This is a genomic window from Vibrio sp. RM-69-4 (genome assembly GCF_024743775.1).
Lineage (GTDB): Bacteria > Pseudomonadota > Gammaproteobacteria > Enterobacterales > Vibrionaceae > Vibrio > Vibrio anguillarum.
Map to the genome: position 1 here is coordinate 1 of NZ_JAMQXI010000031.1, position 57,671 is coordinate 57,671.

Annotated in this window: 51 protein-coding genes and 2 pseudogenes (1 of these 53 running past the window's edge); 17 read left to right on the top strand and 36 right to left on the bottom strand. The window is 43.1% G+C overall.

The features are described from left to right. A partial coding sequence (locus NB504_RS03015; RefSeq protein ID WP_309303435.1) for a transketolase-like TK C-terminal-containing protein occupies nucleotides 1–417 on the top strand: 417 nt, incomplete at its 5' end. Between the two features lie 113 nt (nucleotides 418–530). Here the strand turns inward: NB504_RS03015 and NB504_RS03020 are convergent. Next, nucleotides 531–1,145, bottom strand: coding sequence for an OmpA family protein (locus tag NB504_RS03020; protein WP_258428242.1), 615 nt, complete (start codon nucleotides 1,143–1,145; stop codon nucleotides 531–533). Between the two features lie 154 nt (nucleotides 1,146–1,299). Here NB504_RS03020 and NB504_RS03025 point away from each other — a divergent pair, with 154 nt between their 5' ends. Next, a complete protein-coding gene (locus NB504_RS03025; RefSeq protein ID WP_088729645.1) occupies nucleotides 1,300–1,926 on the top strand; it encodes a thiol:disulfide interchange protein DsbA/DsbL in 627 nt (208 codons plus the stop codon). Nucleotides 1,927–1,945: 19 nt separating this feature from the next. Further along, nucleotides 1,946–2,419, top strand: a complete 474-nt coding sequence (locus NB504_RS03030) for an FKBP-type peptidyl-prolyl cis-trans isomerase (RefSeq protein ID WP_017046439.1) — start codon at nucleotides 1,946–1,948, stop codon at nucleotides 2,417–2,419. A 27-nt stretch (nucleotides 2,420–2,446) separates the two neighbouring features. Here the strand turns inward: NB504_RS03030 and NB504_RS03035 are convergent, their stop codons facing one another. Further along, on the bottom strand, nucleotides 2,447–3,052 hold the full coding sequence (locus NB504_RS03035) for a beta-phosphoglucomutase family hydrolase (protein ID WP_047690369.1): 606 nt from the start codon (nucleotides 3,050–3,052) through the stop codon (nucleotides 2,447–2,449). A gap of 194 nt (nucleotides 3,053–3,246) precedes the next feature. On the opposite strand from NB504_RS03035, the gene NB504_RS03040 reads away from it, so the two are divergent. Next, the gene (locus NB504_RS03040) at nucleotides 3,247–5,019 is read left to right on the top strand and encodes a methyl-accepting chemotaxis protein (protein ID WP_258428243.1); all 1,773 of its coding nucleotides are present in this window, start codon (nucleotides 3,247–3,249) and stop codon (nucleotides 5,017–5,019) included. Nucleotides 5,020–5,115: 96 nt separating this feature from the next. Here the strand turns inward: NB504_RS03040 and NB504_RS03045 are convergent, their stop codons facing one another. Beyond that, nucleotides 5,116–5,685, bottom strand: a complete 570-nt coding sequence (locus NB504_RS03045) for a YceI family protein (protein ID WP_258428244.1) — start codon at nucleotides 5,683–5,685, stop codon at nucleotides 5,116–5,118. After that, on the bottom strand, nucleotides 5,682–6,221 hold the full coding sequence (locus NB504_RS03050; RefSeq protein ID WP_258428245.1) for a cytochrome b: 540 nt from the start codon (nucleotides 6,219–6,221) through the stop codon (nucleotides 5,682–5,684). Before NB504_RS03050 ends, NB504_RS03045 begins: the two co-directional genes overlap by 4 nt. A 341-nt stretch (nucleotides 6,222–6,562) precedes the next feature. On the opposite strand from NB504_RS03050, the gene NB504_RS03055 reads away from it, so the two are divergent. Both NB504_RS03055 and NB504_RS03060 read left to right on the top strand, forming a co-directional pair. Continuing rightward, on the top strand, nucleotides 6,563–7,198 hold the full coding sequence (locus NB504_RS03055; protein ID WP_258428275.1) for a hypothetical protein: 636 nt from the start codon (nucleotides 6,563–6,565) through the stop codon (nucleotides 7,196–7,198). A gap of 281 nt (nucleotides 7,199–7,479) precedes the next feature. Beyond that, the gene (locus NB504_RS03060; RefSeq protein WP_094163402.1) at nucleotides 7,480–8,271 is read left to right on the top strand and encodes an EAL domain-containing protein; all 792 of its coding nucleotides are present in this window, start codon (nucleotides 7,480–7,482) and stop codon (nucleotides 8,269–8,271) included. A gap of 116 nt (nucleotides 8,272–8,387) precedes the next feature. Here NB504_RS03060 and NB504_RS03065 read toward each other — a convergent pair whose 3' ends face one another. The 9 genes from NB504_RS03065 to nrdD all read right to left on the bottom strand — a co-directional run bounded on the left by NB504_RS03065 (nucleotide 8,388) and on the right by nrdD (nucleotide 19,948). Next, on the bottom strand, nucleotides 8,388–9,980 hold the full coding sequence (locus NB504_RS03065; RefSeq protein ID WP_105976955.1) for an ABC transporter ATP-binding protein: 1,593 nt from the start codon (nucleotides 9,978–9,980) through the stop codon (nucleotides 8,388–8,390). Beyond that, nucleotides 9,977–11,020 carry an ABC transporter permease gene (locus NB504_RS03070; RefSeq protein WP_017046433.1) on the bottom strand — a complete coding sequence of 348 codons (1,044 nt, stop codon included), beginning with the start codon at nucleotides 11,018–11,020 and terminating at the stop codon, nucleotides 9,977–9,979. The genes NB504_RS03065 and NB504_RS03070 overlap by 4 nt, the downstream gene beginning before the upstream one ends. Continuing rightward, complete coding sequence (locus NB504_RS03075) at nucleotides 11,017–12,102, bottom strand: microcin C ABC transporter permease YejB (protein WP_258428246.1); 1,086 nt, start codon at nucleotides 12,100–12,102, stop codon at nucleotides 11,017–11,019. The genes NB504_RS03070 and NB504_RS03075 overlap by 4 nt, the downstream gene beginning before the upstream one ends. A 9-nt stretch (nucleotides 12,103–12,111) precedes the next feature. Continuing rightward, a complete protein-coding gene (locus NB504_RS03080) occupies nucleotides 12,112–13,929 on the bottom strand; it encodes an extracellular solute-binding protein (protein WP_258428247.1) in 1,818 nt (605 codons plus the stop codon). Between the two features lie 251 nt (nucleotides 13,930–14,180). After that, entirely contained in the window at nucleotides 14,181–15,128 is a 948-nt protein-coding gene (locus tag NB504_RS03085; RefSeq protein WP_038148427.1) for an exopolyphosphatase, read from the bottom strand. 315 nt (nucleotides 15,129–15,443) lie between these two features. Beyond that, nucleotides 15,444–16,064: an ATP-dependent zinc protease gene (locus tag NB504_RS03090; protein WP_258428248.1), complete on the bottom strand. Its 621-nt coding sequence runs from the start codon at nucleotides 16,062–16,064 to the stop codon at nucleotides 15,444–15,446. Nucleotides 16,065–16,092: 28 nt separating this feature from the next. Further along, the gene (locus NB504_RS03095) at nucleotides 16,093–17,274 is read right to left on the bottom strand and encodes an amino acid aminotransferase (RefSeq protein ID WP_258428249.1); all 1,182 of its coding nucleotides are present in this window, start codon (nucleotides 17,272–17,274) and stop codon (nucleotides 16,093–16,095) included. Between the two features lie 62 nt (nucleotides 17,275–17,336). After that, nucleotides 17,337–17,804, bottom strand: coding sequence for an anaerobic ribonucleoside-triphosphate reductase-activating protein (nrdG, locus tag NB504_RS03100; RefSeq protein ID WP_258428250.1), 468 nt, complete (start codon nucleotides 17,802–17,804; stop codon nucleotides 17,337–17,339). Nucleotides 17,805–17,827: 23 nt separating this feature from the next. Beyond that, on the bottom strand, nucleotides 17,828–19,948 hold the full coding sequence (gene nrdD / locus NB504_RS03105) for an anaerobic ribonucleoside-triphosphate reductase (RefSeq protein ID WP_258428276.1): 2,121 nt from the start codon (nucleotides 19,946–19,948) through the stop codon (nucleotides 17,828–17,830). 550 nt (nucleotides 19,949–20,498) lie between these two features. On the opposite strand from nrdD, the gene NB504_RS03110 reads away from it, so the two are divergent. Genes NB504_RS03110 through NB504_RS03120 form a run of 3 tightly spaced genes read left to right on the top strand, consistent with a single transcriptional unit; the run spans nucleotide 20,499 to nucleotide 23,132 of the window. Next, nucleotides 20,499–22,082, top strand: a complete 1,584-nt coding sequence (locus tag NB504_RS03110) for an AMP-binding protein (protein ID WP_258428251.1) — start codon at nucleotides 20,499–20,501, stop codon at nucleotides 22,080–22,082. Further along, complete coding sequence (locus NB504_RS03115; protein ID WP_047689730.1) at nucleotides 22,079–22,309, top strand: acyl carrier protein; 231 nt, start codon at nucleotides 22,079–22,081, stop codon at nucleotides 22,307–22,309. The genes NB504_RS03110 and NB504_RS03115 overlap by 4 nt, the downstream gene beginning before the upstream one ends. Continuing rightward, nucleotides 22,296–23,132, top strand: coding sequence for a lipid A biosynthesis acyltransferase (locus tag NB504_RS03120; RefSeq protein ID WP_309303436.1), 837 nt, complete (start codon nucleotides 22,296–22,298; stop codon nucleotides 23,130–23,132). Before NB504_RS03115 ends, NB504_RS03120 begins: the two co-directional genes overlap by 14 nt. A 289-nt stretch (nucleotides 23,133–23,421) precedes the next feature. Here the strand turns inward: NB504_RS03120 and NB504_RS03125 are convergent, their stop codons facing one another. From NB504_RS03125 to NB504_RS03150, 6 genes are all read right to left on the bottom strand, one after another. Further along, on the bottom strand, nucleotides 23,422–24,591 hold the full coding sequence (locus NB504_RS03125) for a sensor domain-containing diguanylate cyclase (protein ID WP_258428252.1): 1,170 nt from the start codon (nucleotides 24,589–24,591) through the stop codon (nucleotides 23,422–23,424). A gap of 231 nt (nucleotides 24,592–24,822) precedes the next feature. Further along, the gene (locus NB504_RS03130; RefSeq protein WP_258428253.1) at nucleotides 24,823–27,969 is read right to left on the bottom strand and encodes an efflux RND transporter permease subunit; all 3,147 of its coding nucleotides are present in this window, start codon (nucleotides 27,967–27,969) and stop codon (nucleotides 24,823–24,825) included. Between the two features lies 1 nt (nucleotide 27,970). Beyond that, nucleotides 27,971–28,990, bottom strand: coding sequence for an efflux RND transporter periplasmic adaptor subunit (locus NB504_RS03135; protein ID WP_405054800.1), 1,020 nt, complete (start codon nucleotides 28,988–28,990; stop codon nucleotides 27,971–27,973). 56 nt (nucleotides 28,991–29,046) lie between these two features. After that, nucleotides 29,047–29,505 (bottom strand): YeeE/YedE family protein, encoded by a 459-nt coding sequence (locus NB504_RS03140; protein WP_013867868.1) that lies wholly within the window; start codon nucleotides 29,503–29,505, stop codon nucleotides 29,047–29,049. 10 nt (nucleotides 29,506–29,515) lie between these two features. After that, the gene (locus NB504_RS03145) at nucleotides 29,516–29,935 is read right to left on the bottom strand and encodes a YeeE/YedE family protein (RefSeq protein ID WP_013867869.1); all 420 of its coding nucleotides are present in this window, start codon (nucleotides 29,933–29,935) and stop codon (nucleotides 29,516–29,518) included. A 30-nt stretch (nucleotides 29,936–29,965) separates the two neighbouring features. After that, on the bottom strand, nucleotides 29,966–30,295 hold the full coding sequence (locus NB504_RS03150; RefSeq protein WP_013867870.1) for a metalloregulator ArsR/SmtB family transcription factor: 330 nt from the start codon (nucleotides 30,293–30,295) through the stop codon (nucleotides 29,966–29,968). A 132-nt stretch (nucleotides 30,296–30,427) separates the two neighbouring features. Here NB504_RS03150 and NB504_RS03155 point away from each other — a divergent pair, with 132 nt between their 5' ends. Together NB504_RS03155 and NB504_RS03160 are read left to right on the top strand one after the other, a co-directional pair. Continuing rightward, nucleotides 30,428–30,613 (top strand): DUF2892 domain-containing protein, encoded by a 186-nt coding sequence (locus NB504_RS03155; RefSeq protein WP_017042380.1) that lies wholly within the window; start codon nucleotides 30,428–30,430, stop codon nucleotides 30,611–30,613. A 52-nt stretch (nucleotides 30,614–30,665) separates the two neighbouring features. Then, the gene (locus NB504_RS03160) at nucleotides 30,666–32,369 is read left to right on the top strand and encodes an FAD-dependent oxidoreductase (protein WP_019280889.1); all 1,704 of its coding nucleotides are present in this window, start codon (nucleotides 30,666–30,668) and stop codon (nucleotides 32,367–32,369) included. A 41-nt stretch (nucleotides 32,370–32,410) separates the two neighbouring features. Here the strand turns inward: NB504_RS03160 and NB504_RS03165 are convergent, their stop codons facing one another. The 10 genes and pseudogenes from NB504_RS03165 to NB504_RS03205 all read right to left on the bottom strand — a co-directional run bounded on the left by NB504_RS03165 (nucleotide 32,411) and on the right by NB504_RS03205 (nucleotide 41,683). After that, nucleotides 32,411–33,766, bottom strand: coding sequence for an HD domain-containing phosphohydrolase (locus tag NB504_RS03165; protein ID WP_258428255.1), 1,356 nt, complete (start codon nucleotides 33,764–33,766; stop codon nucleotides 32,411–32,413). Beyond that, nucleotides 33,742–35,400: an EAL domain-containing protein gene (locus NB504_RS03170; RefSeq protein ID WP_258428256.1), complete on the bottom strand. Its 1,659-nt coding sequence runs from the start codon at nucleotides 35,398–35,400 to the stop codon at nucleotides 33,742–33,744. Before NB504_RS03170 ends, NB504_RS03165 begins: the two co-directional genes overlap by 25 nt. A 4-nt stretch (nucleotides 35,401–35,404) precedes the next feature. Next, nucleotides 35,405–36,736: a sensor histidine kinase gene (locus NB504_RS03175; RefSeq protein WP_258428257.1), complete on the bottom strand. Its 1,332-nt coding sequence runs from the start codon at nucleotides 36,734–36,736 to the stop codon at nucleotides 35,405–35,407. A gap of 26 nt (nucleotides 36,737–36,762) precedes the next feature. Further along, nucleotides 36,763–37,362: pseudogene (locus NB504_RS18490) on the bottom strand (sensor histidine kinase); the annotation flags it as partial. 65 nt (nucleotides 37,363–37,427) lie between these two features. Continuing rightward, nucleotides 37,428–38,070, bottom strand: a pseudogene (locus NB504_RS18495) (PAS domain-containing protein); the annotation flags it as partial. 9 nt (nucleotides 38,071–38,079) lie between these two features. Beyond that, nucleotides 38,080–38,661, bottom strand: coding sequence for a chemotaxis protein CheC (locus NB504_RS03185; RefSeq protein WP_013867877.1), 582 nt, complete (start codon nucleotides 38,659–38,661; stop codon nucleotides 38,080–38,082). Next, nucleotides 38,658–39,023 (bottom strand): response regulator, encoded by a 366-nt coding sequence (locus NB504_RS03190; RefSeq protein ID WP_019282209.1) that lies wholly within the window; start codon nucleotides 39,021–39,023, stop codon nucleotides 38,658–38,660. Before NB504_RS03190 ends, NB504_RS03185 begins: the two co-directional genes overlap by 4 nt. Nucleotides 39,024–39,058: 35 nt before the next feature. Continuing rightward, nucleotides 39,059–40,234: an HDOD domain-containing protein gene (locus NB504_RS03195; protein ID WP_019282210.1), complete on the bottom strand. Its 1,176-nt coding sequence runs from the start codon at nucleotides 40,232–40,234 to the stop codon at nucleotides 39,059–39,061. A gap of 4 nt (nucleotides 40,235–40,238) precedes the next feature. Next, nucleotides 40,239–40,544, bottom strand: coding sequence for an Hpt domain-containing protein (locus tag NB504_RS03200; RefSeq protein WP_026027203.1), 306 nt, complete (start codon nucleotides 40,542–40,544; stop codon nucleotides 40,239–40,241). Between the two features lie 164 nt (nucleotides 40,545–40,708). After that, complete coding sequence (locus NB504_RS03205) at nucleotides 40,709–41,683, bottom strand: diguanylate cyclase domain-containing protein (RefSeq protein WP_258428258.1); 975 nt, start codon at nucleotides 41,681–41,683, stop codon at nucleotides 40,709–40,711. Nucleotides 41,684–41,821: 138 nt separating this feature from the next. Between NB504_RS03205 and NB504_RS03210 the strand changes: the two genes are divergently transcribed. Next, nucleotides 41,822–42,259 (top strand): DUF3069 domain-containing protein, encoded by a 438-nt coding sequence (locus tag NB504_RS03210; RefSeq protein WP_017046416.1) that lies wholly within the window; start codon nucleotides 41,822–41,824, stop codon nucleotides 42,257–42,259. A 117-nt stretch (nucleotides 42,260–42,376) separates the two neighbouring features. Here NB504_RS03210 and modC read toward each other — a convergent pair whose 3' ends face one another. The 4 genes from modC to NB504_RS03230 are packed head-to-tail and all read right to left on the bottom strand — an operon-like array spanning nucleotide 42,377 to nucleotide 46,412. Further along, nucleotides 42,377–43,483 (bottom strand): molybdenum ABC transporter ATP-binding protein ModC, encoded by a 1,107-nt coding sequence (gene modC, locus NB504_RS03215; RefSeq protein ID WP_258428278.1) that lies wholly within the window; start codon nucleotides 43,481–43,483, stop codon nucleotides 42,377–42,379. Then, the gene (gene modB / locus NB504_RS03220; RefSeq protein WP_258428259.1) at nucleotides 43,483–44,172 is read right to left on the bottom strand and encodes a molybdate ABC transporter permease subunit; all 690 of its coding nucleotides are present in this window, start codon (nucleotides 44,170–44,172) and stop codon (nucleotides 43,483–43,485) included. The genes modC and modB overlap by 1 nt, the downstream gene beginning before the upstream one ends. Next, on the bottom strand, nucleotides 44,162–44,935 hold the full coding sequence (gene modA / locus NB504_RS03225) for a molybdate ABC transporter substrate-binding protein (RefSeq protein WP_258428260.1): 774 nt from the start codon (nucleotides 44,933–44,935) through the stop codon (nucleotides 44,162–44,164). Before modA ends, modB begins: the two co-directional genes overlap by 11 nt. 1 nt (nucleotide 44,936) lies before the next feature. Next, entirely contained in the window at nucleotides 44,937–46,412 is a 1,476-nt protein-coding gene (locus NB504_RS03230; protein ID WP_258428261.1) for a cobyric acid synthase, read from the bottom strand. 157 nt (nucleotides 46,413–46,569) lie between these two features. Here NB504_RS03230 and NB504_RS03235 point away from each other — a divergent pair, with 157 nt between their 5' ends. The 4 genes from NB504_RS03235 to glgC all read left to right on the top strand — a co-directional run bounded on the left by NB504_RS03235 (nucleotide 46,570) and on the right by glgC (nucleotide 51,079). Next, nucleotides 46,570–46,941 carry a YgiW/YdeI family stress tolerance OB fold protein gene (locus tag NB504_RS03235; protein WP_258428262.1) on the top strand — a complete coding sequence of 124 codons (372 nt, stop codon included), beginning with the start codon at nucleotides 46,570–46,572 and terminating at the stop codon, nucleotides 46,939–46,941. A 136-nt stretch (nucleotides 46,942–47,077) separates the two neighbouring features. Next, nucleotides 47,078–47,602: a hypothetical protein gene (locus NB504_RS03240; RefSeq protein ID WP_017046411.1), complete on the top strand. Its 525-nt coding sequence runs from the start codon at nucleotides 47,078–47,080 to the stop codon at nucleotides 47,600–47,602. A 183-nt stretch (nucleotides 47,603–47,785) separates the two neighbouring features. Continuing rightward, a complete protein-coding gene (locus NB504_RS03245; protein WP_258428263.1) occupies nucleotides 47,786–49,696 on the top strand; it encodes a diguanylate cyclase in 1,911 nt (636 codons plus the stop codon). Nucleotides 49,697–49,864: 168 nt separating this feature from the next. Next, nucleotides 49,865–51,079 (top strand): glucose-1-phosphate adenylyltransferase, encoded by a 1,215-nt coding sequence (glgC, locus tag NB504_RS03250; RefSeq protein ID WP_019282217.1) that lies wholly within the window; start codon nucleotides 49,865–49,867, stop codon nucleotides 51,077–51,079. Nucleotides 51,080–51,191: 112 nt separating this feature from the next. Here glgC and NB504_RS03255 read toward each other — a convergent pair whose 3' ends face one another. Together NB504_RS03255 and NB504_RS03260 are read right to left on the bottom strand one after the other, a co-directional pair. Next, the gene (locus NB504_RS03255) at nucleotides 51,192–54,347 is read right to left on the bottom strand and encodes a chitinase C-terminal domain-containing protein (RefSeq protein ID WP_258428264.1); all 3,156 of its coding nucleotides are present in this window, start codon (nucleotides 54,345–54,347) and stop codon (nucleotides 51,192–51,194) included. Nucleotides 54,348–54,703: 356 nt separating this feature from the next. Next, entirely contained in the window at nucleotides 54,704–55,585 is an 882-nt protein-coding gene (locus NB504_RS03260) for an AraC family transcriptional regulator (protein WP_013867892.1), read from the bottom strand. Nucleotides 55,586–55,750: 165 nt separating this feature from the next. Here NB504_RS03260 and NB504_RS03265 point away from each other — a divergent pair, with 165 nt between their 5' ends. Further along, nucleotides 55,751–56,899: an iron-containing alcohol dehydrogenase gene (locus NB504_RS03265; RefSeq protein ID WP_026029117.1), complete on the top strand. Its 1,149-nt coding sequence runs from the start codon at nucleotides 55,751–55,753 to the stop codon at nucleotides 56,897–56,899. A gap of 181 nt (nucleotides 56,900–57,080) precedes the next feature. On the opposite strand, the gene NB504_RS03270 is transcribed toward NB504_RS03265, so the two are convergent. Further along, nucleotides 57,081–57,671, bottom strand: the 3' portion of a protein-coding gene (locus tag NB504_RS03270) for a sigma-54 dependent transcriptional regulator (RefSeq protein WP_094167572.1). 678 nt of this gene lie beyond the right edge of the window; the window shows 591 of its 1,269 coding nt (coding positions 679–1,269); the start codon falls outside the window, past its right edge; the stop codon is at nucleotides 57,081–57,083.

Sequence of the window (57,671 nt, forward strand, 5' to 3'; positions counted from 1 at the left end):
CCACGCAGTGAAACGCAAGTTGCGGATATCGCGAAAGGTGGTTACATCCTAAAAGAGTGCGCTGGTCAGCCTGAGCTTATCCTGATTGCCACTGGCTCTGAAGTTGAACTGGCGGTAAAAGCCGCAGAGCAACTTACCGCAGAAGGTAAGAAAGTGCGCGTAGTTTCGATGCCATCGACCGATGCGTTTGATAAACAAGACGCAGCTTACCGCGAAGCCGTACTACCAGCAGCCGTGACTAAGCGTATCGCTATTGAAGCAGGTATCGCGGATTTCTGGTACAAGTACGTTGGTTTTGGCGGCAAGATCATCGGTATGACTACCTTTGGTGAGTCAGCACCGGCGGATCAACTGTTCAAAATGTTCGGCTTTACGACTGAAAACGTGGTGAAACAAGCACAAGAGCTGCTTGCTTAAGTCTTCTTATTTTTAATGCAAAAGCCCAGCGAGTCATTCGCTGGGCTTTTTTGATCTTGTCGCGTGTGAAAAGAGATACATCACTTAAAAGGCACGCCACCAAAAGGCATAACTTAATTATTGGAAACAATAAATAACACTTCCACACGACGGTTACATGCTTTACCTGCATTGGTTTTATTCGTACAAGCCGGAACGTATTCACCATATCCACGGGTAAAAATAGAGTCCATCGCCACATTACTTTTCACTAAAGTGTTCTTTACCGCTTTCGCTCGACGTTCAGACAAACCATCATTAAAAGTGGACGCTCCACTACTGTCCGTATGACCATCAATCACAATATCAATGCCGGGTTCTGAGGCTAAATAACGCCCCATCATAGTAAGCCAATCACCAGAGCCAGTAGAGACCGTTGAGGAACCTGTTTCGAACTTCACCGTATCTTTCAATTTAACCATGATGTGATTACCCGGAAGGACTTCGTAATCCACACCATTTTTCAATAAGAAACGCTGCAAAGAATCATAACTATTCGTGCGCTGCTGACCTATCGGACCTTGAACGTCAGCCGAAACTATTTTCGGCGCATGGCCCCATTCAGGATAGAGCACATCAAAATCGCCTTTTGGCGCCGCATCCAACAGGTTATCGCTAAACATCCGATCAGTGGCTAACGTTCCGCATCCTGTTAACAACATTAATAACGGTAAGGCTAAATACTTCATTCGAGCATCACTCCATTCTCTTACTACCTCAACTGTATCGGCCAAGGCTGTAAAACTTTATATATATTTGGTAGCAATTTCGTGGTTGTTTCTGTTTTCCTTGTCACGGTAAGCCGTTAGAATTCAAGTATTCTTTTTTAACTCAATACTCGTTATGAAAAAAAACACACGCTATTGGTTGGCTCTCATCACAACACTACTGATTCTAGCAGGCTGCGGTGACAACACTACGCCACAAAAAGGGAAACAATATGATGAGCTTCCCGTAAGTCTTGCAACATACCGCCTACCAGCCGTCACGGAAGTGTTTTCGCTGACTTGCGGACACTGTCGTTCAATGGAAAAGGTCATCCCAGAGCTAGAGAAAATAACAGGCGAAACATTTGGTAAACTGCATGTCACCTTTAACGAAGGCGCACAGATTGGAGCCATGATTTACTATTCAGCCGTGATGCAACTGGGAGCGATTCCCGATCATGCCATGATGGAACAGCTATTTTCGGTCGTGCAAATGGATGAAGAAGTAACGTTAAGTGAGCGTAAAGAAGCGATTGATTTGGCCTTCAGCCAACGAGGGCTAATCAGCCCGTATTCGTTAGATGATGAGCAGCAAAAACAGTTATTCCAAGAGATTCAGCTCGCTGATGATATTTCAGTAAAAAGCCAAATCAATGCCGTTCCAACCTTTATTGTGAAAGGTAAATATTTAGTCATCACCTCCGGTCATAAAGATGCAGCAGATATCGCGAATACCATCTCATATTTATTGACTCACCCCTAATCGACAAGGCTTTAAAAATATGTCTAAATTTGTATTTCCAATTATTATTTTTTTACTGGCTGGCTTTTTCATCTATCGTACGTGGAATAACCACAAAATTGCCGATGAAAATTTTGCTAAAGGCCAAGCGTTTTTGGCTGAAAATACTCAGCAAGATGGCGTGATAACAACCGAAAGTGGCCTACAATATCTCGTACTCCAACAAGGTACTGGCACCGTTCATCCGAAAGCCAACAGTCGTGTAAAAGTGCATTATCACGGTACTTTACTTGACGGTTCGGTGTTTGATAGCTCAGTTGAACGTAACGACCCGATTGTGTTTGGTTTGAAGCAGGTGATTCAAGGCTGGCAGGAAGGTCTACAACTGATGGTGGAAGGACAAAAAATGCGCCTGTTCATACCCAGTAATTTAGGTTATGGCAAAAGTGGCAGCGGCCCTATCCCACCTGCATCCGTACTGATTTTTGATGTGGAATTAATTGAAATCCAGTAAAGCGGTGTTGAGCCGCATTACGCGGCTCTATTCTTGAGAAGGGACTGGATAAAACACCAGTTTTCCTTCCTCTACCATCACACAATCCATTCCTCCAGCGTGAGCGGCTTGTTTACCCAAATGAGTATCTTCAAATACCACACAATGCTTAGGTTCGAGATCTAATAAAAAGGCTGCACGCAAAAATGTATCTGGATTCGGTTTATGGTTTTCAACATCAGACGCCGTTACTACAGCATCAAAGCGATTTAATAGCCCAGACTTTTTAAGCAATGCGAGTGCACTTTGCCTTTGGCTTCCAGTCCCAACCGCAAGCTTCTTTTTACCATAAAACTGCTCAACAACTTCATGAGTACAAGAAATTACCTCGCCACTATTTTCGATAGAAGAAAATGCCGCCATTTTAAATTGAGCGACCAGCTCTGGCACCAATTTGAGATCGTGCAGCTTATTGATTTGTGAAACGATTTTAGCGCTAGGCATGCCACCTAAACTGTGCAACCACTGTTCTGAGAATGGGAAGCGAAAATGTTGCGCTGTTTTTGACCAAGCCTCTAAATGCGCTGGCATGGTGTCAAGCAACGTACCATCCATATCAAAAATAAGTCCTTGGTAATTTTCTAATTCAATCATGTTTACAGAGCGCCTCTAACAAATTCTATGGGAATCAACAAAATAAAAGTTCCAATATTGTGTCACGATAATGAATGTAATTTATATTTTTACGTTCATTGATATACGCTTCATTTAATCCTAACATTCTAATTAAACATACTAATAATTACATTTTCATCAATTATTGTCATTTTACTTAGGTGTATAATCTCATGAGTATCAAACAAAAATTATATTCACTGGGTGCTATTGCGGTTATCGGGGTTCTGGTAATGTTAGCCACTACCACACATTTTTCCCAAACCACCGAAACGCTCAATCAAGCCATTAACTTAGTCGATAAACTTGAAATTAGACTGCTCAATTTGCGGCGCAATGAGAAAGATTTTCTTCTGCGAAGCGACGTGAAATACCTTGAAACCTTTAAAAAAAACAGCACTCTTTTTTTAGATCTGGAACAGCAACTTTCCCTCATCCTGTTAGATCGAGATCTCCCCTCTAGTAGCCAACTCCGACAAGATCTTTTGGCTTATAAACAAGGTTTTGAAAAATTGGTGCAGGCTTATAGCCTATACGGATTAAATGAAAAATCCGGCCTTTTAGCCACTTATTTACAAGCATTGGAAACCATAAAACCTAATGCTGATGATGCATTACTTTTAGAGCTGATGGCGTTTGATCAAAGCGTGCAGGTTGGAGAGCTGCAAAACAGCACAGTGACTAACCGTTTTCCGGCATTAGCACAGGCCGCCCAACAGCTTGCCGATCAGAAAAAAGTGATTGGTTTGAGATATAATCAAGGGCTACTTGGTGAAGTACGTAACCTTTCTCATAATGTTGAACAACAGTTTGTCACCTTTTCTGAAGTGTTAAATAAAGAGATTACAAGTATTGAGCAAGAACTTAACTATGTGAAGCAAGGGCTCAGTGCGTTAGTGATCGTGCTAATCCTTGGCTTTATTCTCCAAATAGCGCGCTCCATTAACGTGCAAGTGAGTAAGTTGTTGTCAGTGATGCAAATGATTTCAAACAGCAACAACATCAGTTTGCGTGTTGAGCTGACTGGCCGCAACGAGCTGGTATCGATCGCAACTTACTTTAATATCTTACTCGATAAGTTCGAAACTCTTATCGCTGGCTCTCAAACAAAGTCTCACCAGCTATCGAACAGTACATCAAGTATGCATAACGAATTAGAAGATGTGATTGAACAGTTTCACGTTCAGGCTGACCACACCACGACAATGGCAACGGCCGTTCAAGAAATGGTGTCCACCATCAGCGAAATTTCAGAAAGTACTAGTGTAGCGGTAGAAGGTGTACACAAAGCCGCGCACAATGCTCAGCAAGGGCGTTTGGTGGTGGAATCAACGGTAAAAAATGTCGATGAACTCTCACGAACATTGGAAAAAAGTCAAATATCCATCGCCTCATTGAACAAGCATGTCGAACAAATTGGCGGTGCTGTTAACATCATTCAAGGTATCGCAGAGCAGACCAATTTACTGGCATTAAATGCCGCGATTGAAGCCGCTCGCGCCGGAGAACAAGGCAGAGGCTTTGCTGTGGTCGCCGATGAAGTCCGCACACTTGCCAGCCGCACGCATCAGTCAACGGAAGAGATCACCAATGTCGTTTCTGCAATTCAAAGCCAAATGAGCACCGTTGTCACTGATATTGCACAATGCAATACTCAAGGCCATGCGACGCTAACGGCTTCAGGAGAACTGGATAATAGTTTACGTCAGATTCTCTCTGACATGGAAATGATACAAAGTAACTCTGAGCGAATCGCCTCTGCAATTGAAGAACAAGGCATTGTGATGAACCAAGTCAGTGAATCGATCACCGAACTTAACTCTATCTCTGATAATAATATGCACTCAGCTAAACAGTGTTTGATTGAAGTCGATATCGTTTCCAAACAAGCAAACGACATGGACAACGCGGTCGCCGAATTCCAGACTCAGAAATCCGTCAGTTAGCCAATGTATAGAGATAAAATATAGCGAGAGTTAGTGAAAAGGGTCTAGAGTTAGACCCTTTTATTCATGTTTGCTTAAAGCATAACAAGATGTGGATTACTTTTGTATTCCTTCAACATAGAGTTCCATATCGACGTAGCTTGAAGCGCCCATTACTGCAATATTGAAATCCGCGAGTTCGATACGTGTTGTCCCCGAAAAACCAGCGCGTTGGCCACCCCATGGGTCTTTACCTGCACCAATAAATTCTGCATTAATAGTAATGGGTTTGGTTTGACCATGCAGAGTAAGATCACCGAGCACTTCTAGTTTACCATTCCCTTTATCAACCACTTGAGTACTGGTAAACGTGGCTTGTGAATATTTTGATGCATCAATGAAATCAGCACTACGAATATGTTTATCACGTTCAGCATGGTTACTATCCAGGCTGCGAGTATCCACATTAACTTTCACTTTTGAGCTTGCAAGGTCGTTAGGATCGTAGGAAAACTCACCATCAAACTTGTTAAAGCGGCCCTTGGTAAAGCTATAACCAAGATGGCTGACTTTAAAGTTAATTGAAGCATGCGCACCTTTGGTATCTATAACATAGTCAGCAGCGTTTGCACCTAGCGGCATGAGTGTTGCGAAAGCCAATCCAGTAGCAAGTAACGTTTTCTTCATTTAGAAGCTCCTATCATTTTTCGTAGCGTATCGTCTTTATCAATAAAATGGTGCTTGAGTGCGGCAACAGCGTGCACGCCTGCTAAAATAATCAGCGTCCAAGCTGCGTAAAAGTGAACCGTACCAGAGAGATCGGCTTGTCCTTCAAACAACAAGCCCATACTTGGTACAGTAAACCAATTGAAAACATCAATCCCTCGGCCATCTTCTGTTGAGATCAAATAGCCTGATACAAACAGCATCATCAATAATAAATACATTAATCCGTGCGCCGCTTTAGCCGCAATGCGCTCATAGTGGCCGCCACCAATGGCAGGAGAGACACTCACCAACTTCCATAGTATGCGGAACAGGGTGACCACGAGCAGCAACAAACCGACAGATTTATGCCAATGTGGCGCGGTGTTATACCATTGACTGTAATAGGTTAACTCAACCATCCAGATCCCAGCACCAAACATACCGATGATAACGAGTGCGGATAACCAATGGATAAGACGCGTGACTAAGTTGTAATTTTTAACTTCAGTTGTCATAAATTTTCTAAACCAGCAAGTGAAACAGCAACAAAGTGAATTGAATCTATATTCTAGCCTAAATTATTAACACAGTATTTACCATACTTTACATTGTGGACATACTTTAGTACTGATTGAGTTATTCGAAAAAACTGAAGGAACTTATTGTGGATATAGATAACCACGACTTAGGCTCAAACAACTTGAAACAACGGTAGCTTCAAATCATAAGGGTTTAACACCTGTAGAATGCTCGTATTAGAAGAATAGTGTGAAAGATCAAGAACTCGCCATTTGCTGCTCGTGCTTGTTGATAACTGTGGTAATCTTGCTTGGCTTTATTAAAGGAGAACAACGAGTTGCTACTGGACATACTCACGCAAAGCGTCAACGAATTTCAAGCTGACTGTCTAAAACTTTGTGAAAAGCACTACCCCACCATACACAACCAAGGAATGAGTGAACATCACTTAGGACTGGCTTTTGCTCGCAGGTTGGCTCGTACACTCAGTGAATTTGGGCACCCATGCCACTATTCTGTTATTGAATCAATCCCTCAGCGAGACATGCCACACCACTACCGAGTGAGTAGTGATGCCGGAACGGTATGGCTCCTGACTCACCATATGGTCAGTGCTGGTAAAACCTGTCGAGAAAAGTTGATGCAAGACATTGCGCAGTGGAAATATGAGTACGCTTACGCGATTCAACCGAATGATTTACTGCTATTACTGACCGATCACTGGATCAGTCGTAGCCAAAAAAGTCGCGAGTTACTTCATTGGTGGACAGGGCAATTACCCGATGAAATAGATCAATACCTCGCACAAGGTATCACGCTGTATGAAAGTGACTCATTGCTAACTCAATCTTTAGAGAACCGTTTTCAAATTAGCCCTTGTTATATTAAATTTAGCCATCCTTTAAAACGCTCTAAAAACCAGCAACTAGTCCGAAAATACGTTCAATTATATGCCGTATTACAATGGGCGTAACGTAAACAAACCGCCCTCATTTTCTTCCAAGTTCTAGATTTTACCTTATTACCCTCTTCATTGGGCTGTCTTCTGATTTAGCACACACTCAATCAATTGAGCCTGCCGCATCACATTCACTAAATAATTCAATATTTGTGACGCTGTTTTGACAACCCACAAATTTTCATCTTAGCCAAAGGTACAATTGACAAAGGTCAAGGTGAGTCAATAATATGGCATGGCATATTGGCGCTCGGATGCTTCAAGCAAAAATTAATGATTAGGATGTCGAAAATTGTATGCTTTTAACTAACAAAACTCAGTTTTCAAAATGCATGTCTCTGGATTCCGATGGCCAGTTTATTGCTCATTACCAGCATCTTGTGCTGCGAAGCGTTTTCCAGCCGATATTCTCGCGGGATAACCGTATTGTGGGCGTTGAAGCCCTAGTGAGAATAACCGCCAATGGCAGCACGACCATTCGCCCCGATTGTTTTTTCCATTCCGACACTATTAATCCCATCGACAAACTTAACGTAGAAAGACTCAGCCGAGTTATCCACATCCGAAACTATGCCCTTTCCGAATATCGTCAATGCCAATTATTTCTAAATTTACTGCCTGTCGCGGGTGAATTGTTTGCCATCAGCGACATCAACAAAGCATTGCTATGCGATCGCCTCAAAGAACTGCATATAGAACATAATCAACTGGTCATGGAATTGATTGAAATCGATTCAGAAAATGAAAGCAAGCTGCAATGCGCAACGCAAAGTCTGGCTGCAAATGGTTTTAAAATTGCCATTGATGATTTTGGTACTCAAGCCTCAACACCACAACGGGTTCATTTGGTGACGCCTGATATCATCAAATTTGATCGAAGCTTATTACTCAAATATATGCAAGGTGATTGTGACCCACTTATGGATGGCATTACCCTTGCGAAACAGAATGGTTCCAATACCGTTGTAGAAGGCATCGAAACCCAAGCGCAACTCGAAGCAATGCAAAAACTCGATATTGATATGTTTCAAGGCTATTTTTTAGCCATGCCGGAAGCGATAGTACCAGCCATTAAGATGGCCATTTAATAACGATATTCTTTACATTCGCGATAGCGCCCCAACTTACCGCTACTTTCAATATTCACTCACTGTTTTCCTAGCGACAACATCACGTTATTTAACTGTATGACATAGCGTGATGTTTAATAAGAAAAGGAAATAAGCTCTTGGGTATAAGGGTGCTGAGGATTGAGAAACAGCTGTTGCGTTTCCCCTTGCTCAACGACTTCACCCTGTTTCATCACCATAGTGTAATGGCATAATGATTTCACCACATGTAAATCATGGCTAATGAACAAGTACGTTAACCCATATTTTTGTTGCAGCGATTTAAGCAGATCCAACACTTGCGCTTGAATCGTACGATCTAAAGAAGAAGTTGGTTCATCAAGTAAAATGAACTCAGGTTTAAGAACCAATGCCCGAGCAATCGCGATACGTTGTCGTTGCCCACCAGAAAACTCATTGGGATAACGGTAGCGAGTGGCCGGGTCGAGTTCAACTTCTCGCATCACATCACAAATCATTCGTTCAACAGTTTGTCGATCATAACGGCTATGAACCTCTAACCCTTCACCAATAATCTGCGCCACCGACATTCTCGGATTCAGTGCTGAAAATGGATCTTGAAAAACGACTTGCATCTTGCTGCGATAAGGTAGCATAGCTTTCCTATCTAACCCTTGCAGCTCATTATTGTCGTAACAAATCGAGCCTTCCGAATGAACTAATTTTAGTATCGCCATACCAGTGGTCGATTTACCCGAACCGCTCTCGCCAACAATTCCTAATGAATGTCCTCTTTTAAGCTTAAACTGCATGTCGGTGACAGCTTTAATATGCGAGACCGTGCGCTTGAATAAGCCGCCAGTGATGGGAAACCAGACTTTGAGATGCTGAAGCTGCACTAGAATTGGGTTGTCAGGGTTTACGTCAACGGGCAAACCTCGAGGATCGGATTCAATCAATTTTTTGGTATAAGAGTGAGAGGGTGATGAGAACAGCGTTTTGGCATCATTAACCTCGATCACTTGCCCATTTTGCATCACTGCAACGCGATCAGCGATACGCTTAACAATACTGAGATCATGAGTAATGAACAACATGGCCATACCCAGTTCTTGTTGCAGGTTTTTAAGTAGATCTAATATTTGCGCCTGAACAGAAACGTCAAGCGCAGTGGTCGGCTCATCAGCAATCAGTAATTCAGGCTCATTGATCAAAGCCATCGCGATCATGACGCGCTGGCGTTCTCCCCCAGAAAGTTCATGTGGATAAGCATTAATCTTAATTTCTGGCGATCGAACACCCACTTTTTCTAACCATGCAATGGCCAACTGACGTGCTTTGCTGCTTCTTAGTCCTCGGTGAATTTCCACAACTTCGATCAACTGTTTACCGATTTTGTGTAAGGGGTTGAGTGAGACCATTGGCTCTTGGAAAATCATGCCAATCCTCCCGCCTCGTATACCTCTTAATTGCCTCTCGCTACAGTTCAACGTGTTGATACCATCAAAAAAGATCTCCCCTTGCAAATAGTGGGCAGCACTTTTCGGTAACAACTTCAAAATGGCATTCGCCGTCACTGATTTACCAGAACCACTTTCCCCCACCAGCGCTAAAGTTTCCCCTGCAGAGAGAGAAAGTGACACCGCTTTAATCACAGGTTCAAGATTGTCTTTTTGACCAAACCCGACCGAAAGATTTTGGATAGAGAGTACGATTTTACTCATCATCTTCTCCCTGTCGAATGCGGGTCAAAGGCATCGCGTACCGCTTCGCCGATAAAGACCAATAATGTCAGCATTAACGAGAGCACCACAAATGCTGAAATACCTAACCATGGAGCTTGTAAATTGGCTTTCCCTTGCGCCAATAATTCGCCCAAAGAGGGCGAGCCGACTGGCAAGCCAAAACCGAGAAAATCTAAGGATGTTAAAGTCGTAACTGAGCCTGAAAGAATAAAAGGCATCATGGTTAAAGAAGCCACCATCGCGTTAGGTAGCATGTGGCGAAGCATAATGCGGCGATCACTCACACCCATCGCTTGCGCAGCCCGCACATAATCAAAATTACGACAGCGTAAAAACTCCGCTCTCACCACGCCCACTAAACTCATCCAACTAAAAAGCACCATAATACCAAGCAACCACCAAAAATTCGGTTCGACGAAACTCGATAAAATGATCAGCAGAAAAAGCGTTGGCATCCCTGACCAAACTTCAATAAAACGTTGCCCAAGTAAATCAAGCCAACCGCCATAATAACCTTGAGTGGCACCAACGATAACCCCTATTACTGACGAGACGAGTGTTAATACAAAGCCAAACAAAACCGAAATACGAAACCCGTAAATAATACGAGCCAGCACATCGCGCCCTTTATCATCAGTACCAAGCCAGTTCACTGAATCTGGCGCTGACGGCACTGCATTATTGATATTAAAGTTGATGGTGTCGTAACTAAATGGGATCAATGGCCAAACAATAAAGCCTTTTTGTTCAATCAGATCGATGACGTAAGGATCGGTATAATCCGCTTCGGTTTCAAACTCACCACCAAAACGAGTTTCTGCATATTGTTGAAAGGTGGGGAAAAACCACTGCTGATCGTACTCAACCAAAAGGGGTTTATCATTTGCAATCAGCTCAGCAAATAGGCTCACCACAAATAAAAGCGTAAACAACCATAGTGAATAAAAACCGCGCCGATTGGACTTAAAACCGTGCCAGCGCAATACGTTTAATGGGTTGGACAGCCTTTTTTTTACCATCATGAACGAGCCTCAAAGTCGATTCGAGGATCAACCCAAATATAGGTCAAATCGGAAATAATGCTGAGGACTAATCCAAGTAACGTCATGATGTATAAAGAACTAAACACTACAGGATAATCCCGTTGAATGGTCGATTCAAAACCAAGCAGCCCTATACCTTCCAGTGAAAACATCACTTCAATCAACATCGAACCGGTGAAAAATATGCTGATAAAAGCACTCGGAAAACCGGCAATAATAATCAGCATCGCATTACGAAAAACGTGCTGATAAAGAATACGTCCTTCATCCAGCCCTTTTGCTCGAGCCGTCACCACATACTGTTTGTTGATCTCATCAAGAAATGAGTTTTTCGTTAGCATACTCAAAGTGGCAAACCCACCGATCACCATTGCAAAGATGGGCAAAGCCAAATGCCAAAAATAGTCGCCAATTTGTTGATACCAAGTTAGATCAGCAAAATTATTTGATACTAAACCACGCAGTGGGAACCAACTGAAATAATTTCCACTGGCAAAAATAATGATCAAAATAATCGCAAACAAGAAGCCCGGAATAGCGTAACCGATGATAACCACTGCGCTTGACCATACATCAAACCTTGAACCGTGGTGAATGGCTTTTAAAATTCCGAGAGGAATGGAGATAAGGTAGATGATCAGCGTACTCCACAGCCCTAAAGAGATCGAAACGGGCAAACGCTCAGTGATCAAATCAATAACATTGCCCCCTTTGAATAAGCTGTCACCAAAATTAAAGGTTGCGTAATTTTTTAGCATTTCAAAATAACGGACATGAAGTGGCTTATCGAAACCAAACTGTTTTTTTATCGCTTCGACTACCTCGGGGTCTAAACCTCGAGAACCTTTATATCCTCCAGTGTTAGCCGACAGCGACATATCCACCTCTTGGCCGCCTCCAGTAAATCGCTCCATAATTCCGTCACCATGCCCTTCCATTTGTGCAATCGCTTGCTCAACTGGGCCTCCGGGGGCAATTTGGATGATAAAAAAATTAATGGTAATAATCGCCCACAGCGTGGGCACAATGAGCAGCAATCGGCGGAAAATATAAGCAGTCATTGCATCCTCTTAACGGCGTTTTTCTGGTAGCAATTGCGCTTTCTGCTCCGAAACCCACCAAGTATCAAGACCAATATCATATTTTGGCATCACACTAGGGCGCTCGAATTTGTCCCAAGTTGCGATACGATATTGGCTCAGATACCACTGTGGGATCAGATAAAAATTCCATTGTAGAACGCGATCTAATGCTCGGCCTAAAGGCAATAATTTTTCTGGATGCTCTTGATTGGCGGCAATTTGTTCAGTGAGGAAGTCGACAACTGGGTCTGCCACTCCAGCACGATTGTACGTGGAATCGATGTAGTTTGAATTCCAGATAATCAACAAGTTAGGACTTGGGTAAGGATTCGCTGCATAGGCCGACGAAAGCATGTCAAAATCTCTATCGCGCAAACGCTTAAGATATTGTGTGGTATCCACTGAGCGAATCTTCATATCGATACCAAGCTGTTTTAGATTTTTTTGCAAAGGAATAGCAATACGTTCCGTGGTCGGACTGTAGATCAATAACTCAAACTCAAACGCTTTACCCGTTTCTTTATGGGTCATCACTTTATCTTTCAGCTCCCACCCCGCCTCTTTGAGCAATTGAAAAGCGACTCGTAGTTGTTGACGAATACGACCAGACCCATCCGTCACTGGTGGTTGGTATTCTTGGGTAAAAACACGTTCTGGGATCTTATCTTTTAGTGGTGTAAGAATAGTAAGTTCATCAGTAGAGGGAAGACCTTTCGCTTCATACTCTGTGTTTTGAAAATAGCTACGCGTTCGTGAGTATTGATCGTAGAACATATTTTTGTTCATCCATTCAAAATCCATCGCATAGGTCAAAGCCTCGCGCACTTTCGGATCACTAAACACTTCTCGTTGAATATTAAATACAAAACCTTGGGTTGAAGCTGGACTATTATGCGCGATCGCTTCTTTCTTGATGAATCCTTTATCGAAGTTCAATCCAGTGTATGAGCTGGCCCAAAACTTCGCAGAACTCTCTTGGCGAATATCAAATTCCCCAGCTTTAAATGCCTCAAGCATTACGGTATCGTCGCGGTAATAGTCGTATTGGATCTGCTTGAAATTATGCCGCCCAATGTTGACTGGTAAGTTGACAGCCCAATAATCTTTCTGCAACTCATAAGTGACACTCTGCCCAGTTTGATAACGTACGACTTTGTAAGGACCGCTGCCGACTGGCGGTTCATTTAATGGTTCTGCTAAGTTTTTATCCTGCCAATAGTGCTTAGGCAACACTTGAGTTGATTGAGCCAAACTAAAAAGCTTTTCTCTATTAGGTTCTGACATCTCAATACGAACCGTTAAAGGATGGATCGCCGTTACCGATTTAACCGCTTTGTAAAACAGTCGATATTGAGGCACTCCTTCTGTCATGAACTTGTTGAACGTAAACTCAACATCTTGCGCGGTGATCGGTTTACCGTCTTGAAAACGTGCGTTCGGGTTGATATCTAGTTCTAGCCACGAATAGTCATCAGAATAACGGACTTTAGAAGCAATCAATGGATAATAGGTATCAATTTCGTCGCTGGGCGCAAACATCAGTGAATCATAAAGCTCACCACTGCCTGCCGCCGGAGCGCCTCGGGAAGCAAAGCGGTTAAAATTGTCGTAAGTACCTACCTCGCCATAAGTTACTTTTCCGTACTTAGGTGCGCTTGGATTAACATAATCGAAATGAGAAAAATTGGCGGGATATTTGGCTTGCCCAATGCCGGATAATGTTGTGGTTTCTACAACATCCGCAGTCGCCAAAGCACTCATCAGCAGCACAGTCACACCTAACAGCGTAGGCTTAATTTTTCTCATACTAGAATCCTTCCATTGATAACTTCGCGACATTCCATCAGTGTAAACTATTAATAATTCAGTCACTTGGGTAAGTATAGAGAAAAATAAGATTTACGAAACCCCAAGCTGCAATTATAACGAAACAACTTGGCATTGCTGGTAGGTGATGAGCCGCAATAAGAATTGGTAACTTTGTGGTTTTAGGAACGAAACGTATAGAAAACGCCGCGATGAGATAAAAAGCCCTGCCATGCAGGGCTTCACCGGCTTTAACCATCTGTGGTAATTTGGCTGATCAGCTCTTTTTCTACCTGCTCGGCCATTTCAAGAGCAATTTGGCACGTTCCAGCCGCTTGATGGCCTCCACCACCATATTTGAGCATTAATCCGCCCACATTGGTTTTAGAGCCACGATCAAAAATAGATTTCCCCGTAGCAAACACGATATTTTGCTTCTGAAAGCCCCACATTTTGTGAATCGAGATATTACACTGGGGAAATAAGGCATAAATGATAAACCGATTCCCAGCGTAAATAATTTCTTCGCCCGTCAAATCAAGAATGACAAGGTTTTTATAGACTTTGGCACAACGTTGAATCTGCTGTTTAGATAGAATTTCATGCTCACGGTACAAAGTAACGCGCTCTTGAACGTCCGGCAGAGCAAGAATCTCAGCAATGGAGTGGTTCGCACAGTAGTCGATAAGATCCATCATTAACTGATAATTGGAGATACGAAATTCATGGAAGCGCCCTAAACCTGTTCTTGCATCCATCAGGAAATTCAGTAAATTCCATCCCGCAGAATCAAGCACTTCATCCCGAGTAAACTGCGCGGAGTCACCTTTGTCGACAGCAATCAGCATCTCTTGCCACTGAGAGGGAAACGTATCTAGTCCGCCATAATATTGCCATACTACATGCGCGGCAGACGGCGCGTTTGGATCAATAATATGATTCGGCCTTTCACCTTGATTGCGAATAGTTTCCGATAGGTGATGATCAAAAATTAAGTGAGCATTAGCGACGTAAGGCAGGTTAGTGACAATGTCACGCTCTGTTGTCGTCACCTTCCCATCTTGCATATCCTTTGGGTGAACAAACACGATCTCGTCAATTAGGTTGAGCTTTTTGAGTAACACGGCACAAACCAGCCCATCAAAATCGCTGCGTGTCACTAATCTAAATTTACTTTCAGCTTGTTGATGCTCAGACATAGACAATTTCCTTATTAGCAGTCATATCACTGCTCGGCGTGGGTTTAAGCAGTGTTTTGTATATCAGATCCTGAGTTAACACCTTCTAGGTTTACCAATGCAGGTGGTATGTTTTCATTTTAGACGCCATCGTCTTTTTAACAAACTTAACATAATGGTTTTCAAACATTATTCAACACAGCGCATCATTTTATTGAGCAAATATAGAATAAAGTAATGAGGAATGAAGACTGCTGTTACAACTAGGGAATTGGAGGTAAGAAAAAGCCAGCAACAAGTGCTGGCTGTTAGGTTGAGCTAAGAAGTAAGGTATATCTATTTACGTTTATCCTGCACGTACTTTCGGCTCACATCAACAAGCGCTACATCTTTAAAGAAACTACGACCAAGTAACAGTGGGTAAGTCAGATGTGTACGATCGGCAAGCGTAAATTCGGTTCTCTCTTTGAGATCACCAATTTCAATCCAAGCGACAACGACAGCACGTTTTTGTGTACCCTCTGCACTGGATTGCCGAATTCTGACCCAGCGTTCAACAGGTAAACTTATCTCATCACTTTTGATGTCATCGTGTTCAATCCTGAACTTGACCCAATCATTTCCATCGCGTTCAAAAGCAACAACATCCACGGCACTAATTGAAGAGGTGGCCGCCCCGGTATCGATACGCGCTTTGAAGCTTTCGTTCAAACTCGGCACATAAACCCACTCTTTTTCGCCCAAAATAAGCTTACCATCAGAGGTTTTTTTGGCCTTCACCACAACTGGCTCTTTTGAGGGTTTTTCAACCGGTTTTTGTGCCTCAGTATTTTGTTGTTTTGGCTCTTCAACTTTTGGCTTTTGCTCTGGTTGTGTTGAGGTTTGGTTTAGCGTACTACATGCCATCAAACCAGTACTCAACATTAAAAGAGCAATAAGTTTCAAGTGTTGTTTCATTGACCCACCTAATCAAACTGATAAATATTTAAGAGACATTCACTATGGCTTGAGCAACATACGGAATATGTTGTTCTGATAAGCCTGCAATGTTAATTCGGCCATCACCTACCCCATAGATTCCATATTGATCACGTAGCTGAGCCATCCGTTCTGGAGTAAAGCCTAGCACAGTAAACATCCCTTTGTGACTTTCGATAAAATCGAATTGTGAAGTATTGTGCTGATTTCTCAAATGATTACACAAGGTTTGACGCAGGTTTAACAAACGCTGTTGCATTTCACTTAACTCTTGCTTCCAAATCGCGGTTAATGCTTGATTTTGTAAAATAGTTTTCACCAGTGCAGCACCATGATCGGGCGGCATAGTGTAGGTCGAACGGGCTAACGTTAGTAATTTACCTTTTGCATTCGCTACATCTTGTGCGTTTTTACCGACAACAATCGCGGCACCAGTTCGTTCTCGGTAGAGACCAAAGTTCTTTGAACAAGAGGTGGTGATCAACATCTCTTCAACGTTGTTTGCCATAAAACGCAGCCCTTTCACATCCTCTTCAAGACCTTCACCAAACCCTTGGTAGGCAACATCAACAAAAGGGATGAAGCCATTTTTCTGCGCAAGACTGGTGATCGCTTGCCATGCGGCGAAATCAATATCCGCGCCAGTTGGGTTATGGCAGCAACCATGGATAAGCACCACATCTTTTGGCCCTGCTTGCGATAAATCATCAAGCATCCGTGCAGTATCGACTTGTTTAGTCTCGCGACAGAAGTAAGAATAATATTTCACTTTTAAACCCGCCGCTTCCATCACAGGTTTATGATTGACGTAACTTGGGTCAGTAATCCACACCGTCGTTTCTGGTTGTGCTACGTGCATTAAGTCACCGAGCATACGCAGCGCACCACTTGCTCCGGGCGTTTGAATCGCAGCCACACGATCAAGCACTGAAGTGCCAGACAATAATAAGTTCACCATGCTTTGGTTAAACTCTTCACACCCAGCAAGCCCAACATACGATTTAGTGGTTTGTGTGGCAATCACGTGCTCTTGCGCTTTGGCAATGGCGCGCATAATCGGCGTCTCTCCTTGGCTATTACGATAAACGCCAATGCCTAGGTCAACTTTTTCGCTGCGAGGATCGTTGCGGTATGCAACCGATAATGAAAGTATTGGATCGAGTGTTGGTGTTGGTAAATGTGAAAACATGAAGGTCACAACCCTTTGAAATTCAAGTAATGACCTTCAAGTTAGCACTAGATACATAATTTTTACAGTTTAAATTGATGGATTATTTGATTGGCACTGCCTCGCCATTCTAAGCTTGGATCGGCTTTATCCTGTTCAAATTTTCCATCAATCAAGACATCAACATATTCAATGACTTGTCTTTGAGCATCACTGAGTTCGTTTAGGGTATATCCCGTCCATAACCAGATATCTTTCCCCACACATTCAGCCTTTACTCGTTTAACCAACTGCAAAATAGAAGCAAGGTTTTGCGGGTGTAAAGGATCGCCACCCGACAAGGATAAGCCTCGGCGCTTGATGCGCATGTCGTTCAAGTCGGTGATGATCTGCTGCTCTAGTTGCTCATTGTAAGTGTGGCCAGAATGCAGCGACCAAGTCCCTTTGTTGTAACATCCTTTGCACTGATGTTCACAGCCGGAGACGAACAGCGTACAACGCGTCCCCGGGCCATTCACAACATCAATCGGATGATATTGGTGATAATTCATGCCAACAGGTTACTCACTATCACTTACAAGTGTTTAACGCGACGTTTAACTTCTTCTTGTTTACCGAAGTTAAACGGACGAGCATCTGGGCTACCAAGGTAGCCACACACGCGGCGGGTTACGGAGACTTTGGATGAGTCGTGATTACCACATTTAGGACAGGTAAACCCTTTACTCGTACACTCAAATTCGCCAGTAAAACCGCATTCATAGCACTCATCAATTGGCGTATTGGTCCCATAATAAGGGACACGGCTGTAACTGTAATCCCAAACGTTTTCAAGCGCTTCGATGTTTTTCTGCATATTCGGAAACTCTCCATAACAGATAAAACCACCACTTGAAACCTCTGGATATGGCATCTCAAAATCAATCTTATCGTATGGATTAACTTTCTTTTGCACATCCAAATGGAAGCTATTAGTGTAATAACCTTTATCCGTTACGCCTTCAATCACACCAAATTCTTTGGTGTCGATACGGCAGAAACGGCTGCAGAGATTCTCACTTGGCGTACCGTACAAACTGAACGCGTAACCAGTTTCTTCCGCCCATTGGTTAACGGCCTCTTTCAGGTATTTAATGATATCTAACGCGCGATCTCGCAGTTCGCTATCATCATAAACATGTGTATCACTGCCATAGAGCGCGGTAATGGTTTCGTGCACACCGATGTAGCCCAAAGAGATAGATGCTCGGCAATTTTTGAATATATCGGCAATAGAATCATCGGCTTTTAATCGAACACCACATGCCCCTTCCATATACAAAATAGGTGCGACGCGTGCTTTGACTTTTTCAAGGCGGCTGATGCGAGTTTCTAAAGCACGGCGAGCCAGTTTTAATTTTTTATCGAGTAATGTGTAGAACTGTTCAATATTTCGGCCCGCTTTCAGCGCGATACGAGGTAAATTGAGACTGACTACCCCCAAATTATTCCGCCCTTCGTGAATCAGCTCACCACCTTCTTCATAGGTATTTAAGAAGCTGCGACAACCCATTGGGGTTTTGAATGAACCAGTCACTTCAACTACTTTGTCGTAGTTGAGAATATCCGGGTACATGCGTTTGGTCGCACACTCTAATGCGAGTTGTTTGATGTCATAATTTGGATCTTCCGCTTTATGATTTAAGCCATCTTTGATGGCAAATACCAATTTAGGGAATACAGCCGTTTTACGATTTTTGCCTAAGCCAGCAATGCGATTTTTCAAAATCGACTGTTGAATCAATTTAGAGGCCCAACTGGTCCCTAGACCAAAGCCGAAAGTGACAAACGGAGTTTGCCCATTAGCGGTATGCAAAGTGTTGACTTCATATTCAAGTGACTGGAATGCGTCGTAGCACTCTTTTTCTGTACGGGACATAGCAAAGGCTTCGGGATGATGAATATCCCACTCTTTTGCTATTTCTAAATGTTTGTCGTAACTGGCTGTCACATAAGGTTCAAGCACTTCATCGATACGGTTGATGGTGGTGCCGCCGTAAATATGGCTCGCAACCTGAGCGATAATTTGCGCGGTCACTGCAGTGGCGGTTGAAATTGATTTTGGCGTATCAATTTCCGCATTACCCATTTTAAAGCCATGAGTGAGCATGCCTTTTAAATCAATCAGCATGCAGTTAAACATTGGGAAAAAGGGAGCGTAATCCAAGTCATGATAGTGGATATCACCCTCTTCATGCGCTTGCACAATATCACGCGGTAAAATGCGGGTTTTAGCGTAGTGTTTCGCCACAATACCAGCCAGTAAGTCACGCTGCGTTGGGATCACTTTGCCGTCTTTATTCGCATTTTCATTGAGCAGATCGGCATTACTTTCTTCGATAAGGCCTTCAATCTCTTGCGTCAAAGCACTTTGCTTTTCACGCGCGATATCACGATCGTGTCGGTACTCGATATATGAACGAGCTAATGCTTTATAGGGCCCTTGCATTAGCTCGTTCTCTACTAAGGTTTGAATCTCGGCGATATGGACTTCATCGTAATCTTTGAGCTTCAGTTCTACCGCCAACGCCACATTGAGTGCGTAAATAGCGATCTCTTTATCAATATGTTCAGCTGCACTTTCCACGGCAGATTGAATGCGATCACGGTTGAACGGGGCTCTCGATCCGTCACGTTTGATTACGATAGGTTTCACCATTTCTCCTTACCCCTAGCATACTCACAGAGTTATCCACAAATACACTATATAGAGCAGTTTATTATCCGACTGACACAATATATTGTGGTGCATTTAACGAAAACTCCCAACTCAGGGTATTGATTTGGATCAATAAAAACCGAGCATTGAACAAGATCAATGCGATCTTGGAGTAGTAGATCTCACTTAGAAAAGAAACGATGAAAATTGCAAATTTTTGATTTTTCCTCTTGAAATTTCACCGAACCTTATAGGCTAAGCCTTCGGATTCGATCAGTGAGGTATTGCGATGTTAAAATCAAAATGTGTATGTCGATTAACAGCAGAACCGCCCTAAATGGCAAGTATTAACTCATCAATTAAGGAATCATTGCCCGCTAAGGAGCGTGATTTTTCGCTAGCCTTCACTATATAAGCACCGGTTTCATGCGTTGAAACTGACAAACACTTACGCCGATCAGACAATTCATTACAATCAATTTACTCAATAACCCTCTATGATTACACCCATTCAGACGTTCAATATTTTAAGTAAAAGTAGTGCCTTATGTTATTTGATATACGTTCAATTGTGCTTAATGCAATCCAGAACCATCTCCATAAACCTGCTCTTTGGGTGGATAAGTGCAGCTACACCTACCAACAAATGACCGCAATTGCTTGCGCTTTAAATAAGCAGTGGCAGTCACTTTCCATTACTAATATTGCTATTTTGTCGCAGCGCGACCTCAGCGCATACGCCGCTATTTGGGGATGCTATTTAGGCGGTAAAACGTATATCCCATTGAACCAACGGCTGGCCTCGAAACAAATCATAGAAACTCTTGAAGAGACAGGTTGCACCGCTCTAGTGATTGATAAACACCAATTACACCGTCTTTCTGACATTCTTGAAATAGCCCCTATCCATTATCAGATATTTTGTTTATCTGGAGTTGATGCCTGTGAGATAAGTGCGCGATACCCCGATCATGAGTTCTATACTATCGACTCAACAGAAGATGACTTTTCATTTTGGAAAACGCAATTGACCGCTCCAGACGGAAGCCGTTACGCCTATATTATGCAAACTTCGGGTTCCACAGGAAAACCAAAACGAATAGCGGTCAACTACGATAATCTGCACAGCTATTTGGGGAATATTTACCACAGATGGCCCATGACAAGTGATGATCGTGTTGCTCAATTCTCTGACTTAAGTTTTGATCTTTCAGTGCATGATATTTTTTGTGCGATGATGTCCGGTGCTTGCTTATATAGCCTTCCTGAATTGGTTAAATTAAACCCTGTCGGATTCATTCGCCATCACCAATTAACCGCTTGGTTATCGGTCCCAACAGTCATTGAGCTCTGCTTGCAGCGAGATAATCTCGTCGAACACTCAATGCCTTCATTAAGGCTAAGCTTTTTCTGCGGGCAAGCGCTTCTCCCTGAATTGGCTTATCGGTGGGAAATGGCGACGGGGTGTGCGGTGATTAATCTCTATGGTCCAACCGAATGTACCGTAGCCGTAACCTCTCATCTATACCAATCATGTGATGATTTGCACTTCAATAGCGTTCCTATCGGAAATAGCTTTTCCGATCATCAACTTGCCATCATTGATGAAGAACAACAATGGCACCGTATCACTAATACGCTGGCGAACACTACCGGTGAATTATGCCTATCAGGTCCACAATTAACCGAAGGTTATCTCAATGATAAAACCAATACCGCTAAAGCTTATTTTTTAAAAGACGGTATACGTTGGTATCGTACCGGCGACCTAGTTTCAATACGCGATTCTCACCTCATTCATCTAGGACGACTGGATCACCAAGTTAAAATTGCAGGGCAACGTGTGGAATTAGGAGAAATAGAAACCATCGCCCGTCAGGTAACACAATCACACAGTATTGCCATTGTTCCTTGGCCATTGAGCCCGTCAGGTTATGCTAGCGGCACCGTCGCCTTTGTCAGTAAACCAGAGCAATGGCAACCCAATCAATGGATCTCGGAATGTAAAAAGAAATTAAATCCAATTTTTGTTCCGAAAGAGTGGTACATACTCGATAAATTACCTCTCAACATCAATGGCAAAACAGACATAAAAGCATTACAAAAACAGCTAGAGACACAAATATTATGAATATTGAACAATTTATTATTGATAAGCTTGGCATAGATAAGTCAGAAATAAATGAGCGTAAATTAACTCGATTTTTTGATGAAATAGATTCTTTTGCTTTTATTGATCTTATCGCCCAAGTAGAAAATCAGTTTAATATTTTCGTTGATTTAATGGATATCACCTTCGATCAAAAAGCCAGTGTAAACGAAGTTATTGAATGGTTTACTCAATATGCCGAGAATTAAAATGCGCCACTTGATATTAAAACACCTCGTCACTGTTATTTTCTATCTGCCTCTCTCTTTTAAAGTAGCACTTTGTCATTTAGGTGCAAAAATATTAGCGAGAAAAAAAATGCACATAGCCCAACAAGGGCTATCATACGCATTACCCGCTCTGAATGATCAACAACAAAAAATAATTGCTGAAGAGGCTGCTCTTATTTCCCTCAAAAATCTGGTTGGGTTTTGTCACCACGCTCATTATGCTTATGAAATTATTGACCAATCCGCTTTTAGCCACATTGCTAATGCGACGACTGGAGGCATCATTATGTGTCCACACATGGGGGTTTATGATGGAGTAACTTGGTTACTTAACCAGAAAGGCATTCGAACAAAAACTATTTTTGGTGCAGGTAAGTCTGGCGATCGTATCGATGAAAATATCATGATCACTCAGGCTGCTCACTTAGCTAAAATTCCACATCTTTTGCGCCAAGATAACCTGTTGATTGCATTACTGGAGCAAATCAAACAAGGCTACTGGATTGTACTGCATATGGATATGCGTACTAAAGGTGTCCCCGTCGAATGGTTTGGTCAAAAAACAGAACTCGCACCGACTCCTTTTTTTCTAGCTCACAAACTAGGATGCCCTATATATTTTCACTATGCTTTAACATCAGGAAATATACAGAAAATGTATTTTTCTTCCTTTAAGCTTGCACATGAAGGTACATTAAGTGAAAAAATAACAGAAGATGCTCAGCACCTAGCGAATACAATGGAATTCGTTATTAGAGCACATCCAACCCAATGGATATGGCAATATAGAAGATGGAAGTAAAGGCTCTTTTTATTACATACCTTTCAATACGACGATTTTATTGATTCAATAGTACTAACAATCGCTCTATTTTTTCCTAATGCCTTTGCTTCATACATTAAATGATCGGCATCATTTAGCGTAACTTGATCGGGAACCGTATCGTAATGAACACCACCTAGGCTGATACTCAGTATCAGCCGTTGGTCCATTATTGATAATGGCCGCTCATAGACTCTTTGACAAACTAGCTCAGCTTTACGTGAGCTTCTTCAAAATTATGTTGAGTTAAAATAATGCCGAACTCTTCTCAACCTAAACGAGCAATAAAGTCATTATTGGATAACTTTCTCTGTACATGTCTAACCACATGAATAATGGCTTGATCTCCCACTTCATGACCAAACTGATCATTGATTAGCTTAAAGTTATCAATGTCAAACACCAATAAGGTGAAAGGAACAGGAGTTCCTTGCAATTCTGCTATCTTTGATTGGAAGTGTCGGCGATTACTGATTTTTGTTAGCTCATCAGTTTGCGCCAATTTCTCTAGCAAGTGGTTTGCTCTCTCTAAATCGATGGTTTTATGTATGACTGCGCGTCTTAACATCAAGATGTAAGTACAGAGAACCATCAGAGCTACGCTAATGATGATCGGGATAAAATATTTTGGGTAAACCTTTTCCATGTAGATCCAGCGACTAAATAACTGCATTTTAGAAGCATCAGATACCTTATCTGTCGCATTTGCGAGCTTCTGCCAAAGAACGTCATTGCCCTCTTTCACCCCAAAGCGCAACGGCTCAGAATAGAGAAACTTAACTGGCACATATTTTTTCTGGCTATTTTCTGTAAACATAAAGAGATTAGCGACTTGATAATCGCTAATAAACCCTTCTAATTTTGCACTGGAAGCGGCATACAACATATCTTCATTCGTGGCAAAGTAGACCAAGTTTAATTTAGGTAAATATTGAGCTGCGTAATACGCCTCATAGCCACCCAATACAACGCCAACCTTAATATCGACTTCACCTGAAAATATTTTGTCAAAATCCGTACCGAGTAAGTGTTGATCTAAGAATACGTGCGTCTCGATCGCCATAATTTCAGGTCCAAAATCGAGGAATAGATCTCGCTCAGGTGATTGAATTAGACCCGCATGAACATCGGCTTGCCCATGTTTAACCAGCTCTAGTGATTCGTTCCAGCTTACTAGTTTAAATTCAACATCGAACCCGCTTTGCTCAGCAACGACTTTCCAATAATCGACTAAGATTCCGGCAGGCTCTCCTTGCTTATTAATATACGAATACGGTTTCCACTTGGCTGAGCTTGTAATGACCAGAGGTTGAGAAAGATCATGCTCGCTGGAGAGTGGTTCACCGACTTCTGCCGTAGAAGCGATGACTGGAAGCTGCAGCGCCAATACAGCCATCACTCGAGAAAATATCATCAATAACGCAGATTTCAGTTTCATGTTTTCCTAACTGGGGAGTTTAGTTGACTCAAACACGATTAAGCTTGCACCGCTTTTCTTGTTATGAAACACCTTTAGTTATAATCATAGCGAATTTATCCGTAATCTACCTATTTAAAACTGCATTTTTAATATCCATTGCCTGCTGACATTTTAAAGCTGACAAAAAGGGCGCTGACTACTCAGCGCCCTTTTTATAGTTAGAGCAAGGGAATAGTTAGAACAGAAAGATCAATGACGCATAACCGTATAATACAAAACAGGAATAACCAATAAAGTTAAGACGGTAGAAACAAAGATGCCGAAAATCAGGCTAATGGCTAAGCCATTAAAAATGGGATCATCTAAAATAAATACCGCCCCGATCATGGCCGCTAAAGCGGTAAGCATGATGGGTTTAGCACGAACAGACGCAGACTGAATAACCGCTTCGGAAAATGCCACACCTTCCTCAATCTGCTGATTAATGAAATCAACCAGCAAGATAGAGTTACGCACAATAATCCCTGCTAACGCAATCATCCCAATCATCGACGTGGCAGTGAACTGAGCACCAAGTAACGCATGGCCGGGCATGACGCCGATAATCGTCAGTGGAATTGGAGCCATAATGATCAACGGAACAAGGTAGGACCTAAACTGCGCGACAACCAGTAAGTAAATAAGGATCATCCCAACCGCGTAGGCAATGCCCATGTCGCGGAATGTTTCATAAGTGATCGTCCATTCACCATCCCAGAAGATTTCGACACCATTTAATCCTGTAGGTTGGTGGATATAATACTGTTCCACAGGTAGACCAAGTGCATTGATGTTGAACGCCATTTCAAACATACCGTATAAGGGGCTGTCTGTTTCACCCGTCATATCCGCCACCACCATCACCATTGGTAACAGGTTTTTATGCACAATGTAGTCATCCATTTGAGTTTGGCGAATAGTGACTAAATCAGACAATGGATATGCACTGCCCGCTGTGCTCGCTACTTTCATGTTCAACACTTGATCTAATCGGACTTTGAAGTTTTCACTAGCTTGCACTTGAATCGGGATCGGGTACTTGCTGTGCTCACTGTGCAAATAGGTGATCGGCTTTCCACCGACGGCCGTCGCCAAAGCATCAACTATCGAAGCATAAGGTACTTGATAGTGTGACGCTTTGCTGCGATCAATCACTACTTGCCATTTTTGATGCACTTCCGGTAGATACATATCGATATCGACAATATCCGCTGTTTCGTGGAAGATCCCGCGTAGCATCCTTGCCGCTTGTGCCCGAATGTCATGTGTCGGACCATAAACTTCTGCTAAAATAGGTGACCAAACGGGTGGCCCCGGTGGAACTTCAACGACTTTGACTTTACCGCCAAATCGGCTGGCAACCTCATTAAGCTTGGGGCGTACCTCACTTGCAATCGTATGACTATCTTTATCGCGCTCTTTTCGCCCTAACAGGTTCACCTGAATATCGCCTTGGTTGGCTTGATTGCGCATAAAATAATGACGCACAAGGCCATTGAAGTTGATCGGTGCGGCTGTACCTGCGTAAATCTGATACCCACTGACTTCAGGCACGCTATTTAACACCGCACCAAGTTCAAATAAAACGCGTTGCGTTTTCTCAAGCGACGCCCCTTCAGGCATATCCAATACCACTTGAAACTCTGATTTATTATCGAAAGGCAGCATTTTTAAAACCACGGCCTTCGTGATTGGCAATAATAGGGAGCCAGCAATAAGCGCAAATATCGCAAGCATCAAGAAAAGCCGGTTACGTCTTTGTGCAGCGGAGACCACGAAAGGATTCATGATTCGGTGAAAGATGCCTTGAGTTGATTGAGATTGTGCTTGATGCGATGAAGGCTTAAGAAACTTGGCCGCTAACCAAGGTGAAAAGACAAATGCAACCGCCAATGAAATCAGCATTCCCATCGAAGCATTGATGGGAATTGGGCTCATATACGGGCCCATAAGCCCAGAGACAAAGGCCATTGGCAACAGTGCGGCAATCACGGTTAAGGTGGCAAGGATTGTAGGTCCACCCACTTCATCAACCGCCGTAGGAATGAGATCCGCCAGTTTGCGCTTACCTAACGCCATATGACGGTGAATATTTTCCACAACAACAATGGCATCGTCCACTAAAATACCAATAGAGAAAATTAACGCAAAAAGCGAGACCCGATTGAGTGTAAAACCCCATGCCCATGATGCAAACAGTGTCATCATCAAGGTGACAATAATAGCCATACCGACCACGATAGCCTCACGCCATCCCATCGCAATAACCACCAAAATAACGACTGCAATGGTCGCAAAAATCAATTTGCCGATCAATGTATTGCTCTTATCGGCGGCGGTTTTCCCGTAGTCACGCGTGATTTCAACACTGATTCCGTGTGGAATTAACTGATTTTCAAGTTCTGCAACTCGAGCTTCAACCATCTCAGCCACACGAACGGCGTTTTCACCTCCTTTTTTAGCAATGGCTAAGGTAACTGCTGGATAAATACCTTGTTTATCACTGGTCCAAACTTGTTGGGTTGATGTATCAACACCCAATTGAACCGTAGCGACATCCGCTAAATATACCGGTGTCTGGTTATGCAGCCCAATCACCAATTGCTTTACTTCTTCAACTTTTGTTAAAAACTGACCAATTTGGACGGGAAACTGCTGATTTTCATGCGTTAGTTTCAACATTGGAGAGCTGTGGTTCGCCGCAGGAAGATGCTGATTCAGTTGATCTAACGTGATGCCAAAGCTGTTCATTTTAACGGGGTCTAAACGTACATCAACAATAGTAGGGTGGCGACCTATCGTATAAATGTCTCGTGTACCATCAATGCGTTTGAGCTCTGTTTCTAAACCATGGGCCACTTGCGTTAACTGTTGGTTGTCCAAAGTGCCCGTTTTATCGGATAACGTAATGCTGACGATAGGCACATCTTCAATGCCTTTAGGTTTGATGATCGGCTCGCCCACCCCAACGCCTTTTGGCATCCAATCTTTATTGGAATAGAGTTTATTATAAATACGAACCACGGCGTCGTTTCTAGGAACGCCGACATCAAAGATAGCCACAATCATCGCACCATCGGGTTGTGAAAAAGAGTAAATTTTATCAATTCCCTCAATTTCAGAGATGATCTGCTCTGCTGGGTTCGTCACTAAACTTTCCACTTCCGCCGGAGAAGCTCCGGGAAAAGGAATATACACATCGGCAAAGGTCACATCGATTTGCGGCTCTTCTTCTTTAGGAGTAACCATTACCGCAAAAACGCCTATCAGTAACCCAACAATCGCGAGCAACGGCGTCATCGCTGAAGTCTGAAAAGCTTTGGCAATACGTCCTGAGACGCCTAAACGATTATCCATATCACTCACCTACTTGTGTAAATACACGGCTTGCGACCGTATCACCTTGTTCCAAGCCAGATAATACTTCCACATATTCACCATAGGTTTGCCCTAATCGCACTGGATTTAGCAGTCGTTTATCATCAACGATGCGATATACGGCACTCAGTTCTGCTCGGCGAATCACAGCGGTAACAGGAATGAGCATCACCTCACGTTGACCATAATTAAACTCTGTCTTGACCCACATTCCTGGCATCACTTGCCCGAGCTTGTCAGTTTGATCTACACGAGGCAACCCAAGACGGATTTTGAATGTATGTGATTGAGGGTCGGCATAACTGAATAAGCTGTAATCGATTGGGGTTATTTTATCGCCCGTAGGCATAATGACTTGGAATTGAGCAACATTGGTGACTGCAGGCTGATAGCGCTGCGGAATAGCCGTTTCAACACGCAACTCATTGAATGAGAAACCACTGAGCAGCGCAGTACCCGGAACCACCGTTTCACCCAGCTCTACATGTCGCTCCGTCACGACACCATCATAAGGGGCGGTAATATTGGTGTATCCAAGTGACTCCTTCGCCTGCACGACTGCGGCTTTTGCCGCCTTGACGGCCGCAGCAGCACTTCGAGCTTGAGCTTCAGCGCCATCCATTTGGTCTTGTGAAATCGCACCTTTAGGAAACAGCAGTCGATAACGCTTTAGTTGAGCTTGAGCTTCACGATTTCGAGCCTCTGCACTGGTTAACTGAGCTTGAGATGCGTCTAAAGAAGCCGATTGCTGAATAGCGCTGATTTCTAATAGCACGTCGCCCTTTTTAACAAAATCGTTAACGTCGACATACACACCAACGACTCGACCAGAGGTTTGAGCCGCAACTGTCCCTTTGTTAACTGGCTGGACAACACCTTCAAATGCAATCTGCTGTGGTATCTGCTCATAGGTCACGATATAACGATCATCAGCATAGCCAACGGCCCAATAACCGCTCGTGATTAAGGCAATACACGCAATCCAAATTCGCCTTTTCATACCCATCCCTCATGTTGATCGTTACGATTCCACTTGCTTATTGAATTCTAGTTAGATTAAACCGTTTGCGTTTGCTGTTGTTTATTATTCTTAATGCAGATCAACAAATTAGTTGCACCAAGCCCAACCATCATTGAGACAAAGAATAGCCATACCTCAATATTACCCAGTGCAAGGCTTGATAGTGCTGGCCCTGGACAGATGCCCACTAATCCCCAACCTAACCCAAAAATCGCAGCACCAGAGATAAGCCGGGTATCAACACTGCGAGTCGTCGCTAAACAGAATTTTTCTGCGTTTATAGGCTGCTGTCTTGCTTTAATAACGATGAAATAGGTCGGCATAAAAACGGCCAATGCACCTCCCATCACAAACATTAAGCTTGGATCCCAAGCACCAGCCACATCCAAAAAACCTACGACTTTGGCTGGATTGGCCATTCCTGAGATAACCATACCCGCACCAAACAAAATACCTGCCACTAACGAGGTTAATCTAAACAACATCTGATTCATTTTGACTCACTTATAGAAGATGAAGGCGTACAAACACAGTAATGGCAGCAACGCCCATGAAGGTACCTGTCGCCGCAATAGAGCGAGTGGATAGTCGACCAACACCACAGATACCATGGCCACTGGTGCAACCATTTCCTAATCGAGTGCCTACCCCAACTAATAGGCCAGCAAGCGCCAAAACACCGTTATTAAAGTTAAAAGTTTGCGGCACTTGTGCATTTAAAAACCAAACGGCAATAGCACCACCAGTTACCATGCCAAGTGCAAATAACAAACGCCATGCAAAATCACGCGTTTTAGGCGTCATCAATCCCGTTAATACCCCACTTATCCCAGCAATTTTGCCGTTAAACAGCAACATGAGTGAAGTTGATATCCCTAGTAAAACACCACCTAACAACGATTCCCAAGGAATAGAAAACAACATTATTTATCCTTTTAACCTATGACAAATGAACTAATTACAAAAAACGGTCTGCAAACTTTGAATAAGCTGTACAACCCGCGGATCCGATAGCGAATAGAAGACTTGCTGTGACTCCTTTCTTGCTTTGATCATATTTTGCTTACGAAGCACGGTTAAATGTTGCGAAAAGGCTGATTGACTTAACATCGAGCTTTGCTGCAATTCTCCAACGCCCACCTCACCATTAATTAACTGGCAAAGCACCATCAAACGCTCAGGGTGGGCCATCGTTTTAAGCAACTCTGAAACCTCTATCGCATTTGTTTTCATTTGCTCCACATTGACTGATGTGATCTCCATCATTCCCCCTTCGCATTGCATTTAATTAGATAATACTAATGAATGAGCTTTAGTCAACGCTTATTTAGCTTATCCAAAATTAGATAAATTAACATTAGACATTGCTAATCAATAAATTTATAGTGACTTTAATTTACAACGGAGGGTAACAACATGACGATTGAAAATGGGGTAAGAATATTGGCGGGCAGCATGGTACTGCTGTCGATCGTTTTAACTGTGTTTGTCCATTCAAACTTTATTTGGCTAACGGTATTTGTTGGAGTGAACTTAATTCAAAGCGCTTTCACAGGGATTTGTCCAGCGGCCTTTTTCTTGAAAAAGCTTGGCCTGCACTGAGGATTTACTTACCTTACCATGCCGCTTTTGTTTAATTTTACTGGAGTAATTTATGACTAAGATTGTGATTATTGGTGGTGTCGCGGGTGGTGCATCCGCAGCGGCTCGTGCTCGTCGACTCAGCGAAGAAGCTGAAATCATTATGTTTGAGCGGGGCCCCTTCGTTTCATTTGCTAACTGTGGCTTGCCATATCACATCGGCGGTGACATCAAAGAGCGCAGCAATTTGCTGCTACAAACACCGGAAAGCTTTTTAGCGCGTTTTAATGTAGATGTGCGCACTATGAATGAAGTGCTGCGCATTAATCGTGCAGCGAAAACCATCACTGTACGCAATCTGCTCGATCAGTCAGAGTACCAAGAAAGCTATGATTTTTTGCTGCTTTCCCCTGGAGCGGGTCCTATTGTCCCGTCGATTCCTGGGATTCAAAACCCACTGACCCATTCGCTGCGCAACATTCCAGATATGGATAAAATCATCCAGACGCTGCAAATGAATAAACCTGAGCATGCAACTGTCGTCGGCGGTGGTTTTATCGGTTTGGAAATGATGGAAGCGTTCCATCACCTTGGTATCAAAACCACGCTGATCGAAATGGCTGATCAGGTAATGACACCTGTCGATAGTGAAATGGCGGGCTTTGCTCATGCGGAGATTCGCGCTAAAGGCATCGATTTACGTTTAGGTGTTGCCTTAAAATCGGTCGAATATAAACCAGCGGCGACGTTACCTAGCACAGAATCGGGTGAAACTCTGGAGCACAAACACATCGAAGGTGAACTGGATCTTGTGCTCAGCAATGGTGAAATACTCACCACTGACATCCTGATTATGGCGATTGGTGTGCGTCCAGAAACCAAACTGGCTGCTGAAGCGGGCTTACAACTCGGTGAACTTGGTGGCATTTGGGTGAACGAACAGATGCAGACCAGCGATCCAGCGATTTACGCCGTCGGCGATGCGATCGAAGAAAAGGATTTTGTTACAGGCAAACAAACGCTGGTTCCACTCGCAGGTCCTGCCAATCGCCAAGGTCGCATGGCAGCTGATAACATGCTTGGTCGTAACGAAACCTATCAAGGAACACAAGGAACCGCAATCTGTAAAATATTCGACTTAGCCGTGGCATCCACAGGCAAAAATGAGAAGCAACTAAAACGTGACGGCGTTGATTACGAAAAAGTGTACGTTCACACAGCCAGCCATGCGAGCTACTATCCGGGCGCTGAAGTGGTGTCGTTCAAAATGCTGTTCGATCCAAAATCAGGCAAAATCTTCGGGGCACAAGCGGTGGGTAAAGATGGCATCGACAAGCGTATCGACGTGATGGCTGTCGCTCAACGTGCAGGTATGACAGTAGAACAACTACAACACTTAGAGCTGACTTACGCGCCACCATACGGCAGCGCGAAAGATGTGATTAACCAAGCAGCTTTTGTCGCGACAAATATAATGAAAGGCGATGCAAAAGCCATCCATTTTGATCAAATCGATTCGCTAAGTGACACGCATATTATTTTGGATGTACGTAATCCAAGTGAACGTGAAAATGGTAATCATCTCAAAGGCGACATCAATATTCCGGTTGACCAACTTCGTCAACGTATGGATGAACTGCCCAAAGACAAAGAGATCATCATTTATTGCCAAGTCGGGTTGCGCGGTAATGTAGCCTACCGCCAACTGGCCAATAATGGCTTTAAAGCACGTAACTTGATTGGTGGGTTCCGTACTTATCTGTTTGCAAAACAATAAAAGATTCAATTGAGTGCTGCTGATGCGGCACTCTTTTTAAGTTAACCGATGTAAACCGCGATTGGCATATTAGTCTGTTCTTCAAGCTCTTTTAATTTCGCCAACAAAGCTGAGTTAATTTGATTGCCAGCGGTCAACATTAAGTTTCCATTGGGTAAGTACAAATCACGCTTAATTTTCATACCCGGTTTCACTTCACTCAAACCAATGCACAATTCTAGGCCATCCTCCAAGTGTTTTAACGAAGTTACTACCATTAAAAAAGCATCCACGACTGTGGGGTCATATAAGGTTCCAGCCTGCTCTTTTATATAACTCTGCGCACTTTTGGTATGCATACGACGTGGATTATTTGGTGATGCAATATAGTAGTCATAATCTTTAACCACTTTAATAATACGTGAACACAAAGGTATTTCTTCACCATGTAAATGGCCTGGCTTACCAGTACCGTCATACAACTCATCTTGGTGGCGAATGATCTCAACTAGTGGTTCAAAGCGCTTAATTCGGCCTAAAATCTCGGCACCTAATACAGAATTGGCATTAGGACTCTGAGGAATTGAGGTTTCTGGATCAACAATCAACTTTTCAAGTTCTTTATCTTTCGCACCGATTAATCCTATTTGGTGCATCAAACCACACAAATAGACATGACTTACTTGGCTTTCAGGTAGTTTTAACCGCTGCGCTACTACCTTCGCTTGGTTGGCAATACGCTCTGCGTGATCGGCTGGGTGTCCCGTTCGATATTGAATGATCGCAGTAACCATACCTAGTATATCTTTAAACGTCTTGTTACGACTTATCAATAAATGTTCTAACTTTTTATTAGATGATTGCAGCTCTAACGTTCTCTCTTTTACCTTCTGCTCTAAATCTTGATTAAATTCAGCCAGCTTACGATTATTGTCCTCCAAGGCTAGATTCACCACTTCGAGCTCGCTATTGCGTTTTTCTAACTCGACAGCCAAATGTTCTCGCTCTTTTGTCAGACGATAAAACTCCGCTGCTTTTGAAACGATCAATTTTAGGTTTTCGTTATCCCATGGTTTGCCAATATAGGTATGAATTCCGCCGGAATTTACTGCCCTGACGGTTGACTGAATATCACTATATCCAGTAAGCAGGATACGAATCGTCTCAGGATATAATTCTTTTGATTTTGCGAGAAAATCGGCACCATCCATCTCTGGCATCCGCATATCAGAGATAATAATAGAGACCTCATGTTGCTCTAAATATTCCAAGGCTTCCTTTCCGCTATTAAAAGAAACTATGTCATAATCTGTACGCAAAACCCTCGTTAGTGATTTTAGAATTTCGCTCTCATCATCTAGCAGCAGAAGGCTAAGTCTATCACCACCAATCGCTATTTTTTGTGCGACATTTTCCATCGTTCCTCCTCCATTCTAGACAAATAACTGACCACGTCGTCTGATGATAATGCCTGACTCACCAAATGCCCCTGGATAATGGAACAGCCCAAGGTTTTCAATTTATCCGCTTGCTCCTGAGTATCAACCCATTCGGCGATCACTCCCATTTCAAGTGATTCAGCACTGTCTATCATTGCCCTCAGAATAACTTCATTGGACGCTGATTTGCCAATTGCTTGAACAAATCGTCCATCAATTTTAAGTACATCGAAAGGCATTTCGCACAGATATTCATAGCCCGCATATCCAGTTCCAAAATCATCCAGTGCACAGCTCAATCCCAACCCTTTCAGTTTACTGAGTTCTTGTTTCGCCTGAATAAAATCCTCAATAAAGTCATGCTCCGTTATCTCTATTGACAAGTTATTCAAACCGCAACTGAGCTTTGTAGTTAGCTTAGTCAATAATTCGTAAAATTGCCCATTTATCAACATGTTCCCAGGCACATTAACACTGATATTTCGATCTTTAATTAGTTTCTGATGTTGTTTGATGAACATCAGTACGTCTTCCAATATTTTTTCGGTCAACACTTTAGTTAAACCATACTGCTCAATTATGGGTAAGAAACTGGCTGGATATTGCCACTCATTCTCAACTGTTTTGCGCCTAGCTAATGCTTCAAATCCACAAACATCACCAGTTACCGTCGATAGTTGCGGCTGATAAAACGCGCAGAAATAGCGTCTATCGATATCGTTTAATACAGAAAATAGCGCCAATAACTCTCGGGATTGAGGATCATTATCGAGCCAGTAAATCGGCAGTTGATGATGCAAACGCACTCGCGAGCGTTCATTAAGGTCAGCAATGGATATATCATCGACTTGATGCAACGATTTAACATCACAGAGCAAAACCGTGTATCTGGTTTTAATAAGATGTGTGTCGACTTCAACAGGCTGAGAGAGCCGCGAACATAGGCGCATCACAACTTGATAACCTTTGGGGCTGTATGGAATGCACATAAACAGCTTATCTTTGTAGCGATATATGGTTTCCGGCTCTGTATTACCATCACTCAGATGCCACGCCAGCGTTTTAATAAATTGATTACCAAGCGCTCCGCCGTATTGATAGTTAATTTCGTCTAAATTAGCAATATTCACCATGACCAAAGCGTATGAGGAGTCACCATGTTTTTTCAATTCGATAATCTGTTCATCTAACGTACGCCGGTTTTTTAAGTTCGTCAGCACATCACTACCTAGCAATGCTTCACGCTCCAATAAACTCAAACGTATGGTTTCAATCAGCTCCTCTCTATCCCATGGTTTTTGGAGAAAACGATGCAATTTCCCTTCGTTCAAAGCACGAGACAAACCTTTGATGTCAGCTTGACCAGATAGAATAATGGTTACAACATGAGGATACTTATTGCGAATATTAACGACCAGCTCTGTCCCATCCATATTAGGCATTCGATAATCAGAAATCACAATTTCGATAGGGTGCCGCTCTAAAATAGTCAGAGCCTCAAGGCCGCTACTCGCACAATGAACCACAGAAAAATGCGGTTTGAATTCACGAGTTAAAGCTTTAAGTACCGCTGGCTCATCATCTACAAGCAGAATTTCTTTATATCGAAACATACAATTACCCCAATCCTTTCATCGAATGATGAGGTGCAACATAAAGCGGTAAACGAATATAGACGCAGGTTCCTTGACCTATCGTCGACTGAATTTCAATTTTCCCGAGGTGCTCTTCTATGATTTCTTTCGCAACAGATAATCCAAGTCCTGCACCATCACCGATACGCTTGGTGGTAAAAAAAGGATCAAAAACGTACACTAAATCTTCCGGACAAATGCCTTTACCGTTATCGCATACCGATAGACAGACACTCGATTTATTCTCGATTAATAAGCTGTTTTCCATATACAAGGCGACATTGACTTCACCATCAGTATGAGAGAATGACTGTAACGCATTGACTAACAAATTAATCAGTACTTGTTGGAGCTTATGGGTTTGCCCTAGAACATAAAATGGTATTTGAGGAGGTTCATAATTTAAGCGTGCTTTCAGCTTCATTTCACCCAACACCATATTAGTTGCAGAGCTAACCACGTCTCTTAAATCGACCATTCCAACTGATAATTTGGACTCGTGATAATACACATTCAAGCTCGCTACAATGTTTTTAATACGCGAAAGCCCCTCTAAACTTTCCACAATGATAGACTCGCTATCATCAAGTATTTCTGCCAACTGACGGTCGTTGATCTGCTGGATCTCTGGGTGTGCCTTCACTTGGGCAAGATAGGAACTTAACGTGTTGAAATTACTCATCACAAAGCCGAGTGGATTATTGATTTCATGCGCAACACCGGCGGCCAATTTACCTAAAGAAACCCTTTTTGCATCTTGCTCATTTCGTTGAAGATCACTACTGCTCTCCCGCATAGACGACAGTAATTTTAAGGCCATCTCAACCAGTAACATGCCTTCTTGGATTTTTTCTAATTCACTTAAGTCAAAAGCATTCAGCGTTGTTCGCGCAAGAAACAGGCTATAGCGCCGCGTCGGAGAGGAGACGGAAAAGGTAACGCCACTTTTCCAAGCAGGAAAGTCATTGTGATAGTCTGAGAATTTCCCCGCATCATTGGCTAAATCAGGGAAGTAACTAAACTCCGTATCGGCTAAGACCGGGTATGTGCCTAACTTCATTGCATCGGTGATTGGAAAACTAGAACGCAGTATCTTGAGCCTCTGCTCAGAATTGTAAGAAAATAGCACGATATGTGTATTAGGGAATAAAGGCTGAACATGAGTAATAAACTGATCTAACTTGTCTTCTTGTGATTGATTTGAAAACATAACTCCTAGCAAAGAAAGTACGACGTAGTGAAATGTTGAGTCCAAGCTGTGTTCTTCTTGAAAGCGTCTATTTTCTTCCTGTTGCTGGGTTTTACTCACATGCATACTCCCTAATCAAATAACGATAATTTTCACTCTATTGCTAGTGTAGCCAATTCGATTGCGTCTATTGGCAACGTAATGATGAATTCAGTACCTTTATTCACTTCGCTATGAACTGCAATGGTGCCTTTATGACCATTGATGATCCCGTACGAAACTGATAAACCTAATCCTGTGCCGGACCCAACCGCTTTGGTGGTAAAGAAGGGTTCAAAGATGCGATCTTTAATCGCATCAGGAATACCGCTTCCCGTATCTTTAATGCGAATTTCAACCTGTTTCTCATTTAACTTGGCTAATGAGATGGTGATGGTGCCTTCTCCGACAATCGCCTGACTTGCATTGACAAGAATATTAAGAAGGACTTGGTTAATCTGCATCGGCTGGCAATACACTTCAGGCACGTTTTCTTGATATATTTTCTCTAAAGTAATGTTGTATTTGATTTCGTTATTGATGATTTTCAGCGTTGATTCGATACAGTTTTCCAAATTTGCGTAGCTCCATTCAGAACCATCAACGTGTGAAAACTCTTTTAAATTTTTCACAATGGCCATTACTCGAGATGAACCTTCTAGTGATTCTGAAATCAAATCAGCCGTATCTTCTAAAATAAAATCAATCTGTTTCTCTTGTAGTAATGACTCACACTTTGCAGCTAAAACGGTATTATTTGCTTGTGAAACCTGTTGTTTTATCCCTTCTAAAACGGCGGCTAGCGTTTGAAAATAGTCACTCAGTGTTTGAATATTGGATGTGATAAAACCCACTGGATTATTGATCTCATGAGCAATGCCTGCCGAAAGCTGCCCAATAGAGGCCATTTTCTCTGATTGCAGTAGTTGTCCTTGTGCATCTTCGAGTTTTTTAATCAACACTTTTTGCGCTTGATGTTCTTGTTCTAATTGATAAGAAATGCGCTTAAGTTCCTGCTGCTGGCTAGCTTGTATCGTTACATCATAGACACATATACAAACATGCTCGATGGTCCCATCTTCACTATGAATAGGGATGATCTCCAAATCTTGATACATCTGATCTTCTTCGCCCGATACAGGGCGGGAGCTTTTAAAGGGCAGTAGATGAGGCTTTTGCTCCCAGCTACTAAAGCTTGAAGTTTCAATCACCAATGCCGTATCAATTTTTCGTTTAAGGTAGTCTGCGGAATGGGGAAATAGTTCAAGTATGTTCTTTCCTTGCATCACATCACCATCAAAAATGACTCGGGATTGGAAATAGTCATTAGCTTTCACGATAATGTAATCCTGCCGTACTATGCACAACGCAAAAGAGAGTTGATCCAGCAGATCAGAAAGCAGTAAGCGGCTTTTTCCCATTCCAAACTCCTACATCAACTCATCGAGGTGAATGAGTACCTTATCCAATTCGTTGTCTGCAAAACAGATGATGGTTTTAGCAGAGAATGACGCTTTTTCGACTAAAAAAGAGATTTCCATAATTAAAGATAGCTTCCACTGAGAAATGGGGAGCGGCTGTGTTGACGGATAAAACAGCACTGGAGACTGAATTTTAGTTTTTATGTCTATTTGCTGACATAGACCCTTTAGACTTGCACCAGATAAAATATTCGAGATATCTAAAATGCTCTCTTCTAGGCTCACGACATCTTGAGCATCACCTGTTGATTGTTTTAGATCGCTCACTATCTGTTCACAGCCTTTTCTGCTCATTAAGGTCACTAACTCACCATCCATGCCACCAAAAAAAGACTGCCGAGTGTAGTAATAATCGGTTTCATAAGATTGCAGTTGCGCTAAATCCTCATCCGTTGCCACTCCAATACTGGGTACAGATATAGTGACGTGTAAATTAAGCAAGGTAGCCAGTTTATTTGCTGCTCTGCCCATTGAGATATTCATAAATTCTTGTAGGGCGTCTTTATGGTCTTCTGAAAGTGCCATTGTCATAATAGTCCTACCTCGTGCAATGTTTGTTTTAGCTGTGCTGGGTCAAGTGGTTTTTGCAAAAAGGTGACTGCACCGAGTTCTCTTACGCGCTGCTGAGCAAAAGGTTGAATATCGGCACTAATGACAATGACAATACTTTTAGCATCAATGCTATGCAGATATTCTAGAACTTGGAAGCCATCCATTTCTGGCATGGTCAAATCTAAAAACATCACTTCAGCGCACCCATTTTGGTAATTGACTAGGGCTTCTTTGCCATTTTGGGCTTCGTTGATTTCTACATCCCACTCTTCAGGAATCGCCCTCATTACCGCTTTTCTCGACATCTTTGAATCGTCTGCTATTGTAATTTTAATTGCCATGCTCGCTCCCTCTAACCAAAAAAGTAATTATATAATTACTCAATAAATATGGGTTTTAGCTCAACTAATACGCTTGCAATGGAACTCGGTACACCGTCAATCAGTGTTTGGTAGCTCTCATTTTCCTTACATGCTTCTATACGATTTGCAAGCCCCACAATACTGCCAAGTACAACAGATTTGTCATCTGAAAAAAAATCACTCTTACTTTGATTAAGAACGATCTCTCCAATCTCTGAACCGTATCCCCATATCATCAGCATGTATGCCGTTACTATGTAGTAATCAGCATATTCTTGTTGAAGCTCTAAGAAAGAATCAACATTATGGATATCAGCGCCTTCCTCCATCAAAATCAATTTTCCGATTGCGGTAAGCAAGCTTGAAACAAACACCCGATCTTTATCTTGTAGGGAGTACCCCAAGTTTTTAGCCAGTAAACGGGATATATAGCTCACCCTCAGCGCCTGTTCTGAAATATCTTGGTGAGCCTTTTTTGAAACTAAACTGTTAGCGTGATGGCTCAATAACGATATGGCGATGCTCTCCACTAAAGTCGCGCCTAAACGTCCAACAGCTTCCGATAGTGAATCTGTGGTTCGACGAAAACCTAAGTAAGAAGAATTGGCAATTTGAAACACTCGTGCGACTAATACAGGCTCATGGCTAATGGTGTCTGCGATTGATTGAAGATCACAAGTAGGAGAGGCAATAGTTTGTTGTAAACGGTGTATCGAATTGGGTAACACCGGAAGATCTTTCAAGCTTCCGAGTTTAGTTCGACACTCACTGTTAAACGGCATTTGATAAAGACGTTCGGTACATTCAAATAAGCGTTCAAAGTCCTCTTGTGTGAATGGCTTAGGCAGTACGAAGTGGGAATACGCATGCGCTTTTTGAGGCAAATTCTCCTGCGTATTCCCAGTTAAAAGAGCTCTCACTACTTGCGGGTAAGACTGCTTTACCTCTTTTAAAAGCTCATCGCCACATTTATGCGGCATGAGTAAATCTGAAATGATAATGGCTGGCGGTTGGCAATTATGCTTATTCCATTCTGACAACCAATCTAGTGGCTCTGAAACGAGTATAATTTCCCATTCTGGACGAATACGCCTGATCAAACGAGCAATGGCTTTAAGCATAAAAACATCATCATCTATGCACATGACTTTCAAATGTACTTTTTCCATTTGATTCTCACTTAGCTTCATCGTTTTATTTATTCATATATTGGTTGATTTCGTCCAACAACAGCTTACTTTGATCATTGATCGAACTGATTGAAAACTCGGTGTCTTGAGTAACATTGGTTAGATTATCAGTTGCGGCTTCAAGTTTCTGGAATTCAGATGCTAATACATCCGCTCCGACAAACCGAGATGACGATTTCATGGTGTGTGAAATGTGGTGAATCACCTCAACTTGGTTGCAACAAAGCGCACTGCTAAGTTTGTTCAAAGCTTCCAACAGGCTTTTTCGATAGCCGCACAGCATCTCATTCACATTCTCTTCACCCACCATGTCCGCCACCCTATCTGGTGAAAAATACTGCAATCCGTCCATAAAGTGCACCCATAAGCCAAAAAAGTTGATATATGCATCCTGACTTCTAATCCAAAGCGTTAGTACTAGTGTAGACCATATTGCTTATGTGCTAACAAAAAAGAGCGAGTGAAGTGTGTGTATTAGCTTAATGCTGCATTGGTAACATCGTAAGAAATAAAGCAATTTCTACCTTGATGCTTTGCTTGGTACAAGGCTTCGTCGGCCAGATTGTAAATATTAGCGATAGACTCAGTACCATTCGGCGTTAACGAGATGACACCTTGAGATAAGGTGACATGATCGGCAATTTCGCTGTATTGATGAGGATAGTGTGCTTTAATCATTGATTGTTGGATTCGCTCAGCGGCAATCAGTGCTTGTTCATAATTGGCATTGCCCAGCAGCACTAAAAACTCTTCACCGCCATATCGCCCTACATACTCACCAGTACGCACAAATAACTGATTCACCGTTTGCGCAATGGTAATCAAGCAGTTATCTCCTTCTATATGGCCGTAGTTATCGTTAAATCGTTTGAAATAGTCCACATCGATTAAAATGAGGCTCATTGGAAATTTGTGCCGCCCATGCCAGCTGATCATCTCTTTAAGTTTATCGTCCATAAATCGGCGATTGAAGAGCTGCGTTAAACCATCTTCATTCGCTTGCTGCTGCAAAACTCGATTGAGTTCTTCCAATTTGACTGTCGCTCGCTTCAGCTCTCGACGCATGCTGGCAATACGCTGCATCGCGAGTAATTTGGAATTAAGCACAAGCTTATCAACTGGCTTGGTTAAGTAGTCATCCCCACCTGCCTCTATCGCTTTAGCAATCATCGATGGTTCATCATGTCCACTTAAAAAGATAATCGGCACCCATTCATGGTGTTGTAAACGTATTTTTTTCGACAATTCAAAACCATTCATTCCGGGCATCGAAATATCCATCAAAATCAATTCTGGATCAAATTTTCGATAAATATCCAGTGCCGCTTGTCCACTGGCAACCGCTTCCACGTGATGACCGAGCTGTTTAAGACGAATGGTGAGTTGCATTCGATCCAGTTGTACGTCATCGACCAGTAAGATCCTCATAGAAGAGCCCGAACTTACCATCTGTAACCCCTTTAAATTTCAATCATATGCTTACGTATAACATAGATTTATTCACTTTCTTTGTTTAATTTTGCGCACAATATTGACTTTTCGCTATAAATTTTTAGCATGTAGCTTTTCCCCTAAAGAGATATCTTCATGTCTGAAGTAAAGCAAACCGAACAACCTGTAGTGGACTTAGACGCCATCTCGCCAGAATTGCGCCAAGTAATTGAATTTGATCAAGTGCCACAAGAGATGTACTACATGGTCGTGTCTATACATGAAGTCTCTGAAGAAGCGGTACGCGAGTCTTGGAACTCTCTACCAGCCAGTGCGCAAAATGTGTTGGATAATTTTGAACAGTTTCATGCGTTGATCTCTGTTAGCCAAGCTTTTGCTGGTGTCAATGTCATGGAGGAGTTCCCAACATTGAATTTACCGAAAGAGATGACAGACCAAGATAAAGAAGAATACCGAGCAGAGCTTCTTGATCAAGTGCTGCATAACTGTGTGAAAGATATGGTTAAACAGATCAAAAAAGCACGCCGCGACCCGATTCTAAAACGCGACTTTAAAGACGTGTTTGCAAAATAAAACGCACACCATTGAGCATAAAGCCGTCAATTTTATATGACGGCTTTTTCTATTGAACCTGAACTCGAGATAAGAGAGGCTTAGGTTATTGAATCAATACATTAATAATGAAAAATATTAATGCGTTAAGACGATATCACGCTGCGACACGCTCACGCCTTTAATTTGCACATACAGAGAATCACCAACATTCAGTTGTAGCTCATCGGCCGCCCATTTGGTTACCGCAGCCCACAGGTAACACCCTTCGCCTAACTTGAGTTTTATCCCCACACTCTGTTTATCAGTACCTAGAGGCTGCTTTTCAAGCTGGCAAATCTGCGCAGGCAGAATATTACGAATTGACGTCCGGTTTGGCTTATCAAGCGCCACCGAAACATCATTTGCACGGATCTGTAATCGCAGTGCAGAGCCTACCTCGCCTTCCACATATTGCACCCAAAGTTTGACATCATCTGCAAGCGAGACTTGTGTGAGCGCATAATCTTTGTTGTGCTGGCAGATGTGGGCAGAAAACAGACTGCTTTGGTCGGCAAATGATTGCCAAGGTCGCATATAATTTGAAGACCACACTTGCTCTAGCTCACCGTTTATCAGCACAGCGCCCTGCTCTAACACAACTAAATGATTAGCCAGACGCAAAATTTCATTCATGCTGTGCGTCACATAGAGAATTGGAATGTGCACGCTATGAGCCAGCTCTTCCAAAAAAGGCATCACTTCACGTTTGCGCGGCATATCGAGCGATGCCAACGGCTCATCCATCAATAAAATATCTGGCTTGGATAATAAGGCTCGGCCAATCGCTACTCGCTGTTTCTCCCCACCCGATAAATCATGCGGATAACGTGTAAGTAATGGCGCTAAAGCCAATAATTTTACGATGGCGGCGAAGTGGTCGGCATCCTTTTTTGTGACACCGTAGTTTAAATTGCCATGAACGGTGTAATGTGGAAACAATCGAGCATCTTGAAAAACGTAACCAACATTGCGCTTTTCAACAGGCAAGTTAATCTTTTTTCGTTGGCTAAATAGGATGCGGCCATTGATCTCGATTTCACCAAGTTCAGGCTTCACCAATCCACTGATAATATTGATGAAGGAGGTTTTCCCCGCTCCTGAACGCCCGAAAACCGCACAAATACCACGGCTTGGTAAAACCAAATCCGCATTAAGCTTGATATCACCTAACTGTTTTTCAAATTGAATCTTTAACCCACTCATCATTGAGTCCCTAAGCGCCGAGTCATTCGGCGGCTAATCACTTCAGAAATGAATAACGAAGCCAAGGCAATCGCGATGGAGATAATACACAAACGCATCGCTTCCATTTCGGCTCCTGGCGTTTCTAAAAAGTTATACATCGCAAGAGGAAGCGTTTGTGTTTCACCGGGAATATTGGACACAAAGCTAATGGTGGCTCCAAACTCACCTAGGCTGCGAGCAAAAGAGAGCATCGCGCCAGTGATCAGCCCGGGTATCGTTAAGGGTAATGTAATGGTCAAAAAAACTTTGAGTGGTGAAGCGCCTAAGGTTCGAGCCGCTTGCTCTAACTTAGGATCGACGCTTTCAAGGCTTAAACGAATCGCACGAACCATCAAGGGCAGTGCGATGATGACACACGCCAACACGGCTCCACGCCAACTGAAGCTGAAACGCAAGCCAAACATATTATCAAACCACTGTCCAATTACGCCTTGTTTACCCATGGTGATCAACAGAAGATACCCCACGACCACTGGCGGTAAAACGAGCGGCAAATGCACTAGGCTATCCAATATACTTTTACCCCAAAACTGCCTTCTGGCGAGTAGCCACGCAAAAAACATTCCCAGCGGTAAGAGCCAAAGCACGGTATAAATCGCGACTTTTAAGCTCAGTTGCAGTGCAACCCATTCGTACTCAGAAAGCAAAGGAATCCGTTCCTGTCATCACGCTAAAACCGTAGTTCTGTAAGATACTTTTTGCTTGATCGCTGCGTAAAAAAAGCATGAATTGATTCACCGTATCACGCTCAGTCAGCTGCACTAAAGGATAATGGATGGCGCTGTGTAGGCTTGAATCAAATTCGTGTACCACTTTGACCTTATTGCTCATCAATGCATCCGTCTTATATACAATACCAAGTGCGGCTTCTTGACGTTCCACTAGCGCAAGCGCTAAACGTACGTTATTGGTTTGAGCCAGCATAGGGGCGAGCGACGACCACACTTTTAACTTTTCTAGTGCCTCTTGGGCATACATTCCCACAGGCACTGCCATTGTGTTACCTATCGCTAAACGTGAACCGTTCAAGGCGTCAAGCCATGTCGCAACATCATTTACCGCCAGCGAATTGAGCTTCGACGATTGAGGGGCGATAAGCACCAGCTGATTTCCAGCCAACAATGTGACCTTATCGCTCGTCACAATGTTCTTGTTAAGCAAGTGAGTAACCCAGTTATCATTGGCTGAAATGAAAATATCCGCTGGTGCACCTTGCTCAATTTGACGAGCAAGCGCGGATGAACCCGCATAAACGGGCACAATGTCTAACGGTTGTTTCGGCTGGTAAGCCGCAATCAATTCATTAACCGCATTCGTCATGGATGACGCTGCATAAACAGTGATTTTCTCTTGTGCATAAACCGCCGTGCAGCACAGCATGGCGACGATAGAGAGCAGTATTTTTCTCATGTTAACGCTCCGTTAATTCTGGCCATAATAAGGCCAAGTTCAAATGCTCTTCAATCGCATCCGCAATGCGGTTAATGGCTTGTTCTTTTTGCGCCACATGATCGTAATAACTTATATCAGCGGCACCAGCCCAGCGACAGATAAGCTCAGTTGCGGGAAAACCATCAAAAATTCCGTGCATGTAAGTCCCCAACACTTGCTGGCAATCACTTAATAAACCATCACGGTTGCCATTGTCTAACGTGATGATTGCTGAGGATAATGCATCATCGAGCGTTGTGCGTCCAACGTGGATCTCGTAGCCTGAGACCTTCGCTTTACCTTGCGGTAAAATAAGCTCGCCTTGAACATTCCTGAGCGTTTTTTCAGCGGTGAGTTCTGTACTGACGTTCAACAACCCCAGTCCTTCACTTTCGCCCGCTTCACCTTCAACGCCGAGTGGATCGCGAATTACCCGACCTAACATTTGGTAACCACCACAAATGCCCATCACTTTGCCTCCGAAACGCAAGTGACGTTTGATATCCTGATCCCAACCTTGTGAGCGAAGATACGCAAGATCGTCTCTTACAGATTTACTGCCCGGAAGCAGAATCAGATCCGCATTTTCGATCCGTTCACCCTTTCCCACATAACGCAAGTCAACATCAGGATTTAAACGCAACGCATCAAAATCAGTATGGTTACTAATACGAGTTAACACTGGCACCACAATATTCAATTTACTGTTGCTGCTGAGGGTTTGCGCTTGAGTGATCGCATCTTCAGCTTCTAAATCAAAGCCATGTAAATAAGGCAGCACACCAATAACGGGTTTACCCGTTTTTGCTTCTAACCAATCAAGGCCAGATTGCAGTAACGCAATATCACCTCGAAAGCGGTTAATCACAAACCCTTTTACACGTAGCTGTTCCGATTCAGAAAGCAGTGCTAACGTGCCATACAGATGAGCAAATACACCGCCTCTATCAATATCGGCAATGATAATTACAGGTACATCGGCCGCTTCAGCAAACCCCATGTTAGCAATGTCGTTTTCGCGTAGGTTGATTTCAGCCGGGCTTCCCGCCCCTTCAATCATGACACTTTGATACTCGGCTTGTAACCGAGCGTAGGAATCAAGCACAGTATTCATCGCGACTTTCTTATAATCGTGATAACCCGTTGCTTCCATATTAGAGAGCGCTCTGCCTTGCAGGATAACCTGCGCACCCGTGTCTGAATTTGGCTTGAGTAATACAGGGTTCATGTGTACCGATGGCTCAACGCCACACGCTTGAGCCTGAACAGCTTGCGCTCTCCCGATTTCGCCACCATCGGCCGTCACCGCACTATTGAGCGCCATGTTTTGCGGCTTAAAAGGGGCTACTTTTATTCCTCGACGTGCTAACACTCGGCATAAGCCTGCAACTAGCACACTTTTTCCAGCGTCGGAAGTGGTGCCCTGCACCATCAATGACCTTAATGTTGATTCCATATTAACTCTACGATAGGCGTTTGCTGGTAATCATACCGTCACAGCTGCTACTCACTCAATAAAATGAATGGAATATTAATGTTCCGCTCAGAGTGTGTTCAACATCTTAGTGTTTAAATCGCTTCATCAAAACAACAAACCCATAGAGGAATTAAAAATGAAACGTACAACACTAGCCCTAGCAGCTTCGATGATTATTGCTCCTGTTTTCGCTTTTGCAGGTAACCATAACCAAAACAGTAATACCATCAATTACAATGGTCCTATCAAACTTACGTCCGTGGAATCGTTGCTAAAAGACACCAATATGTTTACAGAAAAGCATGTTGTGGTTGAAGGAAAGTTGATTCGTCAAATCAGAAAAGACACATTCGTATTCAGTGATGGCAACGGTGAGATTCAAGTAGAACTGGATGATGATATCCACTTCACAGCACCACTCAATGCCGAGACTAAGGTTCGCCTTTATGGCGAATATGAAGGAGGACTGACACCTGAAATCGAAGTGGATCAGATCCAAGTTCTATAATCATTACTGTTTATTGCTCTCTTGATGGTAAAACACAAAAAATAAGATGGATTTTTTTGTGAAAATGGCCTGTAATTTGCAGGCCATTGCTGTATCTTATTCAGCTTAATTTTCATCTTTTCAGGACGAAGCGTACATGTATAAAAAAGCGTACTCACTAGGCCTAGTCGGTTTGTCATGCGTTCTTTCTTTCTCTGCGCAAGCTAACAATTTTAATTATAACTTTTTTGAAGTCAGAACCGCTATCAGCCCTGAATCCTCAGGTGCAGAATTTAGTACTTATTTAACCGATAATACACATCTGGTCGCTCGTTACGATTCGAGATTTGACGGAGATTGGGATGCCGCTGGCGGAATTGGCTTTAACGGTCCAATAAACCAATTTGCCGATGTCTACGGACAAATGCTTGTTCACCACATTAGACCTACCGATGAACAGGGTGGCAAAAGCGAAACCCAGTTGGAGTTTAATATTGGCAGCCGGATCTGGTTATCGAGCCAAATTGAAGCCAATATTAAACTGGGTAAGAACGATGAACACTCGGTATTTTGCGCTGGATTACGTTTTCACTCTACCGAACAATTATCGTTAGGAGCTGAAACCAAAAACAACGGCGTTTACGGCCCACAGATCGTCATGAATGTTCGTTTTCAGTTCTAAAACGTAAAGCGGCCTTCAGGCTTAAGCGCATAATGCTTCTTCGCTACTTGTGCGCTTCTTTTTACTCTTTGTATCAACAGAATTACCCCACAAATTTGATGTACTCCACGATATCAGATATTTGGAAGCGACTTCTCATATATCAGCGATATACTATGCACTCAATAACTTATATGTGCCGCTATGTTTCGCTCTTTCTATAAATACTTAGCTCAATGGCTATTTGTTAGTGTCGTGCTTGGGGTTGTGCCCTTTCTTTATTTCGTCAAAGAATTCGACAAAGCTCATGAACAAACTGTGCAAATGATCGAACAAAAAAGCCATGCTCAACTCGAATACAATAAGCACGAACTGCTTACTGCGTTTAATGACGTTTACAATTCCACTCAAATATTGTCAAACAACACCATGTTGTACAGCGCATTACGTCTTCCCTCCACCGAAAATATCGAAGCGGTACAGGCGTTTTGGTTATTAGCAGCTCGTATTCAAACCCTTTATTCTCGGCTCAGGCTTTTTGATATAGCGGGTAACGAATTAATTCGCGTGAATCAGAGTAATGGATCAACAGAAGCAGTACCAAGATCACAACTAAAAAACAAATTGCACCGAGACTATTTTCAGTATGCGCAAAACCTTTCCCCAAACCAAATTGGGATCTTCGGTGTTGATAGTGAAAGAGAAGAAGAAAATTATGGTACTGCTCCCCAGATAACCGCAGTATTTAGGATTATTGCACCAATAGATTTTGATGGAAAAAGGCAAGGCTATTTTGTAGCAAATCTTAACTTAACCCAATTGTACAAAAAATTTAACCAGAGTTTAAATTCACTGAGTCGCCCAGACATCATCAGTTTCAAGGGTCAGTATATTCATCATGAAAATGAGATCTTATCTCAGCAAGAAAACCCGTCGAAATACCACCTGCTGAATATTAACAGTGTCGCCCCTATACTATGGAAAAGTATGCAAGAGCAAGCTTCTGGCACGGTATGGGATAACAACTGCTGGTATAGTTTTACTCAAGTTCCTTTGCAATCCATATTCCCAGAAATGGAGCCAATTTACCTAATTCAGTCATTAAATGGTGATGCGCTCAATAAATTGCTTTCTGCCACAGAGCTAAAAATTGGCTTTCAAGCAGTTGGCATCGCGCTATTAGTAATGACGATTGCCGCCGGTTTTATTCGTTGGAACGCAAACCACGATAAAAACAGTATCGAGAGCAAACTGGCTAGGGCGGCGATGAATGGTATGTCCGCTATGGTGATTACCGATCGTAATAACCGCATTATCAAAGTAAACAATGAGTTTACCCGGATCAGCGGCTACACCTTAGCCGAGGTAAGAGGTAAACAACCTTCCGTTTTTTCCTCCGGTAAGCACAATCAAGCTTTTTACATGAATATGTGGAAAGTGCTGCAAGACGAAGGGTTATGGGAAGGTGAAGTCATTAATAAGCGTAAAGATGGCTCAATGCAAACCGAGATCTTACGTATTCAAACCATCCGTGATTCAGACGGAATTATTCAGTTTTATGTGGCCTCCTTTGTTGATATTAGTCATCGCAAAGAGCTAGAAAATCGCCTGCGTGAGCTCAGCGAGAAAGATGCGCTCACCAACATTTGGAACCGCAGGAAATTTGATCAAGAAATGCGCTCCGAATGCTTACGCGTAAAACGTTACCAAGCTCAAGTGCAGTCGTGCTTAGCGATTATTGATATCGACCATTTTAAACGCATTAATGATAAATTAGGCCACGCAGAAGGCGATAAGATCATTCGTTCTGTCGCAACACAATTAAGTGAGCACCTAAGAGAAACGGACTTTTTAGCTCGCATCGGAGGCGAAGAGTTTGCCATCATTATGCCTCATACACCACTGGCAGAAGCTGAGTTGGTCATGCACCGTTTACGAGTAGCCGTTCACTTAAATCATCGTTTAGAAGTGTCGATCAGCGGTGGCATCACTGACATTACAGAAAAACCAGAAGAAGTGTATAAACGGGCCGATATTGCATTGTATGAGTCAAAAGCTTCGGGGCGTAATCTTGTCTCGGTATTGACCAGTGTCGAGATGGAAGAATTTGCTTAACAATTAGTACCATTTAAGTGCATCGAGAAATAAAATGGGTTTATTTTCGTGCAATTATCGCAAACTTAGTTTGTAACGTATTGTTCGCTATCATTTTTACTTTTGGCTTAAAACTTGTACTACTCTCTAATATGGTAAATAGATTGCACATATTTAGGGAGAAATAAGATGCAAGAAACACTAACCGTTGTGTTAGCAGGTGGCGTCGGTTCGCGGCTATCTCCGCTAACCGATGACAGAGCAAAACCTGCTGTACCCTTTGGTGGAAAATATCGAATCATTGATTTTACACTCACCAACTGCCTACACTCAGGGCTGCGAAAGATTTTGGTCCTGACTCAATATAAATCTCATTCATTACAAAAACATTTACGTGATGGCTGGTCTATTTTCAATCCAGAACTCGGCGAATTCATTTCTGTGATCCCCCCGCAGATGAGAAAAGGCGGAAAATGGTACGAAGGAACGGCGGACGCTATCTATCACAATATGTGGCTACTTTCACGCAGTGATGCCAAACACGTCGTTGTTTTATCTGGTGATCATATCTACCGGATGGACTATGCCTCTATGCTCGAAGCTCATAAGCAAAAAAATGCTGCACTGACTATCGCCTGCATGGATGTCCCAAGAGAACAAGCTTCTGCCTTTGGCGTGATGAATGTGGATAATGACTTCAAGATCACCTCATTCATCGAAAAACCAAGTGACCCACCCTCCATGCCTAATAATCCGCATCGCAGCTTAGTTTCTATGGGGATCTACATTTTTGATATGGAAGTATTAAAAAGTGCTTTGATTAATGATGCTGAACTGGAAAACTCGAGTCACGATTTTGGCAATGACATCATTCCCAAATTGATTGAAAGCCATGCTGTTTATGCGTATGAGTTTTGCGGTGACCGGGGGCGAGTCGCTAAAGATTGTTACTGGCGAGATGTCGGAACACTTGATTCTTTTTATAACGCTAACATGGATTTACTCGAACCCGTTCCACCAATGAACTTATACCAAAAAAACTGGGCCATTCGAACATACGAAGCGCAATACCCACCTGCGCGCACGGTTTCTTCTGCAACAGGTAACGAAGGTATATTCATTAATTCGATTATTTCAAACGGTGTGATTAACTCTGGAGGTTCTGTACAACACTCCATTATTTCTTCAAACGTCAGAATTGATGATGGTGCAACAGTGGTCGATAGCATTTTATTTGATGATGTTGAAGTCGGCGCAGGGTGTCAGCTCATAAGGTGTATTATTGATAAACATGTAAAAATCCCTCCACATACTCAAATTGGCTTAAACCCAGTTGAAGATGCCCAGCGTTTCCGTATTTCAGAAAATGGCATTGTTGTGGTACCCGAAAGTTATCAATTCTAAACCTATATTTTTTTGCCCACTCAATTTATCCCTCATTAAAATGAAGCCTTAGCACACGCTAAGGCTTCTTACTTTACACTGAGTTCAAAACATACCGATTAATCACGCTCGGTTATGGGCACGTTGTTGCATCCCAAAACCAATTTGACTGAGTCGGTGACTCCCAAACGCCAGGGTTGTTTTTGGCAATAAAACATTTCCCGTTGTAAATCACAACATCGCCAGTTTTCACCTGTGTGGATCCGGGAACCCAAGTAATGACATTGCTAGGATTCGTGGTACCACCGGTATCGCCACCGCCAGTATCTCCACCGTCACTGCCACCAGAAGATAGGTCAGCAAGTGGAAGATCCGGTTGTTCAAACTTGAAGGCGTAATCGACACCATTAATGTTTACGCTGTAATTTGCAGGCCCAGAAATAGGCAGATAGTAAACCATATCCAGTTCATACACGCCGCCTGCGGGCAGAGCTTTCCAGTTCGGTAAACTAAACGCTACGCGGTGCATGACGCCGTCTAAACCACCGACGTTGTTGGCGCGAGTATGGCCAGAAGCAATCACCTTCAAGCCACCACCAGATTGGTCTTTAGCATTATCAGGTGCAGATACGGGGATATCAAACTGGAACTCAGTACCACCTGGGATCTCTTGACCTGTGTTGTTAGTAAAGCTGATTTTAGGGTTGATTGGGTAGTTTTGATCACCCACCTTAAATCCACCAACGGAGACCACGATGTCTACGGTTTCACTGGCAATCGTTCCTGTTGCAAGCGTGTTGCCATAAGGCGTTGCCGACTTAAACTTGTCATAAATTGCTTTCGTCATGGTATTACCCATGTGGTATTCGCCATTTCCGCTTGCACAAGCTTGCTCTGTTGAATCCACTTGAGTGCGTTGGCCATTAGCATCCAATACATAACAGTTATAATCGCCCGCTAACTCCCAAAACATGATGCCGCCGATCTCTTTATCGATGACATAATCGGCTTTGGTGTTGATAGACTCTTTATCTTCAGTTGATAAGAACACCCCTTTATCGGCATTCCACAGCCAAGGCGCGACGGCAACGCTGTCGTAGTGACGTTGGTAAAGACCGACAAGTTGATCGGCAGGCTCATTCACTGGATCAAGGTTATAAGCTTGGGCGTAAGAGCCCCAAATCCCCTTCTCTAGGTTTTTGGCATGCCACATTGGGTTTGAACCTGCGCCCATCTCGTTTCCTTTCGGATCGGTGTCGTGCCACATGTTGTCAATACCCACCGCGCCGTGGCCACAGTTGTTTTTCTCACCCTCACCAGTGCCCGGAGCACATTCAGCTTGGTTAGGTAATGCCGCTCGCCCCCATAAACCATTCTCTCCACCCGTGACACCTTGCCAGCCGCGCGTGTAGTAAGGAACGCCGATATTGATACGCCCTGCGGGCATAGAACCGCGGAAATAATGATAAGCCCAGTCAGTGTTGAGGTAACCAATACCACCGTATTGAGCCGTACCATACACGTTCCACTGTGCTAACTCTGAATCTTTACTAGTATCGTACAAAGCCGCGTTGTGACCCACGTGATCATTCCATGCGCCGTGTAAGTCATAAGACATGATGTTCACATAATCAAGATACTGAGTGACATCAAATGTCTCCATACCACGCAATAGATAACCAGAAGATGGTGCTGCGATCGTCAGCATGTAATGGTGGCCATCTTGTGCCGATGCTTGATCAAGCTTCTGACGTAGTACCTTCATTAACTCTTGGTACGACGCCCATAAATAAGCACGGCGAGGTTCCATAATCGCTTTATCATCTGGATTACCTGCGCCCGCCATTGAGGTTGGATATTCATAGTCGATATCGACACCATCGAATTGATATTTACGAATCATTTCAACAGCCGATGTTGCAAATTTTTCAATACCAGCGTGGTTGATAGAGCCATCCGCGTTGGTTGTCATCGTATAAAAACCACCATCGGCGACACGGTTGCCTGCCGTATCAAAGTGCCCGCCAGTTTCAGCCCAGCCTCCGATAGAAATTAAGGTCTTAACATCAAATTTTTTCTTCGCTGTTGCCAATGCACCAAAATGACCTTTAAAGCCTAATGCAGGATCAATCTCAACCCCTGGCCACTCTTTGCCCACTGCCGCATTATTGGGATCGTTCACATCGCCTACATTCACTTTGCCATCGGAACCTATGCTGACGAAGGCATAGTTAATGTGCGTGAGCTGCTCCCACGGGATGTCTTTTACAAGGTAAGCCGATTGCGGATCATCACCCGCACGCCAACTGGTGAAATAACCGATAACACGACGTGGATGATCCGCCCCCATGATCTCACGACCTTCCGCATCGTAAACAGTGCAATAAGGTACATTCACACCTTCGGTTTGATATAAACCATCAGGACGACAATTATTAGCTATTGGCGCGCCATTGACTGTTAAAGTCGCTAACGTGGAATCTGTCGTCGCACCAAGGTTATCAGTGGCGCGTGCAAACACCGCCAAGTTACCCGCTTTTGTCGCGGTGTATTCTAAGGTATACGGAGCACTAACAGCTGTTCCAACCAGCGTTCCCGCAACGAAGAAATCAACTTTATCGACGCTTCCATCAGTATCAGCAGCGTTTGCGGTTAAGGTGACTAAAGCCCCCACGTCAACGGAGACCGCAGAGAGCGTAATATCAACAGTTGGAGCCTGGTTGCCTGGTTGTTGTGCCTCTTTCACCGTTAAGGTCGTTGCACTTTTCACGCTGGCATCACCTTTATCATCGATGGCTACAACACTGAATTCATGCTGACCAGCGGTTGCGACCCACGTGGCTTTATAAGGTGCCGTGGTGACTATATCCACAATTGCACCATCGACAGAAAACTCGACTCGAGCAACGCTGCCGTCACTATCGGTTGCGTTCGCACTTAATATTACGGTATCACCGACAGCAATCACATCTGCTGCGGAAGGTGAAGAGAGATTCGCGGTCGGTAGCTGGTTCTCACCACCGGAAGTGGCGCAAACATCCAACACTTTCCACTGGGCATAATCACCAGAAAAGTTGGCTGGATCGTTACCTTGAGTCCAATAGTTAGCTTGGTAGGCGGTACCACTGTGCTGAACCTTGTTACCGCCAGTATAAACTTTTGACGATCCCCAAGGGCTTAGTGTCGTGCAATCAACGGCTGCATAGCTGTTAAAAGCCATCAAGCAAGAGGCCGTTAAAGTGCTCAGTGTAAAAACACCCTTTGCCACTGTCCTGTTGTTTAAATGCATAGCTGCTCATTCCTTAAGTTATTGTTTCACTATAAAAAGCCTCGTATCAAGAAGAAACCAGACTTTAATTCTCACGTGAAACAACTGTAGGACAGAGCGATAAATAAGCACCTCAATTTGTTCAAATATCAAAAATCACTCGCAACAAGTTGCACTATTTCTGCAAAAGAGACATCGTTATTTTGCATCAACAACTAATTATTAGTTAATTTTCCGATTCTAAAAAAAGCGCCGAAATCAGAACAATATACGGGCTACCTGCCGGTTATTTAACTTACACACTATCAAAAAGAGCAAAAAATATGCAACAACACTAATTGTTACAAAAATGTAGAGTTTAACTTTATGCGCTATTTCTAACGCTGTACTCCTCTTGGGGTTTCATTAAAATGTCGCTTATATTCTCGACTAAACTGAGATGCGCTGGCATAACCAACTAAACGAGCGGCATCGTTCACACGCTTGCCTTCCACACGAATCAGCTCTTTCGCTCTGTTAAGCCTGACTTTTTTTAAATATTGTAAAGGAGATTCTAACGTCACCAGCCTAAAGGCGTGGTGAAATGCCGAAACACTCATGTTGGCTTCTTCGGCGAGTAACTGAACGGTAATGGACTGATCATATTCTTGATGTACTTTACTCAACGCTTTGGCTATCCGGGCGTAGTGTCCTTCTTGATGAGCGAGATCAAAAAGCACATAACCGTGCTCGCTGGTTAATGCCCGAAACACAATCTCCTCGACTAAGCTTTCGCCAAGCACTTTAGCTTCAAGATCATCAACCAATGCAGACATCAAACGAATCGCACTTGCTTGCATCTTTGCGCCCATTTCTACTGATTTCAGCCCGCATTTTGATTTGTCTATGCAATCAGATAAAAAACCAGCAGCCTCAAGTCGATCAACCTGTTTAAGGAGAAGTGAGTGATCGATATTAATAGTCAAGCCCAATAACGGTTCACTTTCTGACGCAAAAGCTTCGCACTCAAGTGGTAAAGGTACCCCAACAACCAAGTAATCATTAGGGCCATAATTTACGGGTTGGCTACCAATATGAATGCGTTTATGTCCTTGCCCCAACAATATGATACCGGATTGATACACAAGGGGTTGTCTACCATTACCGCGGCTGCTGCGATAAAACAATACGCTCGGCACTGCCGTTTGGTGAATACCTTCCAAATGATCTAAAGATTGTTTTTCAATGTATTGCTGCATCAGTTGCGCCAGTTTACTCATAATGCCCCCTTATCAAAACTGAAGGAAGAATACGACAATTAGAGAATTAGGCAATTAATTTCGAGAAATTGGTCTATATTGACTGGATAATTAATACTAATATGCACATCGTAAAACACTGCCTTGGAGGCGCCGCCTCCTTTTCTATAAGCAAAGGTGAGAATAATGAAATTTACTTATGTTAACCCTACTCTAATTCACTTCGGCCAAGGCCAAATCTCGGCAATCAGTCAGGCGATTCCAACTGACCAAAAAGTACTGGTGATCTACGGTGGCGGTTCGATCAAAAAAAATGGTGTTTATGACCAAGTCGTGAGTGCACTCACTGACCACCAATGGGTCGAGTTTTCAGGTGTAGAAGCAAACCCAACCAAAGAAACCTTAGATAAAGCGGTTGCTATCGTCAAAGAACAGGACATCGACTTTATTCTTGCCGTGGGTGGTGGTTCGGTTATCGATGGTTCAAAATACGTTGCCGCGGCGGCTAAGTATGATGGGGATGGCTGGGACATCATGGTGGGTAAACATCAAGTTACTGAAGCTACGCCTATCGGTGCAATTCTGACTCTGCCAGCAACCGGTTCTGAATCCAACATGGGTGCGGTCATTACCAAAGCACAAACACAAGACAAATTGGCCTTTATGGCTCCAGCGGTACAGCCTAAGTTCGCAGTGCTTGATCCAGATGTAATGAAATCACTGCCTGAGCGCCAGTTGATCAACGGTATTGTTGATGCTTGGGTACACGTCTGTGAGCAATATTTAACCTTGCCAACCAATGCGATGGTTCAAGACGGCTATGCCGAAACTTTACTTAAAAACTTGCTGGTATTGGGTCAACAATATGACCAGCGTGATAATGATGGATGGCGAGCAAACCTGATGTGGACAGCGAACCAAGCACTAAATGGCCTGATCGGTACTGGCGTTCCACAAGATTGGGCGACTCATATGATTGGTCACGAGTTCACCGCATTATGGCATGTTGATCACGCCCGTTCGCTAGCGATTGTGCAGCCTTCCCTACTGCGCAATCAACTTGAGAACAAACGCGCTAAACTTGAGCAAATGGGCAAAAATGTCTTTGGACTCAATCAAACTAGCGATCTTGCCTTACGCACAATCGATGCGATTGAAGCCTTCTACCACAGCTTGAATGTTCCAACTCAATTTGCGGATCATAACAGTAGCAAGCAAGCGGCCATAGACGCAGTTATCGCTCAACTGAACGCACATGGAATGCTTGTTTTGGGTGAACAGCAAGCCATCACGCTTGAAAAATCACGGGAAATTTTGGAACAAGCTATCATTTAGCCTCATTTTTTAGACGAGTGAGTAGTGATTTCAACATTCCAATAGCATAGATTCAGCTACATCAAGCAGCGCAATTGGGCGCTGCTTTTTTTGTACTTTTTTTGTATTGGATACTTTATGTAGCGGCCTTTCATTACCATGCCAGCATTATCAAACTGATCCACCACCTAAAACTGAAAAACTAATAACGACTTTTAAAGTCATCCTTTTCTAAACCATGTTTTTTCATTCGTAAGTAGAGCTTTTTACGCGGTACTTGCAGATAATTTGCGGCATCAGCGACGCGACCAGAATGGAGAAATAATGCATCTTCAATAATTTGCTTTTCGTAATCATCCACCAATTCATCAAGCGGTGATAAAAGATCAGACTGATTGTACAAACGCTCTTTTCCCGTCAGTTTTACAATACCTATCGCATATAATTCAGCTACATTTCTCAGCTCTCGTACATTTCCCGGCCATTGATGTGCACGCAGTAGCGACAAATAACTCAGTTCTACCGCTGGCAAAGGTTTCGCCAATTTATTACAACTCTGCTTGAGAAAATAATGGAACAAAGTAGCGATATCATCGGGACGATGTCGAAGTACAGGCACCTCTATCACGCCTTGGTTTAGCAAATAATAGAGTTCTGGCTGCAACCGATTAGCCGTAATCAAGGCCTCAGGTTCCGTACCTAAAATAGCAATAACGCGCGTTCGAGCTTTGCTTAGGCGTTCTTGGTTAAGCATCCTCTGAGTCAAATAACGCTGCAATTCTTCAGAAAGTAA

Excerpts from the sequence above, each read along its gene's own strand:
- NB504_RS03020 (WP_258428242.1), bottom strand. The coding sequence starts at position 1,145 with ATGAAGTATTTAGCCTTACCGTTATTAATGTTGTTAACAGGATGCGGA.
- NB504_RS03025 (WP_088729645.1), top strand. The coding sequence starts at position 1,300 with ATGAAAAAAAACACACGCTATTGGTTGGCTCTCATCACAACACTACTG.
- NB504_RS03030 (WP_017046439.1), top strand. The coding sequence starts at position 1,946 with ATGTCTAAATTTGTATTTCCAATTATTATTTTTTTACTGGCTGGCTTT.
- NB504_RS03035 (WP_047690369.1), bottom strand. The coding sequence starts at position 3,052 with ATGATTGAATTAGAAAATTACCAAGGACTTATTTTTGATATGGATGGT.
- NB504_RS03040 (WP_258428243.1), top strand. The coding sequence starts at position 3,247 with ATGAGTATCAAACAAAAATTATATTCACTGGGTGCTATTGCGGTTATC.
- NB504_RS03045 (WP_258428244.1), bottom strand. The coding sequence starts at position 5,685 with ATGAAGAAAACGTTACTTGCTACTGGATTGGCTTTCGCAACACTCATG.
- NB504_RS03050 (WP_258428245.1), bottom strand. The coding sequence starts at position 6,221 with ATGACAACTGAAGTTAAAAATTACAACTTAGTCACGCGTCTTATCCAT.
- NB504_RS03060 (WP_094163402.1), top strand. The coding sequence starts at position 7,480 with ATGCTTTTAACTAACAAAACTCAGTTTTCAAAATGCATGTCTCTGGAT.
- NB504_RS03065 (WP_105976955.1), bottom strand. The coding sequence starts at position 9,980 with ATGATGAGTAAAATCGTACTCTCTATCCAAAATCTTTCGGTCGGGTTT.
- NB504_RS03070 (WP_017046433.1), bottom strand. The coding sequence starts at position 11,020 with ATGATGGTAAAAAAAAGGCTGTCCAACCCATTAAACGTATTGCGCTGG.
- NB504_RS03075 (WP_258428246.1), bottom strand. The coding sequence starts at position 12,102 with ATGACTGCTTATATTTTCCGCCGATTGCTGCTCATTGTGCCCACGCTG.
- NB504_RS03080 (WP_258428247.1), bottom strand. The coding sequence starts at position 13,929 with ATGAGAAAAATTAAGCCTACGCTGTTAGGTGTGACTGTGCTGCTGATG.
- NB504_RS03085 (WP_038148427.1), bottom strand. The coding sequence starts at position 15,128 with ATGTCTGAGCATCAACAAGCTGAAAGTAAATTTAGATTAGTGACACGC.
- NB504_RS03090 (WP_258428248.1), bottom strand. The coding sequence starts at position 16,064 with ATGAAACAACACTTGAAACTTATTGCTCTTTTAATGTTGAGTACTGGT.
- NB504_RS03095 (WP_258428249.1), bottom strand. The coding sequence starts at position 17,274 with ATGTTTTCACATTTACCAACACCAACACTCGATCCAATACTTTCATTA.
- nrdG (WP_258428250.1), bottom strand. The coding sequence starts at position 17,804 with ATGAATTATCACCAATATCATCCGATTGATGTTGTGAATGGCCCGGGG.
- NB504_RS03110 (WP_258428251.1), top strand. The coding sequence starts at position 20,499 with ATGTTATTTGATATACGTTCAATTGTGCTTAATGCAATCCAGAACCAT.
- NB504_RS03115 (WP_047689730.1), top strand. The coding sequence starts at position 22,079 with ATGAATATTGAACAATTTATTATTGATAAGCTTGGCATAGATAAGTCA.
- NB504_RS03120 (WP_309303436.1), top strand. The coding sequence starts at position 22,296 with ATGCCGAGAATTAAAATGCGCCACTTGATATTAAAACACCTCGTCACT.
- NB504_RS03125 (WP_258428252.1), bottom strand. The coding sequence starts at position 24,591 with ATGAAACTGAAATCTGCGTTATTGATGATATTTTCTCGAGTGATGGCT.
- NB504_RS03130 (WP_258428253.1), bottom strand. The coding sequence starts at position 27,969 with ATGGATAATCGTTTAGGCGTCTCAGGACGTATTGCCAAAGCTTTTCAG.
- NB504_RS03135 (WP_405054800.1), bottom strand. The coding sequence starts at position 28,990 with ATGAAAAGGCGAATTTGGATTGCGTGTATTGCCTTAATCACGAGCGGT.
- NB504_RS03140 (WP_013867868.1), bottom strand. The coding sequence starts at position 29,505 with ATGAATCAGATGTTGTTTAGATTAACCTCGTTAGTGGCAGGTATTTTG.
- NB504_RS03145 (WP_013867869.1), bottom strand. The coding sequence starts at position 29,935 with ATGTTGTTTTCTATTCCTTGGGAATCGTTGTTAGGTGGTGTTTTACTA.
- NB504_RS03150 (WP_013867870.1), bottom strand. The coding sequence starts at position 30,295 with ATGCAATGCGAAGGGGGAATGATGGAGATCACATCAGTCAATGTGGAG.
- NB504_RS03155 (WP_017042380.1), top strand. The coding sequence starts at position 30,428 with ATGACGATTGAAAATGGGGTAAGAATATTGGCGGGCAGCATGGTACTG.
- NB504_RS03160 (WP_019280889.1), top strand. The coding sequence starts at position 30,666 with ATGACTAAGATTGTGATTATTGGTGGTGTCGCGGGTGGTGCATCCGCA.
- NB504_RS03165 (WP_258428255.1), bottom strand. The coding sequence starts at position 33,766 with ATGGAAAATGTCGCACAAAAAATAGCGATTGGTGGTGATAGACTTAGC.
- NB504_RS03170 (WP_258428256.1), bottom strand. The coding sequence starts at position 35,400 with ATGTTTCGATATAAAGAAATTCTGCTTGTAGATGATGAGCCAGCGGTA.
- NB504_RS03175 (WP_258428257.1), bottom strand. The coding sequence starts at position 36,736 with ATGCATGTGAGTAAAACCCAGCAACAGGAAGAAAATAGACGCTTTCAA.
- NB504_RS03185 (WP_013867877.1), bottom strand. The coding sequence starts at position 38,661 with ATGACAATGGCACTTTCAGAAGACCATAAAGACGCCCTACAAGAATTT.
- NB504_RS03190 (WP_019282209.1), bottom strand. The coding sequence starts at position 39,023 with ATGGCAATTAAAATTACAATAGCAGACGATTCAAAGATGTCGAGAAAA.
- NB504_RS03195 (WP_019282210.1), bottom strand. The coding sequence starts at position 40,234 with ATGAAGCTAAGTGAGAATCAAATGGAAAAAGTACATTTGAAAGTCATG.
- NB504_RS03200 (WP_026027203.1), bottom strand. The coding sequence starts at position 40,544 with ATGGTGGGTGAAGAGAATGTGAATGAGATGCTGTGCGGCTATCGAAAA.
- NB504_RS03205 (WP_258428258.1), bottom strand. The coding sequence starts at position 41,683 with ATGGTAAGTTCGGGCTCTTCTATGAGGATCTTACTGGTCGATGACGTA.
- NB504_RS03210 (WP_017046416.1), top strand. The coding sequence starts at position 41,822 with ATGTCTGAAGTAAAGCAAACCGAACAACCTGTAGTGGACTTAGACGCC.
- modC (WP_258428278.1), bottom strand. The coding sequence starts at position 43,483 with ATGAGTGGGTTAAAGATTCAATTTGAAAAACAGTTAGGTGATATCAAG.
- modA (WP_258428260.1), bottom strand. The coding sequence starts at position 44,935 with ATGAGAAAAATACTGCTCTCTATCGTCGCCATGCTGTGCTGCACGGCG.
- NB504_RS03230 (WP_258428261.1), bottom strand. The coding sequence starts at position 46,412 with ATGGAATCAACATTAAGGTCATTGATGGTGCAGGGCACCACTTCCGAC.
- NB504_RS03235 (WP_258428262.1), top strand. The coding sequence starts at position 46,570 with ATGAAACGTACAACACTAGCCCTAGCAGCTTCGATGATTATTGCTCCT.
- NB504_RS03240 (WP_017046411.1), top strand. The coding sequence starts at position 47,078 with ATGTATAAAAAAGCGTACTCACTAGGCCTAGTCGGTTTGTCATGCGTT.
- NB504_RS03245 (WP_258428263.1), top strand. The coding sequence starts at position 47,786 with ATGTTTCGCTCTTTCTATAAATACTTAGCTCAATGGCTATTTGTTAGT.
- glgC (WP_019282217.1), top strand. The coding sequence starts at position 49,865 with ATGCAAGAAACACTAACCGTTGTGTTAGCAGGTGGCGTCGGTTCGCGG.
- NB504_RS03255 (WP_258428264.1), bottom strand. The coding sequence starts at position 54,347 with ATGCATTTAAACAACAGGACAGTGGCAAAGGGTGTTTTTACACTGAGC.
- NB504_RS03260 (WP_013867892.1), bottom strand. The coding sequence starts at position 55,585 with ATGAGTAAACTGGCGCAACTGATGCAGCAATACATTGAAAAACAATCT.
- NB504_RS03265 (WP_026029117.1), top strand. The coding sequence starts at position 55,751 with ATGAAATTTACTTATGTTAACCCTACTCTAATTCACTTCGGCCAAGGC.